This is a genomic window from Corynebacterium pilbarense (genome assembly GCF_026930265.1).
GTDB lineage: Bacteria > Actinomycetota > Actinomycetes > Mycobacteriales > Mycobacteriaceae > Corynebacterium > Corynebacterium pilbarense.
The window spans coordinates 1-57671 of record NZ_JANRML010000004.1; the positions used below are offsets into that span (position 1 = coordinate 1).

56 protein-coding genes and 1 tRNA gene are annotated in these 57671 nt (G+C 59.3%); 15 read left to right on the plus strand and 42 right to left on the minus strand.

Annotated features, from left to right (window positions below; all coding sequences use genetic code 11):
- Window positions 1–177: 177 nt before the first annotated feature.
- The 8 genes from NUW87_RS04540 to NUW87_RS04575 form a co-directional block, all read right to left on the minus strand.
- Entirely contained in the window at window positions 178–1233 is a 1056-nt protein-coding gene (locus NUW87_RS04540; protein ID WP_269027564.1) for a D-alanine--D-alanine ligase family protein, read from the minus strand.
- A 91-nt stretch (window positions 1234–1324) separates the two neighbouring features.
- Window positions 1325–2278: an NAD-dependent epimerase/dehydratase family protein gene (locus NUW87_RS04545; protein WP_269027430.1), complete on the minus strand. Its 954-nt coding sequence runs from the start codon at window positions 2276–2278 to the stop codon at window positions 1325–1327.
- 9 nt (window positions 2279–2287) lie between these two features.
- Window positions 2288–3250, minus strand: coding sequence for a UTP--glucose-1-phosphate uridylyltransferase (locus tag NUW87_RS04550; protein WP_269027431.1), 963 nt, complete (start codon window positions 3248–3250; stop codon window positions 2288–2290).
- A 122-nt stretch (window positions 3251–3372) separates the two neighbouring features.
- Window positions 3373–4170, minus strand: coding sequence for a glycosyltransferase family 92 protein (locus tag NUW87_RS04555; protein ID WP_269027433.1), 798 nt, complete (start codon window positions 4168–4170; stop codon window positions 3373–3375).
- Window positions 4171–4455: 285 nt separating this feature from the next.
- A complete protein-coding gene (locus NUW87_RS04560; RefSeq protein ID WP_269027434.1) occupies window positions 4456–4767 on the minus strand; it encodes a hypothetical protein in 312 nt (103 codons plus the stop codon).
- The gene (locus NUW87_RS04565; RefSeq protein ID WP_269027436.1) at window positions 4755–5243 is read right to left on the minus strand and encodes a hypothetical protein; all 489 of its coding nucleotides are present in this window, start codon (window positions 5241–5243) and stop codon (window positions 4755–4757) included. Before NUW87_RS04565 ends, NUW87_RS04560 begins: the two co-directional genes overlap by 13 nt.
- 687 nt (window positions 5244–5930) lie before the next feature.
- Window positions 5931–7946, minus strand: coding sequence for a glycosyltransferase (locus NUW87_RS04570; protein WP_269027437.1), 2016 nt, complete (start codon window positions 7944–7946; stop codon window positions 5931–5933).
- 16 nt (window positions 7947–7962) lie between these two features.
- Complete coding sequence (locus NUW87_RS04575) at window positions 7963–8352, minus strand: hypothetical protein (RefSeq protein ID WP_269027438.1); 390 nt, start codon at window positions 8350–8352, stop codon at window positions 7963–7965.
- 99 nt (window positions 8353–8451) lie between these two features.
- On the opposite strand from NUW87_RS04575, the gene NUW87_RS04580 reads away from it, so the two are divergent.
- Window positions 8452–9780, plus strand: a complete 1329-nt coding sequence (locus tag NUW87_RS04580) for a UDP-glucose dehydrogenase family protein (RefSeq protein WP_269027439.1) — start codon at window positions 8452–8454, stop codon at window positions 9778–9780.
- Between the two features lie 344 nt (window positions 9781–10124).
- Here the strand turns inward: NUW87_RS04580 and NUW87_RS04585 are convergent, their stop codons facing one another.
- The 7 genes from NUW87_RS04585 to NUW87_RS04615 form a co-directional block, all read right to left on the minus strand.
- Window positions 10125–11201 carry a hypothetical protein gene (locus tag NUW87_RS04585; protein WP_269027441.1) on the minus strand — a complete coding sequence of 359 codons (1077 nt, stop codon included), beginning with the start codon at window positions 11199–11201 and terminating at the stop codon, window positions 10125–10127.
- Window positions 11202–11205: 4 nt separating this feature from the next.
- Window positions 11206–13143: a hypothetical protein gene (locus NUW87_RS04590; RefSeq protein ID WP_269027443.1), complete on the minus strand. Its 1938-nt coding sequence runs from the start codon at window positions 13141–13143 to the stop codon at window positions 11206–11208.
- A 325-nt stretch (window positions 13144–13468) separates the two neighbouring features.
- Window positions 13469–15415, minus strand: coding sequence for a hypothetical protein (locus NUW87_RS04595; protein WP_269027445.1), 1947 nt, complete (start codon window positions 15413–15415; stop codon window positions 13469–13471).
- The gene (locus NUW87_RS11755; RefSeq protein WP_269027446.1) at window positions 15412–18087 is read right to left on the minus strand and encodes a glycosyltransferase; all 2676 of its coding nucleotides are present in this window, start codon (window positions 18085–18087) and stop codon (window positions 15412–15414) included. The genes NUW87_RS04595 and NUW87_RS11755 overlap by 4 nt, the downstream gene beginning before the upstream one ends.
- Window positions 18084–18431, minus strand: coding sequence for a hypothetical protein (locus NUW87_RS04605; protein WP_269027447.1), 348 nt, complete (start codon window positions 18429–18431; stop codon window positions 18084–18086). Before NUW87_RS04605 ends, NUW87_RS11755 begins: the two co-directional genes overlap by 4 nt.
- Window positions 18432–18478: 47 nt before the next feature.
- Window positions 18479–19837 carry a hypothetical protein gene (locus NUW87_RS04610; RefSeq protein WP_269027448.1) on the minus strand — a complete coding sequence of 453 codons (1359 nt, stop codon included), beginning with the start codon at window positions 19835–19837 and terminating at the stop codon, window positions 18479–18481.
- A 218-nt stretch (window positions 19838–20055) separates the two neighbouring features.
- Window positions 20056–20796 (minus strand): DUF6270 domain-containing protein, encoded by a 741-nt coding sequence (locus tag NUW87_RS04615; protein WP_336296911.1) that lies wholly within the window; start codon window positions 20794–20796, stop codon window positions 20056–20058.
- A 151-nt stretch (window positions 20797–20947) separates the two neighbouring features.
- On the opposite strand from NUW87_RS04615, the gene NUW87_RS04620 reads away from it, so the two are divergent.
- Window positions 20948–21811 (plus strand): ABC transporter permease, encoded by an 864-nt coding sequence (locus NUW87_RS04620; RefSeq protein ID WP_269027450.1) that lies wholly within the window; start codon window positions 20948–20950, stop codon window positions 21809–21811.
- A complete protein-coding gene (locus NUW87_RS04625) occupies window positions 21801–22616 on the plus strand; it encodes an ABC transporter ATP-binding protein (protein ID WP_269027451.1) in 816 nt (271 codons plus the stop codon). Before NUW87_RS04620 ends, NUW87_RS04625 begins: the two co-directional genes overlap by 11 nt.
- Here NUW87_RS04625 and NUW87_RS04630 read toward each other — a convergent pair.
- The 6 genes from NUW87_RS04630 to wecB form a co-directional block, all read right to left on the minus strand.
- A complete protein-coding gene (locus tag NUW87_RS04630) occupies window positions 22613–24511 on the minus strand; it encodes a glycosyltransferase family protein (protein ID WP_269027452.1) in 1899 nt (632 codons plus the stop codon). The two genes, NUW87_RS04625 and NUW87_RS04630, sit on opposite strands and share 4 nt — an antisense overlap.
- 45 nt (window positions 24512–24556) lie before the next feature.
- Window positions 24557–25945: a glycosyltransferase family 4 protein gene (locus tag NUW87_RS04635; RefSeq protein WP_269027453.1), complete on the minus strand. Its 1389-nt coding sequence runs from the start codon at window positions 25943–25945 to the stop codon at window positions 24557–24559.
- A gap of 25 nt (window positions 25946–25970) precedes the next feature.
- Window positions 25971–27272, minus strand: coding sequence for a glycosyltransferase family 4 protein (locus tag NUW87_RS04640; protein WP_269027454.1), 1302 nt, complete (start codon window positions 27270–27272; stop codon window positions 25971–25973).
- A gap of 39 nt (window positions 27273–27311) precedes the next feature.
- Window positions 27312–27385 (minus strand) — tRNA-Ile (locus NUW87_RS04645).
- Between the two features lie 62 nt (window positions 27386–27447).
- Window positions 27448–28713 carry a UDP-N-acetyl-D-mannosamine dehydrogenase gene (wecC, locus tag NUW87_RS04650; protein WP_269027455.1) on the minus strand — a complete coding sequence of 422 codons (1266 nt, stop codon included), beginning with the start codon at window positions 28711–28713 and terminating at the stop codon, window positions 27448–27450.
- A 107-nt stretch (window positions 28714–28820) separates the two neighbouring features.
- Window positions 28821–29984: a non-hydrolyzing UDP-N-acetylglucosamine 2-epimerase gene (wecB, locus tag NUW87_RS04655; protein ID WP_269027456.1), complete on the minus strand. Its 1164-nt coding sequence runs from the start codon at window positions 29982–29984 to the stop codon at window positions 28821–28823.
- Window positions 29985–30101: 117 nt separating this feature from the next.
- Here wecB and NUW87_RS04660 point away from each other — a divergent pair, with 117 nt between their 5' ends.
- The gene (locus tag NUW87_RS04660) at window positions 30102–30374 is read left to right on the plus strand and encodes a hypothetical protein (RefSeq protein WP_269027457.1); all 273 of its coding nucleotides are present in this window, start codon (window positions 30102–30104) and stop codon (window positions 30372–30374) included.
- On the opposite strand, the gene NUW87_RS04665 is transcribed toward NUW87_RS04660, so the two are convergent.
- The 8 genes from NUW87_RS04665 to NUW87_RS04700 all read right to left on the minus strand — a co-directional run bounded on the left by NUW87_RS04665 (window position 30371) and on the right by NUW87_RS04700 (window position 37614).
- Window positions 30371–31288, minus strand: a complete 918-nt coding sequence (locus NUW87_RS04665) for a Ppx/GppA phosphatase family protein (RefSeq protein WP_269027458.1) — start codon at window positions 31286–31288, stop codon at window positions 30371–30373. The two genes, NUW87_RS04660 and NUW87_RS04665, sit on opposite strands and share 4 nt — an antisense overlap.
- Window positions 31285–31848 carry a DUF501 domain-containing protein gene (locus NUW87_RS04670; RefSeq protein WP_269027459.1) on the minus strand — a complete coding sequence of 188 codons (564 nt, stop codon included), beginning with the start codon at window positions 31846–31848 and terminating at the stop codon, window positions 31285–31287. Before NUW87_RS04670 ends, NUW87_RS04665 begins: the two co-directional genes overlap by 4 nt.
- Before the next feature lie 88 nt (window positions 31849–31936).
- Window positions 31937–32728 (minus strand): hypothetical protein, encoded by a 792-nt coding sequence (locus NUW87_RS04675; protein ID WP_269027460.1) that lies wholly within the window; start codon window positions 32726–32728, stop codon window positions 31937–31939.
- A gap of 85 nt (window positions 32729–32813) precedes the next feature.
- Complete coding sequence (locus NUW87_RS04680; protein WP_269027461.1) at window positions 32814–33464, minus strand: septum formation initiator family protein; 651 nt, start codon at window positions 33462–33464, stop codon at window positions 32814–32816.
- A gap of 135 nt (window positions 33465–33599) precedes the next feature.
- Window positions 33600–34520: a nucleotidyl transferase AbiEii/AbiGii toxin family protein gene (locus NUW87_RS04685; RefSeq protein ID WP_269027463.1), complete on the minus strand. Its 921-nt coding sequence runs from the start codon at window positions 34518–34520 to the stop codon at window positions 33600–33602.
- A complete protein-coding gene (locus NUW87_RS04690; protein ID WP_269027464.1) occupies window positions 34507–35313 on the minus strand; it encodes a type IV toxin-antitoxin system AbiEi family antitoxin domain-containing protein in 807 nt (268 codons plus the stop codon). The genes NUW87_RS04685 and NUW87_RS04690 overlap by 14 nt, the downstream gene beginning before the upstream one ends.
- Window positions 35314–35472: 159 nt before the next feature.
- The gene (eno, locus tag NUW87_RS04695; protein WP_269027465.1) at window positions 35473–36747 is read right to left on the minus strand and encodes a phosphopyruvate hydratase; all 1275 of its coding nucleotides are present in this window, start codon (window positions 36745–36747) and stop codon (window positions 35473–35475) included.
- A 60-nt stretch (window positions 36748–36807) separates the two neighbouring features.
- Entirely contained in the window at window positions 36808–37614 is an 807-nt protein-coding gene (locus tag NUW87_RS04700; RefSeq protein WP_269027466.1) for a lytic transglycosylase domain-containing protein, read from the minus strand.
- A 300-nt stretch (window positions 37615–37914) separates the two neighbouring features.
- Here NUW87_RS04700 and NUW87_RS04705 point away from each other — a divergent pair, with 300 nt between their 5' ends.
- Window positions 37915–38331, plus strand: coding sequence for a hypothetical protein (locus NUW87_RS04705; RefSeq protein WP_269027467.1), 417 nt, complete (start codon window positions 37915–37917; stop codon window positions 38329–38331).
- Between the two features lie 13 nt (window positions 38332–38344).
- Here the strand turns inward: NUW87_RS04705 and NUW87_RS04710 are convergent, their stop codons facing one another.
- A complete protein-coding gene (locus NUW87_RS04710) occupies window positions 38345–38950 on the minus strand; it encodes a MazG nucleotide pyrophosphohydrolase domain-containing protein (RefSeq protein ID WP_269027468.1) in 606 nt (201 codons plus the stop codon).
- Window positions 38951–38984: 34 nt separating this feature from the next.
- Here NUW87_RS04710 and NUW87_RS04715 point away from each other — a divergent pair, with 34 nt between their 5' ends.
- From NUW87_RS04715 to NUW87_RS04725, 3 genes are all read left to right on the plus strand, one after another.
- Window positions 38985–39632: an 8-oxoguanine DNA glycosylase OGG fold protein gene (locus NUW87_RS04715; RefSeq protein WP_269027469.1), complete on the plus strand. Its 648-nt coding sequence runs from the start codon at window positions 38985–38987 to the stop codon at window positions 39630–39632.
- Between the two features lie 147 nt (window positions 39633–39779).
- Entirely contained in the window at window positions 39780–39971 is a 192-nt protein-coding gene (locus tag NUW87_RS04720) for a toxin HicA (RefSeq protein ID WP_239218656.1), read from the plus strand.
- Between the two features lie 2 nt (window positions 39972–39973).
- On the plus strand, window positions 39974–40363 hold the full coding sequence (locus NUW87_RS04725; protein WP_083290156.1) for a hypothetical protein: 390 nt from the start codon (window positions 39974–39976) through the stop codon (window positions 40361–40363).
- Between the two features lie 251 nt (window positions 40364–40614).
- Here the strand turns inward: NUW87_RS04725 and dnaG are convergent, their stop codons facing one another.
- Window positions 40615–42606 (minus strand): DNA primase, encoded by a 1992-nt coding sequence (dnaG, locus tag NUW87_RS04730; RefSeq protein ID WP_269027470.1) that lies wholly within the window; start codon window positions 42604–42606, stop codon window positions 40615–40617.
- 34 nt (window positions 42607–42640) lie between these two features.
- Here dnaG and NUW87_RS04735 point away from each other — a divergent pair, with 34 nt between their 5' ends.
- Window positions 42641–43033, plus strand: coding sequence for a guanyl-specific ribonuclease (locus NUW87_RS04735; RefSeq protein WP_377734948.1), 393 nt, complete (start codon window positions 42641–42643; stop codon window positions 43031–43033).
- Window positions 43033–43320 carry a hypothetical protein gene (locus NUW87_RS04740; RefSeq protein WP_269027472.1) on the plus strand — a complete coding sequence of 96 codons (288 nt, stop codon included), beginning with the start codon at window positions 43033–43035 and terminating at the stop codon, window positions 43318–43320. The genes NUW87_RS04735 and NUW87_RS04740 overlap by 1 nt, the downstream gene beginning before the upstream one ends.
- A gap of 81 nt (window positions 43321–43401) precedes the next feature.
- Here NUW87_RS04740 and NUW87_RS04745 read toward each other — a convergent pair whose 3' ends face one another.
- The 3 genes from NUW87_RS04745 to NUW87_RS04755 are packed head-to-tail and all read right to left on the minus strand — an operon-like array spanning window position 43402 to window position 45273.
- The gene (locus NUW87_RS04745; protein ID WP_269027473.1) at window positions 43402–43752 is read right to left on the minus strand and encodes a hypothetical protein; all 351 of its coding nucleotides are present in this window, start codon (window positions 43750–43752) and stop codon (window positions 43402–43404) included.
- Window positions 43753–43754: 2 nt separating this feature from the next.
- The gene (locus tag NUW87_RS04750; RefSeq protein ID WP_269027474.1) at window positions 43755–44213 is read right to left on the minus strand and encodes a prevent-host-death protein; all 459 of its coding nucleotides are present in this window, start codon (window positions 44211–44213) and stop codon (window positions 43755–43757) included.
- Between the two features lie 40 nt (window positions 44214–44253).
- Window positions 44254–45273, minus strand: a complete 1020-nt coding sequence (locus NUW87_RS04755) for an endonuclease domain-containing protein (protein WP_269027475.1) — start codon at window positions 45271–45273, stop codon at window positions 44254–44256.
- A gap of 65 nt (window positions 45274–45338) precedes the next feature.
- Between NUW87_RS04755 and NUW87_RS04760 the strand changes: the two genes are divergently transcribed.
- Window positions 45339–46298 carry an ArsA family ATPase gene (locus tag NUW87_RS04760; protein WP_269027476.1) on the plus strand — a complete coding sequence of 320 codons (960 nt, stop codon included), beginning with the start codon at window positions 45339–45341 and terminating at the stop codon, window positions 46296–46298.
- Window positions 46299–46312: 14 nt separating this feature from the next.
- Here the strand turns inward: NUW87_RS04760 and NUW87_RS04765 are convergent, their stop codons facing one another.
- Complete coding sequence (locus tag NUW87_RS04765) at window positions 46313–47614, minus strand: deoxyguanosinetriphosphate triphosphohydrolase (protein WP_269027477.1); 1302 nt, start codon at window positions 47612–47614, stop codon at window positions 46313–46315.
- A gap of 20 nt (window positions 47615–47634) precedes the next feature.
- On the opposite strand from NUW87_RS04765, the gene NUW87_RS04770 reads away from it, so the two are divergent.
- A complete protein-coding gene (locus tag NUW87_RS04770) occupies window positions 47635–49647 on the plus strand; it encodes a TPM domain-containing protein (RefSeq protein ID WP_269027478.1) in 2013 nt (670 codons plus the stop codon).
- Window positions 49648–49650: 3 nt separating this feature from the next.
- Here NUW87_RS04770 and NUW87_RS04775 read toward each other — a convergent pair whose 3' ends face one another.
- From NUW87_RS04775 to NUW87_RS04785, 3 genes are read right to left on the minus strand one after another with little or no spacing between them, the layout of a single operon-like run.
- Window positions 49651–50109 (minus strand): hypothetical protein, encoded by a 459-nt coding sequence (locus NUW87_RS04775; protein ID WP_269027479.1) that lies wholly within the window; start codon window positions 50107–50109, stop codon window positions 49651–49653.
- Window positions 50106–50612, minus strand: a complete 507-nt coding sequence (locus NUW87_RS04780; RefSeq protein WP_269027480.1) for a hypothetical protein — start codon at window positions 50610–50612, stop codon at window positions 50106–50108. Before NUW87_RS04780 ends, NUW87_RS04775 begins: the two co-directional genes overlap by 4 nt.
- A gap of 10 nt (window positions 50613–50622) precedes the next feature.
- Window positions 50623–52005 (minus strand): glycine--tRNA ligase, encoded by a 1383-nt coding sequence (locus NUW87_RS04785; protein ID WP_269027481.1) that lies wholly within the window; start codon window positions 52003–52005, stop codon window positions 50623–50625.
- A 169-nt stretch (window positions 52006–52174) separates the two neighbouring features.
- Between NUW87_RS04785 and NUW87_RS04790 the strand changes: the two genes are divergently transcribed.
- Together NUW87_RS04790 and NUW87_RS04795 are read left to right on the plus strand one after the other, a co-directional pair.
- A complete protein-coding gene (locus NUW87_RS04790; RefSeq protein ID WP_269027482.1) occupies window positions 52175–52654 on the plus strand; it encodes an ArsR/SmtB family transcription factor in 480 nt (159 codons plus the stop codon).
- Between the two features lie 15 nt (window positions 52655–52669).
- Window positions 52670–53107: a Fur family transcriptional regulator gene (locus NUW87_RS04795; RefSeq protein ID WP_239218640.1), complete on the plus strand. Its 438-nt coding sequence runs from the start codon at window positions 52670–52672 to the stop codon at window positions 53105–53107.
- On the opposite strand, the gene NUW87_RS04800 is transcribed toward NUW87_RS04795, so the two are convergent.
- From NUW87_RS04800 to era, 3 genes are read right to left on the minus strand one after another with little or no spacing between them, the layout of a single operon-like run.
- Window positions 53108–53836, minus strand: a complete 729-nt coding sequence (locus tag NUW87_RS04800) for an isoprenyl transferase (protein ID WP_239218639.1) — start codon at window positions 53834–53836, stop codon at window positions 53108–53110.
- Between the two features lie 9 nt (window positions 53837–53845).
- Window positions 53846–54571: a DNA repair protein RecO gene (gene recO / locus NUW87_RS04805; RefSeq protein ID WP_269027484.1), complete on the minus strand. Its 726-nt coding sequence runs from the start codon at window positions 54569–54571 to the stop codon at window positions 53846–53848.
- Window positions 54561–55553, minus strand: a complete 993-nt coding sequence (era, locus tag NUW87_RS04810) for a GTPase Era (protein ID WP_269027485.1) — start codon at window positions 55551–55553, stop codon at window positions 54561–54563. Before era ends, recO begins: the two co-directional genes overlap by 11 nt.
- A gap of 139 nt (window positions 55554–55692) precedes the next feature.
- On the opposite strand from era, the gene NUW87_RS04815 reads away from it, so the two are divergent.
- On the plus strand, window positions 55693–56613 hold the full coding sequence (locus tag NUW87_RS04815; RefSeq protein ID WP_269027486.1) for an HNH endonuclease: 921 nt from the start codon (window positions 55693–55695) through the stop codon (window positions 56611–56613).
- Here NUW87_RS04815 and NUW87_RS04820 read toward each other — a convergent pair.
- Window positions 56586–56792 carry a type IIL restriction-modification enzyme MmeI gene (locus tag NUW87_RS04820; protein ID WP_269027487.1) on the minus strand — a complete coding sequence of 69 codons (207 nt, stop codon included), beginning with the start codon at window positions 56790–56792 and terminating at the stop codon, window positions 56586–56588. The two genes, NUW87_RS04815 and NUW87_RS04820, sit on opposite strands and share 28 nt — an antisense overlap.
- Window positions 56793–57671 lie beyond the last annotated feature (879 nt).

Here is a 57671-nt window from a genome sequence, read left to right on the forward strand (position 1 = left end):
TGATGTCCAATAAGTGACCAGACTCCGCGTCCAAAAACTCACCAGACTCCATGTCCAAAAAGTGTCAAGACATGACATGTTTAGGCCGAGAGCCCTTCCACTAAACCGGGCTGAGCGAGGCCCCATAAGATTCTGGCGTATTTCGGCTACTCGAATGCATGGGACCGCCCCAGCCTGCTATCCACGCTGCAACGTCGCCTGGATCAGCGTGCTCAGCAGCTCCGGGTAATCCACGCCGGTGGCGGCCCACACCTGCGGGTACATGGAGATGGTGGTAAAGCCGGGCATGGTGTTGACCTCGTTAAGCACCGGCCCGTTGTCGGTGACGAAGAAGTCCACGCGCGCCAGCGACTTGCAGTCCAGCGCCTTAAAGCAAGTCACCGCCATCTCCTGCAGCTGGGCGATCAGCTCATCCGAGTACGGTGCCGGGATCGTGGCGGTGACGCCTTCTTCCAGGTACTTCGTCTCAAAGCCGTAGAAGCCCTCCGCGGAGTCCTCAGTGCCGTTGAGCTTGGCGGGCACGGACGCGGCGATAGTGCCGTCGGGGCGCTCCAGCACACCGACTTCCACCTCGTCGCCGACCAGCTCGGCCTCGACGATGACCTTGCCGTCGGACTCCAAAGCCAGCGACACCGCGGCCGGCAGCGCCTCCCAGCTGGTCACCTTGGACACGCCGATGGAAGACCCGCCGTTCGCGGGCTTCACAAACACCGGCAGCCCCAATTGCAAACGCTCCGCCTCGGTGAGCTCGCGCGCCCCGTCCAGGATCACCTCGCGCGTGACCGGGATCCCGGCCGCGGCAACGAGCTTTTTGGTGTACTCCTTGTCCATCCCGCACGCGGAGGCGAGCACGCCCGGGCCGACGTACGGCACCCCGGCCAGCTCCAGCATGCCTTGGACTGTGCCGTCCTCGCCGTACTTGCCGTGCAGCACCGGGAAGACGGCGTCGACGGTGGTGATGGGCTCGCCGGAGGTGACGTCGTAAAGCAATCCTTTGCGCTGCGGATTCAGCGACAGTGCCACTTCGCGCCCAAGCTTGACGACGGGAAGCTCCGCCCCCTCCGCCGGATTAGTCACACCCTCAACCCAGACACCTTCCTGCGTGATGCCGATGGGAAACACCTCGTACTCGGCAGGCATGTGAGACATGACCGAATCGGCGGAGATGCAGGAAATCGAGTGCTCGGTGGACATGCCACCGTACAAAACAGCTATGCGGATCACGGGGAGCAAGCCTACCGGTTGGAATCCCACCAACAATCCTTCCGCTGGCGGTAAACCTTCTGGACCCGACAGACGCTAAGGCGAAACGGGGAGTTTCCGTTCAATTTCCGCATGGTGATGGTTTGCTTCGGAAGTACTCCACCGTGCGCGCCACGCCCTCGTCCAGCGACACTTGCGGCGTCCAGCCAAGCACGCGCTCCGCCTTTTCATAGCACAGCGATGAACGTGCGACATCACCCAGACGGGCGGGCTCATCCTTTGGCTCATCCGGCGCGCCGACGGCCTTCGCCACTGCGGTGTGGAGCGCCCGGTCGGTCGTCTCCACGCCCGTACCAATGTTGAAGCGTTCGCCCTCGCCTGCCTCCGCGGAGGCGAGGTAAAACGCACGTGCAACATCTCCCACGTACACGTAGTCGCGGGTGTTCGTGCCGCCACCGAACACGCAAGTCGGATTACCGTCCAGCAGGTTGCGAGAGAAGATCGCCACCACGCCAGCCTCTCCGAGTGGGTTCTGGCGTGGGCCGTAGACATTCGCGGGTGCGATAAAGCTCGTCTCTAGCCCGTAGAGCTGGCGGTACACGTTCAGATACAGCTCGCCAGCAACCTTCGATGCCGCGTACGGCGACTTTGGATCGACGTGCAACTGCTCTGTCGCCGGCAGCTGCACCGGCTCACCGTAGATGGATCCGCCGGAAGACGTGTGTACCACTCGGCGCACACCGGTTCGTCGCGCCGCCTCTGCAAGACGGATGGTCGCGGTGATGTTCATTTCGGCGTCAAGCAGCGGATCCTCAACCGAGCGACGCACGTCAATTTGGGCAGCCAGGTGGAACACCACCTCGGGTTCGACGCGCCGGAAGATCGCTTCAAAATCCGCGGCGCAGATATCCTGTTCGAGGAGCTCCACCGCACCGGATTCAAGGTGACTAGCGATGTTCTCGGTTCGCCCCGAGCTCAGATTGTCGATCACCGTGACTTGGTGGCCGTCCCCCACCAGCAGGTCCACAAGGTGAGAGCCGATAAACCCGGCACCGCCGGTAACAACCGTCTTCATACGGACTCCTTAAAGACCTTCTTTGACCTCGGGGTGTTCTGCCTCGAAGTCGGCGATGATCTTCTTCACCGCGGTGTACAAAGCCGGGCCGTACTTCTCGTCTCGCAGACCAAAGTCCACATTCGCCGGGATGTACCCGCCCGGGTTACCCAAATCGTGGCGCTTGCCCTCATGCACCACCACATGCACCGGATGCCCCTCAGAGATCATCAACTCAATCGCATCCGTCAGCTGCAGCTCACCACCCTTACCCGGTGTGATCCGGCGCAGCGCGTCAAAAATCCCGCGGTCCAACAGGTAGCGGCCGGTAGCCACCAGCGTCGACGGTGCATCCTCCACAGCAGGCTTTTCCACCATGCCTCGCACCTTCAACACCTCAACGCCGTCAATCTCAGCCTGGGCATCCTCGACGTCGAACACGCCGTAGTTGAACACCTCCTCACGCGAGACGTTAAACGCGCACAACACCGAACCACCCAACGCATTGCGGACAGCGACCATCTTGTCCATCACACCAGCCGGCAACACCAGGTCATCCGGCAGCATCACAGCAACCGCATCCTCATCGTCATCCAACGCCTCCTCAGCGCAGCCCACCGCGTGGCCAAGCCCGAGCGGCTTATCCTGGGTCACCGCCACCGCCTCAATCAGACCGTTGGCGCGCGCCACCTTGTCCGCCTGGGCCTGCTTGCCGCGGGCGACCATCAGCTCCTGCAAGTCCGAAAACTCGCCGAAATGCCGCATGATCTCTTCCTTGTTCGGCGCGACCACCACAGCCAGCCGCTGCGCACCGCACGCAGCAGCCTCCTCAGCAATCAGCTCAATGCCCGGAGTATCCACCACCGGCAGAAGCTCCTTCGGCACCGTCTTCGTCGCCGGCAAAAAACGAGTCCCCATACCCGCAGCCGGCACCACAACAGTCTTCACCGAAGCGCGCGCAGCATCAACAGGGTGGTCAGTAGAATTCTGCATAAACGCAAAGCCTACAGCCTAGAAACGAACACTCTACTCATGCTCCAAACGACGAGCTCTTAGGAAATAAGTCCTAAAACGAAATGCTTTTTCGCGCTTCAGAAAAGTCCATGCCTAGCGTTTCATTCGCCACGCGAAAGATTATCTATGTGGCTCAGGTTCCAGCCCCTTAAAGATTCATCTTCCACTGCGTACTCGATAGGAGTCTGCTGGTTCGGAAACTTGTAGTGGTGAAGTCGCGCAACCTCGGGAGCGACAACGTCAAAGGCCCCCTTCGACACCGCATGAACCGACACCATCGGCAGTGAATCGGCCAATTTAACGATTGATTTCACTCGCTGGTCCCACCCCTTGCCGTAAGCAACAACATCCTTTCTCGCCCATCGTCTTGTTCGCTCCCTAACTCCCTCGCCTTCGACCCACCCTTCCATGTCGAAGTTGAAGTTCAGCAGCCTAAGTCTTGGTTTATCCGCCGTCTCTACTAGGTCTTTAACAGTAGCAATCCCAGGTAGCGCGATGTACTCATCAACGTCGATGATCGCAACCCAATCATGGGGAAAACGCATTTTCAGGTCCGAGAGCTTCCCTGGCAATATTTTGTATTGCCTATCCGAAAGAGGGTCGACAATCGGCAAGCCGGATTCCGCAATATACTGTGCATTGTCCTTTCTCCAACGAGAGATCCGTTGCCACTTTTCTCCAGATGGAAGACAATCGAAATACTCCCCTTGAGGGCCAAGGGTAGTTACTTCTACGGTCAAGTTATAATCCACGCTGGCCTGCTGAATAACCTCATAGCTGTCGTCATTCGGGTTATCGAGCACGATGTGGAAAAATTCAAATCCTATGCTTCTGTGATAGCAGAGCCAGTCTACGAGTCTCGCCGAATCCCCTCTTGACATCGTTAAAATATGCAGCACTATTTTTGCCCCTCTTCTAAGAATAATCCAACGCCGAAATCAACATAAATAGCATGCCAAAAACGTCATAAATGAGTTACCGCTAACACTAGCGCACTTAAGCCAACGTATCGCAAAGCTCCTCCACTCCTTTGCAGTTGCCCAACTCAGAATCAGACGCAGCTCGACTAGCGTTTCCAGCGCTCATCAACAGAGTGTTATGTCCATGGATATTTTGGACGCGGAGTCTGGTGACTTATTGGACACGGAGTCCAATGGCTTTTTGGACTCCGACTAGTGGCGGTCTTATTGGTCGGGTTTGTGTTTTTTCGGCCGGGGTTTGTATAGGTCCGGGCGCAGTTTCGGCGGTTGACGGTGCTTCATGCCTTCAACGAGGTTGATGTTGATCTGGCCGCCGGTCGGGCGGTGTGTCAGCCTGCTCGGCAGCGGCACGCTGAACAGGAACTCACCGTCGTGGGCGGTATAGAACTCCGCGATGTTATCGTGGGTGACGATGCTGAACAGCTTGCGGCTTTTAAACCGCCGGCCGATGTAGAGGCTGTAGCTGCACACCGCTACTGTCCTGTGCCGGTTGATTTCGAGTTCTACTGGCAGCACGCATCGATGGTGGCTTCAAGCTCAGCGAACGTTCTGGGTGTGCGCGCATCAAGAAATTGCACCAGGGTGCGCCGCGCGCGTTCATCCTTACCCTGAGCCGTTGGCGCAAAGCCTGCAATAGCCATCACGCCTTGTTCTGCCAGCCTCACTTCCGTGGCTGATAAACGACCGCGGTGATAGGTGGCAAACGCTTCGCTGTTGTCCGACAAGATCTCGTGCGGTTTGCGGTAGCGGGCAAACGCCTCTTTGAGTGTGGTGCGTGCATCGGAGCCGTTTTCGGGCAGCTTAAACGCTTTGGTTCCGACATCGAATCTGCTGGCGGCGTCGAAGACCTGGTAGATGGTGACCTGGGTGTGAGCAACGTCGAACAGACGGTCTTGGCGACATGATCCTTCACGTTTCGGAACGTTTCGCGTGAGATCCCTTCTGCCATGCAGAACTGCGTGATGGTTTTGTCGTCGCGGACACGATCGCAATCCGCGACCTTCCTACTAAATGCGGTGGAATAGCCATCCGGCTATTCCACCGAAGTGTCCAACTAGGCATCAGACATCATGGCCAACAAGTGACCAGAGAAATGACACGCTCACCAGCAGAGCAACACGCCCACTTGCCTAAGCAAGTCCGCCAATCCTGAATCAATGTCTCCGGCGGTGATATCCAGCCGGATTGCCCCTAAATTGAGCTCCTCAGCTAGCAATAGAGCCACTGCCAAGTGGGGCCTTATTGTTTCACCTAGACATGCGAATAGCTCGGAATTACTTGAGACAATAAGCGATGCTGGAGATTTAAGACTACCGCTCCAGCTTGAACTGCTGAGAGATACGAGAGAATCTCTGTCATTATCAGCCATCGTGGTCGCCAAACGTATAGAGCGCGCCCCTCTAAAAATGGGTTTCGGATAGTACTCAATCGGATTGGAAAAGAAGTCCATACCCGCGTGCGCGCTAATAGCGGAGGCCGTGTTTGGTCCCATCTTTTGGGGCACGACGAACTCTCCGCCACACCACGGTCCAAATATGAGGTACAGAGCAACCGCTTCAAGCTCCGGGTTAATTTTGTCAGGAAGGGCATCTAGAAGCCAGGTCCTAGTCGGTGGCTCAGCATCATATTCGGACAGCTCAACGGTGTACGCGACCTGCCGGTGCGTATTTCTGCTCTTACTAATCCGCACTTTCCTTCTCCCAGTACTCTTCGCCAAAAATCATCCATGCAGAGTCCTTACTGGCAACCGCTTCGACTTGATCGGCACCACAAATCTGAACTTCCCACGGCAGGTTTACGTGATCTACGGAATCATCCTTCTTGATCAATACAAACCTCTTTTCGAGGCCCCCGGCGGCAATAACACTGCGAGCACTCTCCAGGATCAAACCGATCTGGCCTGTACAACCAGGAGCGTCCCCATTCTCCATCGACCTCGGTACGACGCTGAAATCAAGATTTGCCTGACGCGCCGTTACGAGGTCACCGAAAGTTGCATTCCGGACTATTGCAAGCGGAACGAGAGGGACTTCCTCATCACCAGTAGAGATTTCTGCACGCACCAATTCACCGTCCCATTGGTCAGGGATCGGCGAACCGGTGGTCACCGCCAAGACGAGATCGCGGCTAGCTATGTGATCAGGTAGGTACAGGGCCGCCTCGCTGAGCATCTCGTCTCTTGGAGGCGTCTGGGGGTACTCGCCCATCTCTCTGGCCTCGGCAGCGATGTTTTTTAGATCGTCCGGATTGAGGCGCCATTGAATGAACTTCAACGCTGAGCTCGCGCTCGCAAGTTGCCGATCGGTATCGGTTACGGTTACTTGCCTGCTATGCATGCGCCTGAAGGTCACCGGTTTTCCTACATGGGTGAGTTTGAGACCCGACCGGAGGAGCCTAAGCATAATGTTGTTGTCCACACCACTGGTTAGTGTTTCATCGTATTTTAGATTACGAATAACGTCCGTACGCAACATCCATGTGCTGTGCCCCGGCGCTGTACCGTTCGCCATCGCTGTCTCAATAGAGGGGTTCTTCGAAACGATCAGCTTCAGCTCCCCCGTCGTATCGTCGAAGTTGACAAACGACCCGACGTTGCCCATTGTCCCAGGTGTCAAACTGGCGATGTGCCATTCCAGTCGGCGCGGATGCATTAGGTCGTCGTCATCAAGAACCGCGGTATAGATTCCTCGGCTCTTTTCAGCAGCAAGATTTCGAGCCGCTGAAATGCCCGCATTTTCCTGCCAGAAGTACCGGATCCGCTCATCCCCAAAGGCCTCCACGACCTCTCGGGTGTTGTCCTCACCGCCGTCGTCAACTATGACGATTTCAAAGTCCTGCATCGACTGAAACAGCACCGACTGGATCGATTCACCGATTAGATCAGCACGATTGTGAGTACACATAGCGACGGTCACCAGCGGTGGAGCGTCTTTAGGCTTGTGCTCCCAATGCAAATAGTTGCGCACAAAAGATTCATCGTTGTAAACGATGTCGCGGTTCCTCATCACCGTAGCCCGTCCCTCTTCGGTCTGGTCTACGATCGCACGCGTCGAAGGGTGCCACATATGGTACATCCGCACATCCGGGTCATTAACCCAAACCGTTTTGAAACCCGCACGGCGGGCCCGCTTCGCAAAGTCGAGGTCTTCCCCACCATAGGTATGAAACCGCTCATCGAAGCCACGGATTTCGAAGAACCCACGACGAGAAATCGCCATCATTCCGCCCATTCCCCACCGTGGCCGAAGACGAGAGTTACGCTCCATTTCATCCCACGCCGTGGGGTTCGCAGCTACCCACTCATCATCCATCCCCTCGGGCAGATCGCGGCACTGCAGGAAGTAAGCCGCTTGTGGCTGGGCAATTGCGGTTTCCACAATCTTCTCGAAAGCTTTTGGTGTGAACACCATATCGGCGTCAGTGGAGACAAGAAGTTTGCCATTACTAATCGCAAACCCAGCGTTTAGCGCACGAGAACGCGACCAGACTTCAGCTCCGGCGGTGTAAACATAGTTGCACCCAAGCTCCTTCGCCAACGATTCGTTAACCTTAGGATCGACCGACCCATAGTCAGAGATAATCACTTCACCGTTGAATCGGCCGAATGAGCCTTGGATACTCTCTACCGCAAGACGGATACGCTGCAGGCCCCAGTCTCGGAATCCGATGACAACCGAAACGTCGACCGGTTTCACTCCAGATTGATTCCGCCTAGCTGACATTTGTAGTAACTCCGATCTGGGTTAACTTGTTCATCGTCGACCAAGGGGCCTGAATCTGCAGGTCAACGCATTCAATCTGCGCCACCTCACGCTTTTTAGCCCAACGCATTACCTCAACCGTCAATTTGGTAGCGCCATTAGGCAGGTGAAAAAAGCTTGTAAACCCCGTCTGCCCACCGTTCTGGGCCCGGTTATATACATAAAGGGAATTTAGTGCGAGAGAAAAATGCAGCTTCAACTCTTTGGCGATTTCCCGCGTCGAATCAACTCCTAGAAAGTTGATCTTGAAAACATAGTCTTTTGGGACCAGTGAGCCGTCTGCACGAATCGCTAAGCGGGCTGGCACAGCCGTTAGGGTTAACGGGAATTCTACTTGCATACGATATAAAATACCGTAGGCTCTAACGGATTCCGACATAGGCGATAGCTGCCGAAGTAGCCTTAACCACCATAGGGCGGGCTGCTAATCTGGCGATCTATGCGGATGACTGTGATTGGCACTGGTTACCTCGGGGCGACGCATGCGGCGTGCATGGCTGAATTGGGCCACGAGGTGCTGGGCGTAGACGTTGACGAAACCAAGATCGAGGCACTGAAAAACTCCAAGGTGCCGTTCTACGAGCCGGGCTTGCCCGAGGTGCTCGAGCGCAACATCGAGGCAGGTCGCCTGAGCTTTACGACGAGCTACGCCGAAGCCGCCGCCTTCGCGAGCGTCCACTTCATCGGGGTTGGCACCCCGCAGCAGCGCGGCTCCTACGCTGCCGACACCCGCTACGTCGAGGCCGTTATCGACGATCTGGTGCCCCAGCTCGAAGGCGAGCACCTGATCCTGGGTAAATCCACCGTCCCGGTCGGCACCGCCGCTGCCCTGCAGCAGCGCGCCGACAAACTTGCCGCCGAGCACGGCAACAAAGCCAGCGTCGAGATCGCGTGGAACCCAGAGTTTTTGCGCGAAGGCTACGCGGTCAAAGACACCATCGAGCCGGACCGCATCGTGTTAGGCCACCGCGCCGAGAACTCCCGCGCGGAGGAGATCGCCCGCGAGGTCTACGCCACCCCGCTGGAAAACAACACCCCGTTCATCGTGACGGATTTGCAGACCGCGGAGCTGGTGAAAGTCTCCGCCAACGCCTTTTTGGCCACGAAGATCTCCTTTATCAACGCCGTGTCCGAAGTCTGCGAGAACGTTGGCGCGGACGTGACCCAGCTGGCGGACGCCATCGGCTACGACGACCGTATCGGCCGCAAGTTCCTCGGCGCCGGCCTGGGTTTTGGCGGTGGGTGCCTGCCCAAGGACATCCGCGCGTTCATGGCGCGTGCCGGCGAGGTCGGCGCCGACCAGGCACTGACCTTCCTGCGCGAGGTCGACGCGATCAACATGCGCCGCCGCCAGCGCGTGATCGATTTGTCGCGCGAGGAGCTCGGCAGCGTGATCGGCCGCAACATCACCGTGCTCGGCGCGGCGTTCAAGCCGAACTCGGACGACGTGCGCGACTCGCCCGCACTTGCTGTGGCGGGCCAGCTTTCGCTTGCCGGCGCGTCCGTGCGCGTCTACGACCCGCAGGGCATGGACAACGCCCGCAAGGTCTTCCCCACCCTCGAATACGCCACCAGCCTCGAAGACGCACTTCGCGGCGCGGAGCTGGTCATCCTCGCCACCGAGTGGCAGGAGTTCAAGGAGATGGACCCGCGGTGGGCGGCGGAGCTCGTCGCAAAGCAACTGCTCATCGACGGCCGAAACGTCCTCAACGCCGACTCGTGGATCCGGAACAACTGGACCATCAGAGCGCTTGGGCGAGCCATTTAGATGCATAGCTCGTAGCGAAGATATTAAGGGCTCTTTGTGCATTCCCTCAAAGAGGACTATAGATGTCCCCAACCGTGGAGTACCAGTTGTGCCTATTCCTTAACACTCGGACCGGATCACCATGCCTAGCGGTGCAACGCTCTAGCTAACCCGAAATTCAGAGCTCCTTTTTTTATGTCCGAGGGTCTAGCAACAACGCGGTAAATTTAAAGTAGAGTCCGACCGGGTACGTGCTATCGTCTCCTCCGGCTGACCCAACGTGGTCTGCGCAAGGTGGCAGGCGGCACAAGCGCATTGAGAGCGATAGGTACTTTTTGTCCTTCGTGCCTCGAAACGACAGCCATTCATCCTTGCGCTCGAGCTTTAACGTACTCACAGAAGGCGTCTGTGACCATTACTGGTTCTCCGATGGCAGGAGAAGTGTGCATGAATAGACCTGGCGACGTGTTCACCTCGAGAACAACGGCGTTGTCTGCATGATCCAGCGATTGCACGATCATATCGACTGCTCCCGCCTCCAATCCAGGAATAGCCGCCACCGCGTTTCCAGCGATTTGTTTTAATTCCTCGCACACGAAAGGGGTCACTTCGACCGTTACTGCACCCGTCGAAAGGGTAGTCGCACCATTAAGAAAAAGGATCTGCCGCGCATTCAAAATATAATTTTCGTGATGCGAGGTGCCCAATTGCTTGGTCACTATCCCACGATCGACAACTAATTCGTACTTTGCGAGTTGAAAGTGCGACCTTCTCCTTCGCTTCTCCTCCTGAATAAGTTGGTCAACTGTCGACTCCCCGTCACCTACGACAAAGGGTTGTATTCTTGTAGCTCCTGCGACAAACTTCCCATCAATGACAAAGGTCCGCAGGTCAAACCCGATGGACTGCTCCTCAATGAGCACCAAACCGCCGTCCGCGACAAATTGCGTGGCATGATCCCATGCCTCGCTTAGTTCACCCTCTGTTTCAACGCCAACGGTGACGCCTTTCGACACAGCGCTATTGGTCGGCTTAACAACCAAGGGCGTCCTCAAAGTATGCAAAAGGCGTTGCCCGACTTGTTCGAAAGATGGCGCCAAAGCGTATCCCCGAGAAGTAGGAACGCCTGCATTCGCTAAAGCTTGCTTAGTGATCTCTTTGTTTCTACAAACTAGGTCAACATCTTGACCGTGGCGACTGATCTTTACCCCATAAACTTTTCCGACCAGTTCGCCAGCCTCGTTGAAGTACTTTATTCGTCTTGGATCTTTGCCTATCTGTTTACTACTCCAGCCAATTTTGGCCAATGAAGTGCGCATCATTTTCGGAGTCCCAGGAAACCCCTTGTACGGGTTATACTGGAACTCTGATGTTGGGAAAAAGCGATCTACAAAGGAGATGTGGTGTTCAAATAGTCCACCACCCGTATTGTACGTCGACACGTGCTTACTCCTGGTTTCCTTCGTCACTACTTCGATGTAGCTGATCCGACAGCAACACTTCTACCGTCAATTGTTCACCGTCTATCAGTGGTCTGTGGATAAACTGATCAGTCACCCGAAGCTCCGATGCTCGCTCCCAAGACAGTTTGCGGGTGACAGATTTCAACGGTGAAATAACCACCTTCACGCTGTCTCTTGCTCGGAAGCCGGCGATTGCAATAGCAACTCTCGATGGCCCTGCAGCCCCATCGGTTTCAAAGCAGATCCGTTCATTAACCTCGATTCTCCATCGAAAGAATCCACGGCCCCGTATGTTTTTGTACGGACTCTCCACCGTCAGCCACCTATCGCCGTCCTCTTCAACCGCGTGGAGCTCGGCTACCAACTCGAATTGCGGAGAAAAATGGGCTCCAGGCATTTGAAGTGGGCTAGTGGAAGCCCCCAGAGTCGCGCGGACTTCGCCAGATACGGTATCGACCACTGAAACATCTGAAAACAGAATCGCGCTTTTATTACTCTCAGTCTTTAGTGCCTTCCATTCTTCGAATAGCGTCGGCGCACCGTTAGCAGAAATCTCATTAAATGACGGCACCTTGCGCTGGATCAGCTCTTTAACGATGAGGTTGTCCATTTTCTCATAAGGCTCAAAAGAATCCATTAGCTCCAAAACATCCCGTGAAGCCATCGGCACTAGCGTTTCGAACGCCACGTCTTGTTCGTTTTGTATCTCAGATAGCCACTTGCCATTTTGCAGCTCCCAGTGAGTTAATGCCGCTCGGCTAAAGGCCTTCGGATCCTTCTCGTATCCCAGCTCTCTCAAACGATCAGTGGGGTCAAAACCTAGTTTTTTGCGGGATCGACTGCCGAGCTGGTCGAATGTCAAGTCCGGAAGGGAGACTTTCCGCACAATCTCGACAGCGTTCCCCCTCACGCTGAGCCAACGTTGCCCAGCAAAAGTCTCTGCGTACCTGGGTACAAGAGCGTAGCCATGACTACCTATAGTATTCTGCTTTATTACGGCTTGAAACTTCTTATCTACGTCAGGGGAATTGGGTTGATCACGATCGATCATCACCCTTTCTTTTAAAGGCAGATCCTTGGTTAGCTCCCGGACGATTGCGAAGTCGTTTCGCATTGTGTCTTGAAAGTACTTCGTACGATTTCGCTTGCGATGGCCATCTAGTCCGTAGGTATAACTAACCGAGTCTGGCCAATAGTCCTTCATCATCGCGAGAATGAATCGACTATCAAAGCCGCCCGAGATCGAAATTGCGAACTGCCAGCCATCCCGAACGTAGCTATCGAAAATGTTGTCGAACTTGCTTTCAATTAATTCGAGCCGATCCTCTCGTGGTAAGTCCGAATATCGGTTTTCGCGAAGCGGATAGTAACGCTCCACCTCGAGGTCCTTTACCCCTAGCCGGAAGTTTGGCAGCAGAATCTTCAGGTTACGGAACGGCGTGTAATCAGCTGCCCAGCGAAGAGCTTTGAAACTTCCCGGAAGCCGCTGATACTCACGATCATCCACCTCCGCTATCAATTTCAAGTGAGATGCAACTGTTCTAGTTTCTTCCGAATAGTAGACCGTCCTATTTCCCATTGCGTCGTGATAGACGTATGTAGACTCTCCGTCGCAGACGAAAAGCATATAGCGCCCCGCCAGGTGGTCCAATGCCGCTTCGAAGTCCGCCCGGTTATCAAGCCATGCCTGCCCAAACAAACGGAGCATATCGGACGGGTTAACATCGCCCTTGGTCCAAGCCCAATGACCGTGTATGCCTATTAAAAAGTCTCTCTCGCCCCAAGACGCATATTTACAGGATTTTTCCTTCCACAATGTCAGAGATGAAGGCAGATCAATCGACTCAAAATCTCGGACAGCCTCGAGCTCCCTCTCCGTTATCACGAACCCCCCGATGAACTCCCTGAGTCGTTCGTACACCGTAAACTCCATTCTTTGTCATGGCCCAGAAGTCTGCTTCGTTCGATCTTACGCTTCGTTGGGGACCCAAATCGGCGGGTGCCCGAGCGACCTATTCTTGATACGCCTCCCACTTGAGGCTGGAATACCCGCAGCCGATTCCCGCTTGTCGGACCGTGAGCGCTCAACCTAGCAAAATGTAGCTGAGATGCAGTTTGCTATTAACGGCAAAGAGCAGGCCGGACGGTGCCTCTAAACCAGTTGTTGTCCACGGCAAGTACCGTTTATTTCTTCACCTAGTGAATCTCGTACCCAGTAGAGCTGGACTTTGTAATCCGACATTCACTCAGCCGTTCCAGTCACAGCGCAGAGCAGGTTTCGCATCCGTCACCTTACGGGGATAGAGCTTGCAGTCATCCACTGAGATTCGCGTCGCTTCCGACCAGGAGCCCACGCCAGTCACCCTCTTGAGAAATTCCATCTCAATCAGAATTTCATCATTCGGGGTAACGTTATCAATTGAGAAATTTATTGGTACTCCTCTCTCCGCCCCATCGAGGGAAAAGTGTGAGATTCCGTTAATTCTGATTCCCCACGAAAAGTAGTCCTTCCCAGCGGGGTTGCTATACGGAACAACAACACGGAAAGCAAGAGTTCCCGTTTCCGAAAAGGGAGCGAACCTAATCACCAGTCGAGACCGCGGCCCCACCCACGTTTCGGGAATCCTGGAATATGTCTGAGCCGGAAGATCTCGAGCATTGCCATTTTCATCTAAAACGAAACGTGCCTCGATCATCCCGGATGTCTGCACGTTGAGCTCTCGCCATTCCTGGTAAAGCGACTGGCCTGAATTCACTGGCTGCCAGTTGAGCTCGGGAGCATTTCTTTCGATCAAATCACGGATAACGATCCCACTCTTCAGTTCATCTTCGGGGAATGCGCTCATCAAGTCCAATATCCGACGATTTGCTGCAGGAATCCATGTATCAAATGCGGCATCGAGTTCATTATGGATTTCCCCAAGCCACTTGCCATGACGTAACTCCCAGTAGAAAAGGAGTTGTTTACTGTATCCATGGAAATTCGAGCGGTACCCAAGATACTCAAGTCTTGCGTCGACGTCGGCTGGAAACTCGCGTTGAGCACTCGTCACTCGACCGTTGAACCCCGGTTTTGCGTGGGCCATCCGAGCCAGTTCTATCGCATTTCCCCTAATATTAAGCCACTTGCCGGTACGGAAGATTTCCCGGTAAGAAGCTACCAAATGTTGACCATGACTGCCGTAGGAATTCTTTTCAAGCAGGTCAAGTAAATCTGTCCCTACTGTGGCGCGATTCGTAACGTCGATGAATATGTGGTCTTTAAACTGTACCGATTCCAATAGCATTCTGACGATTCGGTCGTCGGATAGCATTGTTTGGCGATAGAATGTGCCCCCTAAGCCGCGTTTCTTACCGTGCGAGGGTTCTCCGTATGTGTAGCCCGTTAATTTGTGCCAATATGGTTTTGCCATCGCGAGAACTAGACGACTGTCGATCCCCCCTGTGATGGAGAACGCGACATTAGGGTTGTCTTCAAAGTAAGACCGCTGTGAGCAATGCCAAATCCGCTCGATCTCAGCGTATTTTTCCTCACGGTCAGCCGCTAGAAAGGGATTCTCCCTTCTAGGGTAAAATCGTGAAACATCAAAGCTTGGAAGCTTTAGGAAAAAATTCGGGAGCAGGTTGAAAATCCCCTTTGCGGGAGTGAAGTCAGCAGCCCACTGAACAACCTTTAGTCCCTTTTCTATCTCGAAATTCTCGTAAAGATCCAGCTCCTGGACAATGCGAAGGTGCGAAGCCACTATCCGGTTCTCAACAGAATAATAGACTGTTCGAGCGCCTAACGTATCGTTGTACAAGTAGGTTTTCCCAGAAAGCCCTACAAGAATCACATAACGGCCACTCAAGTACTCCAACTCGTCGTGAAACTTGTCTAGGTCATCTTGCGCTTGCGCAAGCAGATAGCTCGCGGTGTCTTTGCCCTCCCCCTTCGGAGAGGTTAGGCTCCAGTGCCCTCGGATTAGCAGAAAGTTTTCGGAATCCCCCTGCACAAACTCTTCCGAGACCGCATCGTCGCTCCACCAATACAGGCCATTTGGGAGCTTCTGTTTTCTAAAATTCGCCACCTCTCCGAGATCCCTCTCAGAAAGAACGAAACCTCCAACAAATGGTTTCAGACGTCTCGAATCAACGCCCTTACTTCTGGCAGGCAATTCGCGGCTGAAGCTTTGGCCGCCCTTGGACTCGCTCACAGATCTTCTTCCATTTCAGCTTTAATCATCAGAGATTGGAATTGCGGGTTTTCCGTAACCCGTGGACCATACATTGAAGCGATTTCGTGAATACGCGAAATGCTCTCTGCCCGATCCTCACCAATAACATCTTTCAGCTTCACCAGGTACCACTTCTCAAGGAACGCCATAAAGCGTGTATCGGAGTAGTGGTCGATGAGGCCAATCTCCTTCAACCAGGACGATCGAGACTCCTCCAGTGGCAAGTACTTTCTATAGAACTTCGCCGAGATAGAGTTCACCGTCGAGTTGGCGACCTCCGCATAGTAGACGTGAACCGGAGTTGGCACGACTGCGATGCTTTCGGCGTAGTACAGCATCTGCTGGAAAAAGTATGAGTCTTGCCCGACAGCGCCCTCCGGCTGCTCGATACCTGTGCTGCGGAGCCAGGCGGTTTCAGCGATGAGAGCTTGAATACTCATCGGCTGATACTGGGCTGTAGCCAGCAAGTCGCGGTTGTTGCCACCGAGGTGGTAAATCCCTTCTCCACTTCGTTTGATTCCAGCTGATTTAAGAGACTTCTTGAGGTGCCAAGAATTGTTAATGACACTTCGAGTTCCCTTGAACTTGACCATGTTTCCAAGTGCGAACGAGAGCGGCTCAGAGCGCATTAGCTCAAGAAGCTGGATATAGGCATCTTCCACTTGTTCGTTGTCCGGATCTAGGTAAGTAACGAACTTTGTGCGCGCGAGCTCAAGGCCCTTGTTTCGGGGGCGAGAAGCGCTACCCGATCCCCCTGGCGGGAACCGGAAGACTGAGACATTTTCGTAAACCTGCTCAAGTACGGCTAGTGCATGAAGCGTTTCCTTATCCGTCGACCCGTCGTCGACCAGAAGAATTTCTGCCTTCGAGAAGACAGAGCTCCTCCGCAGCGATTGGAAGCACTTGTGAATCAGGAACTTGCCGTTGTTGTAAACCGGCACAATTACAGTCAGATCCTTTGCCGCCGGCGAAGATACTACTGTATTTGAAACCGCAGCGGTCCTCACCAAAATCGCCCGCTCAATGGGTGTGGTGCCAAAGGTCTCCCCCGGCTCCAGCCAAGTAACCTGCAGGGTCGACCTCGGCCCCGGCTCCCCGAATTCATAACAGGTCCGCGGGTCATCAACTGAGCAAAGCTCTACTGCGTCGGCGTCGCTGTAGCGGAAAGCGGCAACCGCGTCTGCGACCAAAAAAGGAGAATCGAGCGATAGGTTGTTGGCGAAGATGACGACATCGCCATCCTTGCTGCCTTGTGTTTTTGCAAGCTCGTCTCGAGTGAGCCATTCAAAGTCGAAGTCTCCGTCCTGAGAAGCCACGAAGTTCGCGAAGTTCTCCTCATCATCAGCGACGACGAGAATGCGATGCTCGGTTTTGGTGTGCGGCACTCCAACCACATCGAGGATTTGATCGACTCGTTCAAACGCAGTGTCATTGAGGAACACGTCTCGGATGCCGCTAGCTCGACCGTAGCGGAAATACTCCGTGCTCAAGTTATCAACGAACTGCTGAGCGTCTATCTCAGAATCGACGATTGCAACATACGGGTAGAGGGAATTCACTCCGTTGCTGTAGTTAGATAAAACGGTCGTACCGGTCGCCAGCAGCTCTACAACGCGATTGGCGAACATGGTTGAGCTTGCCGTAACTGAATTAAGGTTTACCCCAAAGGGGAGAAGCCGTTGAATGCGATGAACGTCTTCGTGCGAGATCGGTCTCCGCAGATGCGGAAGAAAGTCATCCGGGTAATTATAACGGGATAGATCGCTTTTGAAATCGCTCTGGTCCAAATCCGCATTGCGGTCAAAAATCGACAGGTCGAGGTGGGAATCCTGGACCCCCTTGAAGATTTTCTCTGCCGCTTGTGCACGAGATTTGTATTTGTGCGCAAGCCACGATCCCGCAAAAACTACATCGTTACCGTCAAATCGCTCACTTCCAACGGGATTGGTTCGCTCGAAGTTGACCGCGAAGCGCAATGCCTCGACCGGTGTTCCACCGCCCACCGCTTCCTGGTACTTGGGCACCATTTCTTCAGCGGACGTGAAGATGAAGTCCGCTTCCTTCGCAAGACCAAGGAACTTCGCAAAGTTCGGCGGGTCTTCCTTCGAATAAAAAACGATCGGGATGTCCAGCGACCGAGCAAGTGGAGCGGCCTTTTCGGAGAAAAGCCGACGCCCTTCAGAGTTCGCCCCACCGAACCCATGCCATTCGTCCTCCAGCCCTCTCCAAGCGGAAACTACGAGCAGGAGGTCCAACGTCGGAATCTCTTCGTCCAAGTTTTCCGGGGTCAAAGGCACGAAATCGGCCGCAACTCGAAGTGATTCGTAAAGAAATCTATCGGCGATGATGCCAATTCGAACGTTCCTACGCTTGTCCCAGCGCTGGCGGCTAATAGATGGCAGGGAATCAGCCTCTGCCAACATCTCGTCTAGTCGTTGCGAAAACTCGCTGTCATAAAAATCGACGCGCTGTTCATAAGCTTCGCGGGAATTGGTGGGGTCGAAAAAAGCATGCTTCCCCGATAAAGCGTCGCGGTATGCCAGTGTGCGGGTGTACGAACGAAGGTCCCGGGACGCCGATTTGGTTGCTTTGGCTTTAGCTTCCAGCTCAGCCAGGCGATCTAACTGCTTTTTTACGGCCGCGTCCTTCACTTCTTTGCCTTCCTAAAAGTGCTTCTCATTGCCCAATACTTTTTCTTAATCTGCAAAACCCCCCGAGGTACGTCTTTGCCACGCAAAGAGTTCGGCAGGAATGGCAGGCCAGCGCGCTCTTCATCAGGGATGCCGAGCTTCTTTTCTAGGACGCGGACTCGCTGTTTTAATTCCGCAATCTTGCGGTCTCGCCTTTGAATTCCGGCGAGGAGTTTTCTATCCCGATCAATTTCAAAGAGCAGAGCATCGCAGGTCTCCTCTAGTTCGACGGTCAATCGCCGAACTTGATCAGTTACGTCTTGAGGTGACTCGAAATCTTCGACCGGTCGTATTTGTTCTGCCACGCCGCTAATACTTTCTCTTTGACAATCGTGGTTGGACGCACTCAACTTTATTGCTGGTCAATTTTATCCAGAATGATCTTATAGACACGCTTACTCAGACGCTCCTCAAACGACTGCTCCAGCATCGGCACGAGAATCCTCCTCGTATTAAAAGGCAATATTACATCGGCCGCCATCTCATACTCCGCGTAACCTCCGGCGGCCCATGAGCTCAATCGGCTTTCCCAATAGAAGAGATCAAATGGGTGGAAAATCGCGTGCTCACTCATATCAAGCTGGGTGTAGTCAATGTATGAGTCCAGGTAGCAGACCAACTCCGCATTCTCCGCAAAGGACGATTGCGTGAATTTCGCAGCGAGACCACGTGCATTCAGAAGCGATGGGTCCCTTTCACGATAAAAGACAGTGCCAACCTCCGGCCCAAGCAAAATCGCCACCTGGCCGTCATGGTCCAATTCGTTGTAGAAGTTCTCCGCCAATGCGGGGAATCGTGCCCACCCTGTGAATGTCTTTGCATAAGCCTTTCTGAAGCGACTGGATTTATCGGACGGCTTCAAATCCATTACTAGGAACCGCAAGTCAGAGGCCACGGCTAGGTGGCTAGCCGCTACCAGGTCATTTCTGGAGTGGGTTGGGTTCTTCTCGAAGGAGTGGTAGGTGAATGCAATCGCATTCAGTTCATGCAGTCGGTCGAGGGTCGCTTTGAGAAACACTCGCGAGTCCCAGCCCGCGGTTAACCCGAAATAGAATGGCTTTCTCTTATCTATTCCGAGCTCGAGCTGGCGGTTGAGCTCTTCCTCTACCTGACGTGCTGTTTCGATCGCGTCACGCTTCTTTGGTGAGTAACCCTCCGAAGGGAAGAACCGAGAATGCTTTGCCTTGTGATTGTCCACCGTCAAGACACAGTTCGCCGTGATCATTGAGACCGCATCGTGCGGCGCCATTGCTCCGGGAAGCCACTTTCCGGCGGGGCTCTTGTAGTCAGGGTGATTTAGAAACGAACGCGACCTGTCTGTCGCCACCGCATCGATAGCGCGTGCGGTCAGAGTCGAATGTGAGGATGCAATCAAACCACGCTCCGTTACGGCCCAGAAACATGACCGACTTGCAGTCGCATCTCCGTAGATTCGCAAGGTCTCCCCGTTGACCATGAGAATTACAAACCTACCCCCGAGCCATGTGACGTACTCGTCCAATGCCCGAAAGTCTGAGCCGCTTCTCGCCGCTTCCATGAGAGTATGACAAATCTCGCGCTGGTCACTCGAATGCAAGTCTGAATCAATCGCTGTGCCGATGAGGATCGCAGCCCCATCGAAATCGTCTGAAACATAGTTTTCTACAGGCAAACGCTCGTCATGCCAGAGATCGAGACCACAGATGGAAAGATGTTCCCACCCGCGAGGCACAAAATGCGGCTCCGCACCTCTAGCGAAGAGGTATCCCCTACCAAACGGTGTTATTTCATCATCGCTTCTGCGGGATCGTGTGAGCAACGCCGGGCCTCGAGAGGATCTACCACGTTGCCGGTACGCCGACACCTTCGTTGTCATCGGTCTGGCGCGTCGATAAAACGACCCAAAAGGCCACCGAGCGGCTACGCGCTTCAAAATCCTGCGAATGGGCATTATGCCAATTTCCCCATTATGGTTTCCCGGAAAACATCGTAAACGCTTTCAGTGTAGTGAAACGGCGCAGGCCCCCACTTGTGATGGGAATCAGCGACCGTATCTTGCATCCGGAGAACCTCAAATCCGTTTGCCTCTGCGAAGTCCCAGTACCGCCGGTAGATTGCGTTATACGCGCCAGCCTTCACTGCTTCGAACAACCCAACGGTCTCGCCAGTTTCATCAACCAATGCCCAGTCAGGCGCTAGCAGTACCGTCTTTTCAACTAGCCCGTTCTTTTGGAGCACGTCCTTGAAGTGGAAGAATCGCTCCTTCCAGATTCGGAAGTGATCCTCTTCGCCGAAGTCGATGTGGGGGACGCCAGTGGTGATCCCGCTGTAGTTCTCCACTCGCCTAAACTCACCACTGTCTGTAACAAACGTGTCCACATCGAACTGCCAAGCGCCGAGTCGTTCAACATTCAAATCCCACAGAACCAAGTCGACATCCGAATTCTCTTCGACATCACGAAATAGCGAGCCTGCAAGATCGGCTTCGAGCATTCGACGCTGAAATTGACTGCGCAAGTCGACTTTGGGGACCAGTTTCGTTGCATCAGTGCCGGCAGAGATGAAGGATTGACGTGCTACGTACCGCTTGAGCTCAAGGGACTCTCCCAGAAGGGGGTCGATCGTGTCGCGACTAACGCAGCCGCCAACAATGAGCAGACTGTTTTTCGGTGATGTCACTTCTGTCCTCACACACTAGAGCAAACTGGTTAAATTCGAAAAAGTTTGAATAATCCTACTAGCCGCCCAACTCATCTCCCTCTTTTAGGACGATCGGCGAAAGAAGTCTAGATTATGGTCGTGAACCACAAGCCCAACGCGAATTGTTAGCTGAGGAAAGAACGTGAGTACGGTGCAGCAAAATCTCATCGAGGTCGATGACACCTATTTAAGGAGACTTAGCGCTAGGCCGGGCCTAGGCAAATATCTCGCACAACTTTGGCAGCGCCGCCATTTTATCTGGGCTGAGGCTAGGAACAAGGCTTTTTCACGAGGTAGGGACATGTACCTCGGGCGGGCGTGGATTGTGCTTCAACCAATTCTTGACACGGCCGTTTACATCCTTGTATTTGGTGTTGTCCTCAACATCTCTAAGAATATTGACTATTTCATTGGATACCTGGTTATCGGTGTTATTTTCTTCAACTTCATCACTAGAGGTCTAAATTCTGGCGCTGGATTGATTCAAAGTTCGAAAGGAATGATCTCGTCATTCTCATTCCCGAAGGCAGCGCTCCCCATCTCACTGACTGTCAAGCAGCTGCTTGACAACGTTGCGCCGGCGATCGTCGGTCTTCTCATCGCTTTCTTGTATCACGGGCTGACACCTAGCCTTGCAATCCTTACGGTGCCCGTGTTTTTCCTGATGATCCATTTGTTCTCTCTAGGAGCAATGTTGATCGTCGCAAGAATTACGGCGTTCATTCCCGATTTGAAAGCCCTTGTGTCTACTTTCACTCGCGGTTTGTTCTTCGTATCAGGCGTGTTCTTCGACATCCACCGATTTGATTCGAATGAGACCATTCAGTCCATCATGCTCGCAAATCCCGCCTACCAGTTCTTAACAGCGGTACGCGAGGCAACCATTTATCAAACCGTTCCTCCCCTCGGCCGGTGGCTCTATCTCGCTGCGTGGACATTTGGTCTACTCATTATCGGTTTGATCTTCTTCTGGGAAGCTGAAGAAAGGTACGCGCGTGTCCGATAAACCAACCGTTGTTGTACGAGATTTGTCTAAAACCTACCGCCTAACGTCTTCGGGTTCGATCCGTGGACTCGGAAGGAAGACCACTTCTGTCGACGCCTTGAAATCCGTTTCGTTCGTCTCCTACCGAGGCGAATCCGTCGGCATTTTAGGCAAGAACGGCTCAGGCAAATCAACCCTACTTCGGATCATCGCCGGAAACGAGTCTCCTACCTCTGGACTCGTACGAGTATCTACTGAGCCACGGCTCCTGGGCGTGTCAGCCGCACTTCAAGGCGCTTTGACTGGAAGGGAAAACGTAAGGCTCGGCTTGCTTGCTATGGGATTGCATCCTGACGAAGTTGCGCAACTAGAAGACTCCGTAATCGAATGGGCCGACTTAACGGATTCCATCGATCGGCCACTGCGTACTTATTCCTCAGGTATGTCTGCCCGTCTGAAGTTTTCCATCGCAACATCAGTTCGTGCCGAAATCTTGCTCGTGGACGAAGCTCTGTCCACAGGAGATTCAACCTTCACCTCGAAGGCTAAGAAACGCATGGATTCGTTCCTCGAGGAATCGGGCACTGTTTTCCTTGTGTCGCACGGAGCAAAGACGATTCAGGACAATTGTTCACGTGCGCTGTGGCTCCACGAGGGAGAAATCATCGCAGACGGCCCTGCCGAGTCGCTTACGAAGCGTTACAGAGTGTGGAGTAACAGAGCAGCCACCGGAAAGGACGATGAAGCGGAGAAGATCATTCGCGAAACAGCGGCTTCCTACACTCCTCCCACTATCCGTCTTTCCAGCGAAACTGCATCCCGCTAACACTCGACGTTGAGTATGCCCGATCCGAGCGCTATTACCCGGGCATTCGCAAAGATAACTTCGTCGTCGACTTCCCAAGTGTGTGCTACTGAAGGCGAGCGCATCTGGATGAAGTTAAAACGGTCCGCGGAATAGATGGTGTATCCACTCTTGACCGCACCGTTGAGAAAACCCGTGTCTTCGCCCTTAGTGCGATCCGGAAATTCCAGCCCTTCAGTCACCTGGCGGCGCCAGACTAGTGTCGGACCTGCCACAAAATCTGTGAAACACATTTCGTGGGCTGGATTCCTGAGCAAGAAGCTATCCGACTGCCCATGGTGCAAATACGATGCCCGCTTACCTACGATGTCGGCGCCAGAGTACTCAAGTGCGTTGATCTGATCCCGCAGGTAGTTTTCAAAATAGAGGTCATCGTCATCAAACTTGGCCAAGAAGTCGCCGGTTGCTTCGGCCGCCAAGTGGTTCATACATTTACCGAGGGACCACGACTTTGACGCCTGAAAGACCTGTCCTGACACCCCCTCAGGAAACTGCGCTCTGACCGCCTCTGGTTGTTCGTCGATCCCATGAAGCATCACCATGAGCTCAATTTCGACATTACGTTGCCGCGCAACCTGCGAGAAGAGATGACTCAACTGTTGCGGGCGGTTTGTCGAAGCAAGTATCGACACCTTCGGTCGTGCATCGCTTTGCTTCTCAACCAATCCAATCGAGCTAAGAAGAGTGAAGGCGCGATCGGTATAGGTGTGATTCTCCCAAATTTTCCGTTGTGCCCTGTGACTGATTCGGTCTCGGACTTCTGGGGAATTAACGATGCGTCGAAGCAAATAGCTGCCCCCTTCCACATCGCGGATGATTGGGACCTCATCCTCGCTGAACATTTCATGTAAAGCGAGACTGTCAGTTGAAACAACCACCGCACCGGACGCGCCCGCTTCGAAAATACGACGGCTGCACATCGTAGGGCTTTGTGTGATCGTGTTGACGTTGAGAACAACCTTGAACCTTTTGAAGGCCGACAACATCTTGTTGTGCGGCAACGCACCTTCTACGTAGCGCTCGTATTCTGAGGGAAACTGGTATTTATCTTCTCGTCCTGCAAAGCGGGAGAATATTACTAAACCGTCCTTTAGGCTTCGAGATGCTCGCACCGCTGCGTCTAAAACAAGTGCGATCTGTTGTTGGCGCGATTCAAATTTATGCGCAAAATACGTGCCGGCGAATGCGATGTCGCCCCGGCGTTCCTCCCCTGCTTTCAAAATCGGGTTATGAAGAACCGGCTGAGCAGCGAACGGTAGGACGCCCACGTTTGCACTTGGCAAAGCGGACTCATACTGCGGGACCAAATTCGCGTCTGTCGTGAACACGAAATCGAAGAGTTCCGCCGTCTTGATGAAGTCGTCGAAGTGAGCCGGATCCTCTTTATTCCAGAACACCGTCGGAATGCCACTAGCGTTGCACCAATCCACCAATTCCTTCAGCGCTGGAGATGGCGCGTTCGGTCCAGTCAGCTGATACTGCCATTTTCCTCCATTGCCGTTCCACGCGGATTCCACGAAAAGAAGCTCGAATGGTCGCTCGTCGCTTTGTGCATTGAGTACAAAGGACTCGCCGGGATTCACTGGGCGCAGGTCAAACTCGTACCCCCACGCTCGTTCGGAAAACTCATCCAAAATCGATCCAACCGCTATTTTTTGAAAAGGTTTTCTCGGGTTGAGCGCAGGAGTGATCTCTTCAACGTCAGACCACTCACCAAAAGACCTCGGGGCGACGCGTCGCGACAGAGCGAAGGCAGCTTTTTCTACCGCTTTCCGCGCTCCCTGCCTTCGCATAACATTCACGAAGCGCGACATGTCGTCACCCACCGAACGCGCTTGTTCTCGAAAATTGACCATAGCGGTTACTCCTTTACGTTTTGGTGTCTATCGTCTCATTCTTAACTACGCGTCAGGCGAGAGTGTTTCCTCGTAAGCTTGGAGCAGTCGTTCAGCACTGGACTGCCATGTCCGTGTATCCAAGAAGCCTTCCAGCTGATGACCATAAAAGTGGTCTGGATCCACAAGTGCCTTCCGAATCGCTTCGCTCAATGCTTCAGGATCATCGGGTGGAACATACGAAGCCAACTCACCTGTAGCTTCTCTAACCGCAGGAAGGTCGGAGGCAACCACTGGGATATTCATTCCCATCGCCAGCATCGGTTTAAGCGGGGTGACTGCCCTGCAAACTTCATAGTCTTTTCGTGGCAACACAAACACGTCTAATGCAGCACACCACACAGGAATAGTTTGGGGATCTTGCTTGCCTGCAAAGAGAACTCGATCTGTTAAACCCCTCTCATCTGCTAAATGTTGTAGAGCAGAAAGTTCTGAGCCGCTACCGACTATCAATGCTTTGGTGTCTACATCAAGGAATTCCAAGGCTAAGATAAGCGAATCGAGCCCCTCATAGTCGACGACCGAGGTGAATGTCCCGATCAGCTTTGTGCTCGACGGGATCCCGATTTTTTCCCTTGCGAAGTCCCTAGTAGGAGCTTCTATGGCCTCATCACGATCGAATCCATTCGGAACAACGTAAATGTTGTCCTTCGAAACTCCGCGTTCTTCAACGCGACGCCGTGACACATCGCTGAGCACAAGGACTGCAGAAGCCGCTTGCATAGCTAGGGTTTCGCGTCGCCTGAACTCTGCAAGAAAATCCCTCCTTCTTTGCCCCGAGTTCTCTAGCTCCAATGTCTTATCGCGCTCCCCGCGCACTTCGTATACCCATGGGATCCCAAGGATCCGTGCGACCTCGCTGATCAAGCTCGCATTCCTGAAGTCTGTCGTCGTGTGCAACAGAGTGATATCGAGCCGCCGTGCTATCTCTACAAGCAAATTAATGGCGGCACGCCGATTCTTGCCTCTCTGCAAAGACATGCGGCTTGGTAGCAACAAGAAGTAATCGATGCCGTCAACTGAAACGGCATTCTCTGTGGGAACTACCCCAATTGTCGCCGGATATCCCACTCTTGTGGCTGGGTAGACAGCTACATTTTGCCGCCTGAGTTCGTGGAGAAGTTTTTGAGTACGCACCGTGTATCCACTAACTGTGTACGGCTGCGCACTATTGACAAAATACAGGACTCGAGCTTCGCCACTAGGCTGCCGATTAACTGATGGAAAAATTGGATCGTCTAAGTCTTGCCACGAGGTAGTATCCGGAACTCCCGCACGAGCAATGCTCTCTACAGAAGCAGGAAGTCTGAAGCCACTTTCCTGGAGCTTTCGGCCAATTTTTACGGAGACTTTCTGTAAAAACGGTTTCGGCCCCGACAAGAAGTCCGCCGCCATCGCAGATAGAAAAAGCTGGCAGTACCTAGCTGGACGCATTACCATCCGATGCTTCGATCTGCCGCAGTATCTGCAGCAATCGCACAGGTGTCATTTCTTCACGCTCCCGAATCACCCAATCACGGCCAGCGGTTCCGACACTGAGACGCTGCGGGTTATTGCCAAGCGACACCCATAGATTTGCGAGCGCCGATGGATCCTGCGGTGCGACTACGTCTCCACCGCCCAGACTTGAGATTAGATCAGCGGCCTCTCCCTCCACGACCCCAGAAATATGAATCCGGTTAAATAGCAACTCATAGGTTTTTGAAGGAACCGTACGCCGCAACGGTTCCCATTCGGCCAAATGCACTAGCGCTGTGTCAGCCCAGTCGTAATAGGCGTTCAAAAGTTCTGCGGGTTTCAGCCGAATAAAACTCGCGTCGACTCCAAACTCCTCGGCCTTTTCCTGAAGCAGTTCACGGGCTGCACCCGCGCCAACAAAAATCATGTGAACTTGGAGCCCCTGTTGCTTGGCCAGCTTGGCAGCCTCCAAAGCGTTTTGCAGGTTTTGCGCGCGGCCTATAGTTCCTGCGTACAGCACGTTTAAATGGCCGCTCTTGCGGTGACTCCCTCTGTCTTCCGTCGGCTGACTAGCTACCGGAAACACATTTCGGATTACTACAACTTCTGGGCTGCTTCCTCGCGTGGACAATTCACGGCGAGACTCCAGAGATGCTTTTAGGGTGCTGGAGGTGACCAAAATCGCTCTTGCTCCGCGCAGAAGAGAATTCAGTACTTTCGTGGACACACTAGTAACTAGTTGGAGCGGGCCGTTTTTGGCGAGTTTCTCTCGGATCGACGGATCCCCGACGCCAGCATTCCAAGACGTTGCTTGTCCCATCAAATCTGGCCAAGCATCTCGGAGATCGATGACGTACGGTCGACCGAAAATTTTCGCAGCCAGCCACGTTACCCCTGCCGTTGGCAGAGCGGGAACCGTTCCTATTACGATGTCCGGCTCAATCTGCTTCCTGTTCCTAATGAGCGTGCGAACTTGCGAAAGTGCTATCAGAAGCTGGCTCGCCGCTTTCGATGTAATCGAGTCGCCTACTCGGTACGCGGAACTGCGGAAGATATTCTCGCCTTCGGCTCCCTTATATGGGACTTTCCGCGTCAGACTACTGTCACCTGTAGTGACGTCAATCGACCGGCTATTACGCGGTGGCGGTGCAACTACACAGACTTCATGACCAGCGTCGATAAGTATTTTCGCAAGCCAAGACCATCGTCGTTGCGGTACTCCATTTTCTGGGTACCAGTACTGGGTGACGAGAAGGATGCGCATGTCCTCGCCACCTCCGATTGACTATGGGCTGAATAATTGTGGGGCCAGCGGGGCTCGAACCCGCGACCAGCGGATTATGAGTCCGCGGCTCTAACCGACTGAGCTATAGCCCCTAGTGCAGATCCAGAGCAGTTGTGCCTGGAACCGCAATTCTTAGGCGTAAAGCACGAGTGCGTTAGCGCCAAATGCCTCTAGTATCAATCACAGTCTTTCCGTTGAGCAAATCCTGGTCGACACCAACAAACTCTCGGTGGTCAACAAGGAGGACTACAACGTCTGCGCCTTCGATCGCCGTGGTGAAATCGGCCAATTCGATGTTCTTGTGAGCGGAAAGACGTTCAGGGAGGGAGTCAACGTTCGGTTCCACAACCGAAACAGTTGTTTCGGGATTTCGCTCAGCCAACTTCTCAACGATCCCCAGTGCCGGCGACTCTCGGAGATCGTCGATGTCTGCCTTGAAGGCGATACCGAGCGCTGCCACCCGCTTGTTGTCAGACTCGCTGAGCGCCTTCTCCACCTTATCCAGGACGAACGACGGCTTGCCATCGTTGATCTCTCGTGCCTGGCGAACAATCTTGGCTTCCTCCGGAACGGCGGAAACGATGAACCACGGATCGACAGCGATGCAGTGCCCACCGACGCCGGGGCCGGGCTTGAGGATGTTCACGCGCGGGTGGTGGTTGGCGAGCTCAATCAGCTCCCAGACGTCAATTCCAAGACGGTCGCTAATGAGGGAGAGCTCGTTCGCGAAAGCGATATTTACGTCTCGGAAAGAGTTCTCGGTAAGCTTCGCCATCTCTGCGGTCGTCGCATCCGTCGTCAGCAATTCAGCGGTGCAGAACGTTGCATACAAATCCCGAGCGAGCTCCGTGCCCTTAGGAGTCAAACCACCGATGACGCGGTCATTGTTCTCCATCTCTTCCATGATCTGCCCCGGCAGGACGCGCTCAGGACAGTGAGCAATGAAGATGGCATTCTCGTCTTCTTCGTTCAGCGAGAGGTCAGGCCGCTTCTCGATGATGTACTCCGCCATGTTGCGAGTCGTTCCCGGAGGAGAGGTGGACTCCAACACCACGAGTGCACCAGGGCGCAAGTGCGGAGCCATCGCGTCGACCGCAGAATTGATGTATTTGGTGTCTACCTCGTGATTCTCACCCTTGAACGGGGTTGGCACGCAGACGATGTAGGCATCCGCCTCGACCTGGTCGAAGCGTGCGGTGAGCAGACCGCGTTCCACGACGTCCTTGAGAAGCTCGTCAAATCCTGGTTCAACGAACGGCACTTCACCTTTGTTGATGGATTCAACGAAGGCGGGGTTGACATCAACACCGGTTACCTTGACTCCCTTGGACGCGATAAACGCTGCCGTTGGAAGACCGATGTACCCAAGGCCAACGACGCAGACATCTTTAAACGTATTTTGCACCGCGGTGTTTGCCACTTTCTATTCCTTTCGCACAGGGTCTAATTGGGACCCGCTGTCTCGGCGGCTCGGATCGTTCTTTTAGAGCGTACCCTCGCCAGCTTTGCCTGTGTTCTCAGTCCCGGTTACTTGCCGTCGATTTCCGGTTCAAACTCTCCGATGCGTTCGCCAACGCCCATCAACTCGGCAATCGCGGCCACAGCACGCTCTGCAGCTTTACCGTCGCCGTAAGGATTAACTGCGTTCGCCATCGCTTCATAAGCGGCATCCTGGTCGAGAAGGTTCCTGGCTTCCGCAACAATCCGATCTCGGTCAGTACCGACAAGCTTCACCGTTCCGGCGACAACAGCTTCGGGGCGCTCGGTATTCTCGCGCATCACAAGCACCGGCTTACCGAGCGAAGGTGCTTCCTCTTGAACGCCACCCGAATCGGTGAGGACAAGGTATGCGCGGCTCATCAGCGCAGTAAACTGGTCATACGGCAGCGGGTCCGTGATGATGACGTTCGGAAGGTCCTCAACTTCCGGAAGAACAGCATCGCGCACCTTCGGGTTGAGGTGCAGCGGCAGCGCGAAGATGTGATCCGGATAGGACTTCGCGAGGTCTTGGACTGCCCCACCGATTTCCTTCATAGCGTCGAGGTTCTCGCGGCGATGGGTGGTTACCAGCACAAGCTTCTCGTCGGAGTTCCGAAGCTCCTCCAGCCGCTGATCGTCAAATTTAACGTCCCATTCCGAAGCAGCCAGCAGAGCATCGATGACGGTGTTGCCTGTAACGACGATGTCCTTGGAACGGAAGTTTTCCCGGCGAAGATTCTCGCGCGATTCGTTTGTGGGAGCCAGGTGGAGGGAAGCGATTTGGCCGATGATTTTGCGGTTCGCTTCCTCAGGGAACGGCGAAAAGATGTTGCCGGTGCGCAGGCCAGCCTCGAGGTGAACAATCTTCACGCCCTTGTGGAAGCCCGCCAACGCTGCCACCATCGCCGTCGAGGTGTCGCCCTGGGAGATGATGACGTCCGGCTTTTCTTCCTCGATGATCGGATCGAGGCCCTGAATCGCACGCGCCACCAACTCGTTAAGAGTCTGCCCGGGCTTCATCAGCGCCATGTCGTGGTCCGGAGTGATGCCGAAGCGCTTGTTCACCTGCTCCAGCATCTCGCGGTGCTGGCCGGTCGAGACGACGACAGATTCGAAACGATCATCATCCTGGAGGGCGCTAACGACCGGAGCAACCTTGATGGCCTCCGGGCGGGTGCCGTAGACGGTCATGATCTTGGGCTTGTCCGACATAGGTTCCTTAAGGGTCGTTCGTCACAGGGATACTCACTACAACTTAGTACAGCGCCGTTGGATAAGTGTGCCGAGGGCAACCACCCCGCCCCGCTTTTCCGCTGTACCCTGACCACCATGTACCAATACGTTGTCGGGGCCGCCGCCGGGTATGTGCTCGGCACGAAAGCCGGCCGGAAGCGCTACCACCAGATCGTCAACGCCGCGCAGGCTGTCGCCAACTCGCCGGTGACCAAGCAGGTCACCGCCTCGGCACGCCGGGCTATCGCGAACAAGATTGATCCGGAGCCGCGCATGCGCGAGGTGAAGGACCTGCGCAAGGGCAGGAAGCTCCGTGGCGGTTCGGCTAAGCAGATCGAGGACACGATCTACGAGCCGGACCAGGATTAGTCCAGCCCGGCGACGATCCCGTCGAGGATGTCCTTTTCGCTGATGATGAAGCTGGTAGCGCCAGCTTCGCGCTCGAAGGCGTCCATGAGCTGCTCGACCACGGTTGAGCCGGAGCCGATCACGTCCGCGCGGCCGGGGTGGACAGCCGGGTTCTCGCGGCGCTGAGCCGCGGTCTTGGCACGCAGATCGGCGGTCACCTCACGGAGCCGGTTGAAGGGGATCTCCGACATGTGGATGCGCTCTGGGTCGTAGCTGTCCAGCCCCTGCGCTAGGGCAGAAAGCGTCGTAAAGGTGCCAGCGCAGCCGACAAACGTCTGCGCGTCTGCGAACGGAATGGTGGACGCGGCATCGGCGATTTTCTCGTCGATAAGTGCGCGCGCATCAGCGGTTTCCTCCGCTGTGGGCGGGTCGGTGCGCATGATGCGCTCGGTGATGCGCACACACCCCATTTGGGTGGAGATGGCGTGGCCCTCCATGACGAACTCGGTCGAGCCGCCGCCGAGATCGATTACGCAGAACGGGCCGCGGGCCGGGTCGATGTCCGCGGTGGCGCCGGCGAACGACAGCGCCGCCTCCTCCTCGCCGGTGATGACCTCGGCGACTGCGCTCGGTTGGATCCGGCCGAGCAGTTCACGGGTCATGGCGAAGAAATCCTCGCGGTTGGCGGCATCGCGGGTGGCGGAGGTGGCCACCATACGCACGCGGGTGACGTGCTCGCGCTGCATCTCCTCGACGTAGTCGACAAGTGCCGCGCGGGTGCGCTCGATCGCCTCTGGGGCGAATTTGCCGGTCTCGTCGACGCCCTGGCCGAGGCGGACGATGGTGTTGCGGCGTGAGACCTCGCCGGTGTCCGTGTCGTGGATGAGCAGGCGGATGGAGTTAGTGCCGCAGTCCACGGCGGCGACGCGCGTCATGCCAGCCCCTCCCCTGCTTCCTCCAGGGTGATGCCGAGATCGTCGAGCGAGGGCCAGTCGGCGGGGATGGCGGAGCCGCGCAGGTCGCCGTGCTCTGCGGCCAGCGCTACTGCTTCGGTGCCGAAGCGGACGCGCTCGGGGCCTTCGGCGAGCGCGTAGGCGATGAGTACGTGGAGGCACTTCACGCGCTCGGGCATGCCGCCACCGGAGAAGTCGGTGCCCAGGTCCTCGATGGCGTTGCGCTCTTTCAGGAAGTGCTCATGGGCTGCCTGGTAGTCGGCGCGGAGTTCCTCGCCTTCGGCGCTGTCTGCGTTGAGGCGGTGTTCCATCCACTTCATCACCTGCGCGACCTCGAGACGCGAGGCCTCGGCGGTCAGGCGCGGGTCGGTGAGGTAGTACAGGGTGGGGAACGGGGTGCCGTCGTCGAGCTTGGGCGCGGTTTTCACCACGGCCGGCTGGTTGTCCGGGGTGGTGTACGCGATGGCGAGCACGCCGCGCGGGGTGCGGCCGAGCTGCTCGGCAACGATGGCGAGTTGTTCGTCTGTGGGAGGAGTGTGCATGCGGGCCATTGTCCCACAGCAGAGGAAACCGACGAGTGGATGTCTCACATCTGAGTTGCGCCAGAACCGGTTGCCTACCGTGAACCCGTTAACTGGAGGTAAGAAAGTTCGCTTGGGCATCGCTCAACGTACTTGCCCGTTGTAACACTCGGCTGAAGCCACCGTCATTTCGTTGCTTCACTACTACGGTGTATATTTTCTCGGCATCTAAAGGCACGGTGACCAAACGCAGCCTGTCTTTCTTGCGACTACGAAACTTGCCATATTCAATAGAGTCGAGCTGTACATCAAACTCAAACGTGCTCCCAGTCGGCGCCGACACCTGTATGTAGAGCTGAACAACTTCGTTCGGGGCCAAATAGAGGTCCGGACGATCACGGTAAAAGATCGTTCCCAGGGATTCGTCGGCAACGAGTGCATCATATTTGACGCCGGTACTAAGCGATGTGATGTCGCACCACATCGCTCTTTCTTCGGTTCGCCCCTGCGGCACTTGAAAAACGAGAGTTCCTGAGGGACTCGGGGACACCTCGGCCACACAGATAGACACATTGTCAATCATCACGCTCCGTGTGAGGTTGTTTTTGATCCGCACACGATATGTACGACCGACTTTCCCAGTCACGCCGTAGGAAGTGAGATTGAGGACAGTTGCTGTCAGTTCGGCACCATGAGCAGGCATCTCATGTTGATTAAAATCGTCCCATTTCACGCCGTCCAGTTCCAACGCGTCTGGGTGCACCCAGACGATCGGGGCAGATTCTGGCAGTTGCTCAACAGCTTCGATGTGGATCTTTCTGCTCTTGGGCGTAACGACCTTGATTATCAGTCCCATTGCTTTCTCGACGACAGCCCCGAGCACTGTGGATCCAAATTCCATGTTTGTAAATCTACTGATAAGGAAATATTCGTTCAGCGAAATTCTTGAAGAATAGGGGCTGCTCCCACAGGACAAGACTCGAAATTTACTGCGCTGGCGCGGGAGCTTCCGGTGCCGGCGCTTCGGGAGCCGGGGCCTCCGGAGCGGCCGGGGCCTCTGGCGCTGGAGCTTCTGGCGCTGGCGCTTCGGGGGCGGGGGCGGGCGGAGCGCCGTCGATAGGCGGAAGCTCCTCGGTTGGGACTTCGCGCAGGGAATCCCACATCACCTGCGGCCAGGTGCGGGTGTCGGGGATGTCGTCCTTGCCGGTGGTGATGGCCTCGGGCGCGGTCATGCGGGGGTCGATGATGCGCCAGGCGGTCTCGCCCTCCTCCATCACGCCCAGGCGGCGGCGGGCTTCCTGTTTGATAAAGGCATCGTCGTCGTACATGGCGATGTCGTCCTCCAGGGCCTGTTTTTGGGCCTCGAGGCGGGCGATGGACTCGTTGGCGCGGGCGATCTCGGCGCGGCCCTCGTAGAAGTTGCGCAGTGGCGCGGCGATGGCCAGCAGCACGAGGATGAGCACAGCAATGAGGATGACCACACTCGCCATGTCCTGCTTCGGAAATGCGATGGCCCTGCCGCGCTGCTTGCGGCGCGCGGCGCGCTCGGCGTTTTCCCGGTCGCGGCTGGCCACTGGCACCTTGCTTGGGCGGCTGCGCAGGCTGGGCGTTTTGCGGCGGCGCGAGGGGTTGGTCATAGTCAGCAGATCCTACGCCACAGTGGCAATTGGCTGGCCGAGACGCGCTCGGGGGTTCACACGCTACGAGGTGCACCCCCGAACCAGAGAACCGATTTTGAGGTCTTGTGCTTCACTCCGGCTGGTATGTACGGGTTATTGCCAACTTTGTTTGTCGGGATCCCAGCGAGAATCTGTGATTTCTCCATCCAACACAGGGTTAAGCACGCTGGATGCGAAAGCCATCGCCTCAGAGAAGTCACGGTAGCGATCAGGCAAGCCGAAATAGGTTTCTGCCCGGCTGCTGTACCCGGTCGTCCAATTCTGCGGCGCCCACATCGCCTTTGGGATCTCGATTCTTCTGCGCTGCGCTTCATGCTGGCACGCAGAAACCAGTTTCTGCGCCGAGATCGGTTGGGTGAGCAATATGGTGATGATGTCCGCTAGGTCGTGATAACGGGTGCTATCCCCGCTGCGGTGCTCTTCCCTCATCGCGCAGACTTTGTCCGCGAGCTGCGACTCAATCGCAGTGGCGTACACAGCAAAATGAGCGACCTCCTCAGCGATGAGTTCGTCTAATACAGGTCTGAGCTCCACCCGCTCGTGCGGCTGTTGCGTTTGGCGCTGCTCAGTCAAGTCCAGACTGAATGCCTGAAACACATCTGCCCCCGTCATCGCATCGATTTTCACTTCATAGGTTGGTCCTCTGTAGCCATTGTCGCTTTCTGGTCGTTTCAGCTGGACGCTTCTCACCCGGTAGCTCAGTGGACCTTGTCCGGGACGTTTGGCAATCTGATCCATCTCGGCCTCAATGACTGCAAGCGGCCCAAGCTCGGGGATCCGAGCGAGATCAATATCGGTGGTCGTGCGTCCCTCACCATTTCGCATCAGCAGAGACGCCCCTCCTTTGAGCACCCACTCATCGGATCCCGTCTGAAAAACTCGTTCGAGGAAGCCCTCAAACGCGATCTGGTAGCGAATCAAATCGCTCGGCAGACCGCGGTCCTTCGATCTTCTCGCGATGGCTTGGTTGAGCTTCTTTTGCTGCTCTTTACTTTCCCGCCTACTTGTAACCATTACCCCACTGCTTCGCTATCTGGTCTAGCTGCTTCCGGTATGGTTCCAGCGTCTCTCCGAGTTGCTTGCCGGCCAGCATCACATTTTTCTCAATACCCTCAAGGCCTTTCGCAGTGTGGACCAGCCGTTTGCGGAGTTCATCGATATACTCCACGGAAGACGCTTCAGCACTGAGCTCGGAGACAAGCTGCATGCCGGTTTTCACCCCGTAGGAACGAGCGGCCGGAGCCAGTTTCTCGGCGAGGTCGTCGATGCGTACGTTTTCTTTCCGCAAGGCATCCGCGACAAGGTCGGCCAGATAGCCCCTCTCAACCCCTTGCTCGGCCAAGTCGCCGACCGTTCTAGCAACGCTTGTCACCGGCAGCCCGTCCACGGACACGATGTCGCCCTCGGCAAGCGTGCGGCGCGTATAAATACGGACCCCCTGCTGCCGCGTCTGCTTCGTGCCACCGGTTGAAAACGTGAACTTCGGCGGAATCAAACGTCCAATGTCGTGGATGCGCGCTGCAGACTCGTGAGAGACCACGACGGGCCACTCATCCTCCCAGCGCTCGTCGATGAACTTCTTTGGCTCGAGCGACAGCCAGGCGGCACGAATTTCATCCTGCGGCCCAGCCTGGTGAGAAGGCAGTAAGTACACCCCATGCCTCGCTCGATCAAGGTCGCCCTTCTCGGCCAACCGTGAAAGTTGCAGCCTCTCGACGCCCTCCCGGCCAGCCTGTGCCGTAGTGACGATCCCCCACTGGTCGGAGGCGATCGTCTCCAAGGTCGCCAGCACCTCCGCTTGCTTCATACGCCACTCCGTCACTTTGTATCGCTTCCTGCTGACGATTGTATCACTCATTGAGATACAATCGTCAGTTCAGATTGATACAAACGTCAATCGTTGCGACCAAGAAAAGGCCCCGCGCCGAAAACGGGCGGGGCCGGAGGTGCGTCGCTAAGCAAATGCTTACTTAAAGCGCGGGAACGCGGAGCGGCCCGCGTACTCGGCGGCCGGGCCGAGCTCCTCCTCGATGCGCAGGAGGCGGTTGTACTTGGCCACGCGCTCGGAGCGGGCCGGCGCACCGGTCTTGATCTGGCCGCAGGACAGCGCCACGGCCAGGTCGGCGATGGTGGTGTCCTCGGTCTCGCCGGAGCGGTGCGACATCATGGTGCGGTAGCCGTTGCGGTGGGCGAGCTCGACGGCGTCGAAGGTCTCGGTGAGGGTGCCGATCTGGTTGACCTTCACCAGCAGAGCGTTCGCCGCGCCCTTCTCAATGCCCTCGGCCAGGCGCTTCGGGTTGGTGACGAAGAAGTCGTCGCCGACGATCTGCACCTTGTCGCCGAGCTGCTCGGTGAGGGTGACGTAGCCGTCCCAGTCGTTCTCGTCCAGCGGGTCCTCGATGGAGACGATCGGGTACTGCTCCACCAGGTCCGCGTAGACCTTGATCATCTCCTCGGCGGAGTGCTTGCCGCCCTCGAAGTTGTAGGCACCGTCCTCGAAGAACTCGGAGGAGGCGACGTCCAGGGCGAGCGCGACATCGTCGCCAAGCTTGTAGCCGGCCTTCTCAATGGCCTCCACGATCAGGTCCAGGGCCTCCTTGGTGGAGCCGACGGACGGGGCGAAGCCGCCCTCGTCGCCAAGACCCGTGGACAGGTCCTTGGACTTCAGCACGCTCTTGAGCGCGTGGTAGACCTCGGCGCCCATGCGCAGCGCCTCGGTGAAGGTCTCCGCGCCGATCGGGGCGATCATGAACTCCTGGACGTCCACGCCCGAATCCGCATGCGCGCCGCCGTTGAGGATGTTCATCATCGGTACCGGCAGCAGGTGCGCGTTCGGGCCGCCGATGTAGCGGTACAGCGGCAGCGCAGCCGAATCCGCCGCGGCCTTCGCCACAGCCATGGACACGCCCAAAAGGGCGTTCGCGCCCAGCTTCTTCTTGTTGTCGGTACCGTCGAGCTCGAGCATAAGCTTATCGACGATCCGCTGGTCGTCCGCCTCAATCCCCGCCAACTCGTCCGCAATGGTTTCGTTGACGTTCTCGACAGCCTTCAGCACACCCTTGCCGGCGTAGCGCTCGTCGCCGTCGCGAAGCTCGTGCGCCTCGTGCTCGCCCGTGGACGCGCCGGACGGCACGCCAGCGCGGCCGTGGGAGCCGTCCGCGAGCAGCGCCTCCACCTCCACAGTCGGGTTGCCGCGGGAATCCAGAATCTCGCGGGCGAAGATGTGCATGATGTCGGCCATGGTGACTCCTTGCGTGGGTCGAGTGCTGTCTTACCGCGTACCAGCTTAGCCCGGGTATGCCTAGCGGTGTGCCGGCTGGTTCAGCGCGTAGTTCGCCGCAGCGTCGCGGACTTTGGCCACGTAGTCGTTGGACTGGTTGTAGGCGAAAATCGCCTGGCGCCAGCCCTCCTCCGTCGCCAAGTCGCGCGTGGCGCCGCCGGAGTTGCACAGCAGGTTGGCCGCGCCGAGGGCGGCGTCGTCGATCTGCTGCGGGTCCGGGTGGCCGTCGCCGTTCGCGTCGCGCCCGTAGCGCGCCCAGGATTCCGGGATGAACTGCATCGGGCCGACGGCGCGGTCGAACTCGGGGTCGTTGTCGAAGGCGCCTTGGTCGGTGTCGGTGACGTGGGCGAAGCCGTCGCCGTCGAGCTTCGGGCCGATGATCGGCGGCTCCGGGTAGCCGTCCTGGTTTAACTGCGAGTTGTCGAAGCGGCCCGTGTAGGTGCCGTGGCGCGTTTCCACCCAGCCGATGCCGGCGAGCGTGTTCCACTGCAGGTTGCAGGCCGGCCAGGATTCGGCGGCGATCAGGGCGGCGTTGGCGTAGGCGCGGATGGCCTGGCCGGGGACGTTGGTGGCGTTGCCGATCTCCTGCGACCAGTCAAAGAGCAGGTCGGAGGTGCGGCCGGGGCCGTGGACGTCGATAGGCGGGGGTGCTACGGCGGCGGGCGGCGGCATCGTGGTGGGCACCGGCTGCAGCGGCTCGTGGCGGTCCGGGGAGGAAAACGCGGCGATGAGCCACGCCACCAGCGCGACCACCATCACCACGGCGGCGGCCGCGACGAGGACACCCGCGCAGCCGCACCCGCGCGCTACTCGCCTGGCTGCTGACATGACCGGAGAGTGTACCGCGCGGATGCCCGCGAATGGTGAACGCGCCGGTGGCACATACCCGCGTTGGGCTTTGTCGCAGTTAACCTGAATTCGGCGAGCGTTTTGGGGCGGGCGGGCGGTGGCCGAGCTGGGGTTTCGCGCGGTCGTTTTTGGGTTTTCATCGACGCGAGTCAATCCGCATATGTCTACCCCAGCCGGTTGACTATTTTCGCCATTCCCGCCACTTTCGCCACACGTGTCACTTGTTTAACATGTATGATTCTCCGCGACCTAGTTTCTTCCCCGAAAGGACCCCTCACAATGCGCCGTATCGCAACCCTTGCCGCCGCTGGCCTGATGGCCGCGGCCGCAATCGCCTTCCCCGCCACCGCCCAGGCTCAGACGCAGTCGCTCGAACTGCTCAAGCTGCTCAACGGCAACATCGCCACCGCCAACTGCGACGCTCTGCGCGTCGGCCTGACCTCCACCAACATGGTCGGCCCGGACACCACCCGCTCCCAGCTGGTTTCCAACGTGAACAACGTGGTGGGCACAGACGCCACGCTGCGCCTCGTGTCTGCATCCACGGTCGGTGCGCTTGCAGACCGCGCTTTGGAGTGCGGCATCGTCAAGCCCGACCCGGCCACCCCGATGGACAAGTTCTTCGAGATGAGCTCCCAGATGTCCTCCCAGGCCAACCTGCCGGAGATCCGCAACTACATCGGCGCGCTGCGCTAATTCAGCTCCGCGGCTAGCGCTTCTCGGCGGCCTTGCCTTCCTCCCACAACCGGTCCTGGGTGGCTTTGTCCACGGGGCCGGTTGAACCGTCGAAAAGATAGGGCGCGCGACGGCGCATCTTCTGCACAAACGCGTCGGCCACGTCACCGAAGTCGAACGCGCCGGACTCCGAAGCGATCTCGGCGTGGAACAGGATTTGGAGCAGAAGGTCGGACAGTTCGGACTTTAGATCGTCGATAGGCAATTGGTGCTCGATTGCCTGCGCGACCTCCTCAGCCTCCTCCCGCAGAAACGGCAGGAGGCTTTCGTGCGTCATGGCCTGCTCCCACTCGCCGCGGCGGCGCGCGGCGTGCATCGTGCGGGTGGCCTCGAAGACCGGGTCGTCGAGACTGGCGACGCGTTCCGTGTCCGCGCCGTCCTTCTGCCAGCGCAGGACCTCCGGGTCGTCCGGGTCGGTGGAAATCAGCCACTTCTCCGGGCCACCTTTGACGTTGAGGGCCCAGCGGACGTCGACAGGCACCTCAGGCGTGAAGGCGACATCGCCGCTGATGCGGCCGGCCAAGTGGAGGGGGATGAGGGAGGGCCAGCGGGGGTCGAGAAGCAGGACGGTTGCGGTCATGGTGGGCAAGTCTAAGGGCTCTAAGATGGAGCGCATGACTCAGATTGCTGAAGCCCTCGAGACCGTCAAGCCCACCGCGCAGGACGTGCTGGGCGACTCCGTGACCTTCTCCCCCATCCGCTGGAAAACCGGGTGGCCGCACCACCTGCGCCGCGTGCCGCCGTTCCGCGACGACGCCACCGCCTCCATCACCCGCTCCGAAGTCTTCGCGTTCGGCGCGGACGTTCGCGAATCCGGGTTTGCGCGCGAGCAGATCATCGACTTTTTGGGCGCCTGCTTCGCCTACGTTGCCGGCCAGTCCAACCAGGTGATGCAGATGCAGGCGTTTTTGCGCAACAAGGGCAACGCGGCTCAGCTTCTGGCGGCGGCGCGGAAGCTGGACGGCGTCGGCGCCGTTGACGCGTACGGCTCTTTGGTGGCGACTGGGCTGCCGCCGAAGTTCGCCTCCGCCGTGGCGTACTTCCTGGCCGGGGAGCAGGAGGCTGGGGAGGCGTCGAAGCCGGTGATCATCTGCTCTAACCGCGCGCGCATCGCTGGTCTGCCATCGGAGGGCGACTGGTCCGCCGAGGAGTACGGCGAGTACCTCGAGGCGCTCAAGGCGGCGCGCGACGCTTACGACGCTGAGCTGCCGCTGGACGCCGTCGAGTGGGCACTGCGGGAGTTCGCCCGCCGCTCCGAGTAGGGGGAATGTGTGCGATCCGGCGAGCTCAGGGAAAACCTGAACTCGCCGGGTTTTGTTTTTTTGGTGGTCAGTGGCAAGCAGCACACCACCCACCCCTTTCGTTTAGACCACTACACTTGATTAAGTCAATCGCACTAAACTAGAATCGTGACAAAACGCAAGGACATCCTCAAAGCGATATCCCACTACGCAAAGACAACCGAGCAGGAACTCACCATCAAAGAAGGCGGATACCACACACGTATATGGGTCGGTGACCGCTACACGACTGTTCCCAGGCATCGAGAAATTCCCGATCTCGCCGCCCAAAAGATTTATAAGCAGATTGGACTGAAATAACGATGAACTGCTTTACCGCGACTGTCCAACGTGACTCCGGCTGGTGGGTCGGCCAACTCGATCAAGACCCTGGTGTCATCGTCCAAGCACGTCGCCTTGATCAGATTGAAGACGAATTCAAAGACGCCCTTGGACTTTTTCCCGAACTGACCCACGATGCAGAGTCCGCCCAGATCGAACTCGCCATCGGTGGCGAAGCGGAAAAGGCGGCACTTTCGGCACGAGACGAGCTCGAAGAGCTGCGTCGGCAAGAACACGATCAACTGGGGAAAATCGCCCAGCACGCGAAAGACCTCTCTGAACGCGGTTACAACTACCGTGACATCGCCTACCTTCTGGGCATCAGCTACGGCCGAGTCGGGCAGATTCTCAAACAGCACTCCGCAGCGTAAGGCCAATGTTTGCCCCGGTTCCGGGGGTTTCGCCCGACCTGCCGCGGCCGCACGCAAACCGGCTACCCACAACCGGCTACCAGCAGTTTTTCTGCATGGTAGCCGGTTGTAGGTAACCGGTTTCCTCATGTGGGCCGGCTCCTTGCGAAGGGCCCACCCAATTTTTCGTCCGGCACCACTCGCACACGGATGGTGTGTTTTTGGAATGTGGCAAATATTTGCCACATTCCAATTTCAGTACACCCGCGCCCCTACCGGTTGCCGCGGAAGGCGCGGTCGTTGAGGTCGCGGCGGGCCTGCTCGAGGGCAACGAGGTCGGAGAACAGGGCGTTGTAGGCCTCTTCGTCGTCGGAAGGCCGCATGCGCTGGAGCTGCGACTTCAGCTGCGCGATCTGCTGGCCCACGCGGGTCTCCTGCAGACGTGAGAGCACGGAGTCGGCGTATTCGTACAGGTCGTCGGCGTGGACGGGCTCGACGGCCAGCTCGGAGACGAAGTTGCGGCCGGCGTAGTCGCGCATCTCGCCGGCGACCGCGGCGAGGAAATTCGACGCGTCGGGGGCGCCAGCGGCGGTGCTGTCGGGGGTGGCGCCCGGCGCGGTGCCGGGGCTCGGCGCACCCGCCGCGGCCGCGGCAGCCCCGGCGCGGGCGCAGCCGCCGGCGGCGGTAATGGCCTCGCGGACCTGGTGGTAGGCGTCGTGGGTGAAGGCGTCCGGGTTGATGCCGTCGAAGTAGTTGCCGGCCGCAGCCGGGTGCTGCAGGGCAAGCTTCAGGGCCTCGCGCTGGGGCCACAGCACCGGGTCGTCCGGGCGCGGAGGGATGAGGATCTCGGACTGGGCGCCGGAGCTGTCCGGGCCGGCCGCGGCGGGGTCTTTCACATCCGCCTTAGGCACGCGCTTCTGCTTTTTCGGTTTCTTGGCCTCGGCGCGGACCTGCTCCAGCACCTCGTCCGGGTTCGGCCAGCCGACCCAACCGGCAAGGCGGCGGGCGTACTCCTGTTGGAGCACTTTGTCGGAGATGGTGGCGACGACGGGCACGGTGCGTCGTAAGGCTTGCACGCGCCCCTCGGCGGAATCCAACGAGTAGTCCTTTAATAGCGACTCGATGACGAACTCGTACACCGGCACGCGGCTGGCGACGAGGTCGCGCAGGGCCCCGTCGCCACGCGCGAGGCGCAGGTCGCAGGGGTCCATGCCGTCGGGGGCGACCGCGACGAAGGACTGGGCGCCGAACTCCGCGTCCGTCTCAAAGGCGCGCATGGCGGCCTTGCGGCCGGCCTCGTCGCCGTCGAAGGTGTAGATCAGCTCGCCGCGGAAGAAACTGTCGTCGAGCATGAGGCGGCGGATCAGGCTCATGTGGTCGCCGCCGAACGCGGTGCCGCAGGTGGCCACCGCCGTATCCACGCCCGCGGCGTGCATCGCCATCACGTCGGTGTAGCCCTCCACCACCACCGTCTGGTGCTTCTCCGCGATGTTCTTCTTCGCCTTATCGATGCCGAAGAGCACCTTGGATTTGTGGTACAGCAGCGTGTCCTGGGTGTTGATGTACTTGCCCAGGCGGTCGTCCTCGTAGAGCTTGCGGGCGCCGAAGCCGATGACGTTGCCGGCGGTGTCCTTGATCGGCCAGATCAACCGGCCGCGGAATTTGTCGATCGGCCCGCGTTTGCCCATCGAGGACAGGCCGGCGTCGATAAGCTCTTGCGCCTCAAAGCCCTTGCGCAGAAGGTGCTTGGTCATCGGGTCCCACGCGTGGGGCGCGTAGCCGCATTCGAAGTCGTAGATGAGCTCGCGGGAAAAGCCGCGCTTGAGCAGCATGTCGCGCGCGGGGGCGGCGTCGGCGGTCTCCAGCTGCTCGCGGAAGAACTCGTGCGCCGCCTTGTTCGCCGCCAACAGGCGCTGGCGCGTGCCGCGGTCCACCTTGCGGGCGCCGGTGGATCCGCCCTGGTAATTGATGTGGTAGCCGATGTGATCCGCCACCGCCTCCACGGCCTCGGGGAAGGACAGCTGCTCCATCTCCATCATGAAGGAGAAGACATCGCCGCCCTTGCCCGTGGAAAAACAGTGGTAGTAGCCATGCGCGGGGCGGACGTGGAAACTCGGGGTGCGCTCGTCCTTGAACGGGCTTAGGCCCTTCAGCGAGTCGTGACCGGCAGGTTTGAGCTGCACGTACTCGCCGACAATCTCGTCGAGCGGCGCGCGCTGACGGATAGCCTCAATGTCGCTATCCGGAATTCTGCCCCTAGCCATGGCGCTCACTCTAGCGCGTGGCACGATATTGCCCATGAAGCGCCTATCCGTCCTGCTCGCGTGCCTGTTTTTGAGCAGTTGCCTATCGACGCCACCTCCGGCCCCTCCTGAGTCGTCGGCTCCGTCGGCTTCCGGGCTGCCCGCGTGCGGCTCGCTTCCCGACGAAGCCTGGGACACCGTCGACCTCATCGAAGCCGGCGGCCCCTTCCCCCACCCGGACAACGACGACCGCCGCTTCGGCAACTACGAACGCATCCTGCCCGAGCAGCCGCGCAACTACTACCGCGAGTACACCGTGGACACCCCGGGCGTGCACCACCGCGGCGCGCGGCGCATCGTCACCGGTGGCGGCTCGGACGGCCACGTCGACGAGTGGTTCTACACCGCCGACCACTACGAATCCTTCTGCGAAATGGAGGTCAACTAATGCCCGCTGTGTTTCTCACCCGCCCGGTGCGCTCGATCGAAGACCTCGGCGCCGCCATCATCGCCGCCGTCTACGGCGCGGGCGCCGCTTCGTCCCCCGACGGTGCGTCCCCCGACGGTGCGTCCCCTGACGCCCGCCCGGTGCCGCGCAACCTCGACGCCCTGGCCGACCTGTTGCGCGAGACCCGCGTGAAGCGTGTGGTGGTGACGGATTGGGGGATGCCGGAGGCGTCGATAGGCGGGCTGCTCGAAGTCCTCGCCGACGAAGGCGTCGAGCTTTCCCGCTAGACCCCTAGTAAGAAACCCCTATTAAGGCCCAAAATGGCGCATACTAGGGCTCTGTTACTAGGGGTTTGCGGGCGGGAGGGGCTACTTCGTCTCGTTCGGGTGGCTGGTGTGCACGGCCTCGAGGTAGACCGTGCGGCCATCGACGTAGAACCAGATCCGCGCCGAGCCCTTCAGCGTCGGTTTGTGCTGCCACCTCTCGTACGAGCGCCCGCCTCGCCGCAAGGCCCCAAGCTCTCCCTTCAGCCGATAGTTGGTGGGAGTGGTTGCCGTCGGGGTACGAGTGAGGAAATCCCACACGTCCGCCATCGAGTTCCGCATGGTGGCCACCAGGTCGCGCCACCCCTTCTTCGCCCCAGCCGAGGCGAAGCGGATGTCGTACTCGACCTTCTTTGAGGGCCGCGGTACCAGCTCCCCCTTCCTCCCGGCCGCCATCGCTAGGGGCGCTCCACCGGCTCACTGTCTGTAAGCCAGTCGGTTTCGACATCCCCGAGTCCTGCCGCGATGGCGGTCGCAGTTTCCTTCCACGCGGTGAACTCGGCGAGGGCGAGTTGCGGTTGTTCGGTGGCGAAGGAGGCGCGTGCTGCGTCGATAAGCTCCTGCGCACACGATTCCCTGTCTGCCTGCGACAGCGCCAACATCCAGGGGAACGCTCGAGCCATTCGTTCGCCAAGGCTGCCGACGCCTTCCGTTGCCACGGTGATGAGTTGCGCCGCGAGTTCCAGCAACTGCGCCCGCCGTTGCGCCTCCCGCGCGGACATGAGCACCAGCGACTCCCCGTCGCGGCGTGTGACCGTGACCGGGTGTTTTTCCGCTTCGGCGAACACCTCGGCGGACCGCTTGCTCAGGTCAGAGGAGCGGCGGGAATGCGGTGGAGTTCCTGCTGCGAGTGTCATGCCCCTGAGGATATTCGGAATGTATTCGGAAGTCGAGGGCTCACGCCCTGCTTAGCATGTCGACGGCTTCCTGCAAGTCCGGCGGCAGCGCCACGTTGCGCCCCGGGCCGGTCGGTGTGTAGCCCTTCGGCTTCACCTGCACGGGGAGCAATCTCCGGGCGGCCGGCCACGCGTTGCGGATGCGTTGGATCAAATCGGCTTCGTCGCCCCAGAAGTCGCTGGTGTAGAAGTGCAAGACCTTGTAACCGCGCTCGGCGAGCCAATCATCGCGCGCACGCTGCTTGCGCAGGACGTCATGGGGGACCTCCTCGTATTTTTCCCAGCCGTCGACCTCCACGACGAGGTTGTCGCCGATGAGGAAGTCCACCCGGTACCGCCCGATCACCGCCTGGGTGCGGTACGGGACCCCGTGGGCGTCGAGGATCAAGCGCAGGAGGGACTCGTAGGGTGAATCCGAAAGTCTGCTGGCCAGCGGGAGCGCTTTCCGGGCATCGGCGATGCCTTTCGTGCCGGCCAACCGGGTGATGGTGGCGCGGAACTGGTGCAGCAGTTCGTCATAGAGCTGGTCGCCGTGGCCGGAGAGCACGCTGTCTATCGCTATGACGCCTTCGCGCACGCCGCGTTCACGCGCGATGTCGACGGCGGTGCGGATCGCATTGGTGTAGCGCACGGACCCGTCGTGGATGATGTCGGCTTCCGGGATTTGGCGGTGGCGGTATTCGTACCCGGTCCAGACGCCTTTGGTGGAGGCCGGGCGCCCATTCGGCACCGCAAGCGTGACAGGTTCGTTGCGTGCGATGGTCCACACGCCGTTCAGCCTGGCTGCCGAGCAGTCGATGAGTACCGCGCGTCTGCTTTGGCACCCTGCTGCGTAGCACTTCAAAAACGCCCGCTGGTACTCCTTGAGCTTTTTCCACGTCGCGGCGCAGAAGTAGATCGACTTGGTCAGCTGCACCATCTCGCCTTCACTGATGCGCCGGTGCGTTTCGGTGTCCACGGACGACACCCTCCGCAGGTCGACGAGCTTTTCCCGCAGTTCCTTCTTGCGCGTGTCTTTCATTAGTCCCCCCTTGACTAATTACCCCGCTGCGGAGACTACCGGAGGCGCATTGTTCCTGCCGGGTATTGGGCCGGCAGGCCGGTCGGCGGGCACGGCTGGCGGCACGGCCGGCGGAGCAGGTTCCCGGCGCCCACCGGCCTGTCCTCCTCCCAACTCCGCAGACCCCTAGCAACAAACCCCTAGTAAGGCCGAAAAACGGGCATTCTCGGGAGGGCTTACTAGGGGTTTGCGGGAATGAGCGCAGCCTTCTCAGAGGCTGGCACTCTCTCACGCCGCTCGAGCCCAACCTCCACGTGGTGGAGCTCGACCCCGCCGCGACCACCGAGCGGCACCTCGCGGAGGTGGAGCGCTCCATGCGGGCGATGATGCCGGAGCGCATGCACCCGGAGATCCGCCGCCATCTGGACCTGTCGCGGCACTCACCCGGCATGCATGAGGCGGCGATGCTGGAGGCGGTGGCGGAGCTCGTCGATAGGCAAGGCTTCGACCACATCATCTTCGACACCGCACCCTCGGGCCACACCTCCCGACTGCTGGCGCTGCCGGAGCTCATGGCCGCGTACACCGGCGGGCTGATGCAGCGGCGCGAGCAGTCCGACAAGTTCTCGCGCGCGGTGCGCGGCCTGGGCGGGACTGTCGACGACCCAGTGGAGCGCCGCAACCAGGAAATCCGCGCCACCTTGTTGCGCCGCCGCCGCAAGTTCGAGCGGCTGCGCGACATCCTCACCGACCCCGCGGCCTGCGCGTTCCACATCGTGCTCACCGCCGAGCGCCTGCCGGTGCTCGAGAGCAGCGAGCTTTACGACGACCTCACGTCCAACAGCATCCGCGTCGGCTCGTTGGTGATCAACCGCCGCAGCCCTCAAGAGGCCGGCGACTTCATGGCCGCCCGCCGCGCCGTGGAAGACGACGCGCTTGAACTGCTGGACGCGAAACTCCCCGACGTCCCCCGCATCGAGCTGCCCTGGCTGCCCGGCGAGATCGGCACCCGCGCCGCGCTCGCCGCCATCGCCGGGCGGTTGTAGCGCTCTGCGCCGCCCTAGAAGTACCCCTCGAAGGCGGCGGCCTTCTTCGCGGTGCGCTCCAGGCGCGACTCGGTCATGGACGCGATCTGGTCCACGATCACCCGCTCGCGCTCCAGGTCCGTCTCGGCGGCGTTGAACCACGCCTGGAACATCGTGTCCAGGGTGCCCGGCGCGCCGGCGCGCAGGTACTCGTGGACGCGGTAGATGCGATCGCGCTGCCGGTCCTGGCGCGCCTGGTGGGCGGGCTGGTCCATGACGTAGAGCACCGCGACGGTCTTGAGCAGGCGGACCTCGGCCTCCACGTCCGGCGGGACTACGAGGCGCCCGTGCTGCCGGCCCAGGCCGAGGCCAGGCGCGCCGGAGGTCGCAGCGCCAGAAGCGTCCGCGAGGGCACGGTTGCCGTCGTCCTCGCGGGTGGCGCGGGTGACGGCGCCGACGTAGCGGCCCACCAGTTGCGACGTCAAGGCTTTCAGCCCCGTCCACGCGCTGAGGGAGTAGTCGAACTCGGCGGCCGAGGCGATGGCGGGCAGGGCGCGCAACCTATCGGCGGCGTCGACAAGCGAGTCCGCATCGCCGCCGAACGCCGCCGCTCCCTTCTCGGCCAGCGCGGCCAGCTCCACGAAGTCCCACAGCACGCGCAGCGACACGCGCCCGGAGACGATGCCGTCCTCGACGTCGTGGACGGAGTAGGCGATGTCGTCGGAAAAATCCATCACCTGCGCCTCCATCGGCGGCGCCCCATCGACGTGCCCCTCACGCACCCACTCCAGCACGGCAGCGTCCTCGTCGTAGGCCGAGTACTTCCGGTTCACAGAACCGTCCACGTTCGTGCGCGTCAGCGGATACTTCACGGCCGCGTCGAGTGAGGCGCGGGTGAGGTTGAGGCCGAAGGACGTGCCGTCGATAAGCACTTTGGGCTCCAGGCGCGCAAGGATCCGCAACGTTTGCGCGTTGCCCTCGAAGCCGCACGGCGCGACCTCGTCGAGCGCGACCTCGCCGTTGTGGCCGTACGGCGGGTGCCCGATGTCGTGGGTCAGCCCCGCCATCTCGCACAGGTCGGGGCTAAGCCCCAGGCCCTCGCCGATGCCGCGCGAGATCTGCGCGACCTCCAGCGAGTGCGTCAGGCGCGTGCGCGGGGTGTCGCCGTCGCGCGGGCCGACCACCTGGGTTTTGTCCGCCAGGCGCCGCAGCGCCGCGGAGTGCAGCACGCGGGCGCGGTCGCGGGCGAAATCCCCGCGCGAATCCGGAGCGAGTTGCGCGCCCTTCGGCGCCTCGTCGGCGCGGCGCTGCGTATCGACGGCGTTGTAAACGTACACGTCGCGCTACCCTAGTCGGCATGACTAGCCGTTACTTGCGCATCCTGGCCGTGTCCGGCGGCCTTTTTGTCGCCGCCGCACCCGCACTCAGCTTTGCGACGGAAGCTCCGCCCGCCCTCATCCAGGCCCAAGCCACCGCCACCAAGGCCTCGCTCGAGCCAGGCCGGCTCACGCAACCGGTGACCGACGACGCCGCAGTGCTCTCCCCCGCCGAGCTCTCCGAGATCGAGTCGGCGATCCAGCAGGTGAGCCAAACTCAGGGCAAGTCCGTGCGCGTGGTGTTCCTGCGCTCGTTCGGGCAGTACACCCCGCCGGAGTGGGTGGATAAGGCCGTGGCGGCGAACGGCTCGAATACCGCCGTGCTGGCGATCTCGCCGGATGAGCGCCTGTACAACGTCGGCGGCGGCGAGGAGTGGACGCAGTCCGAGATCGACCGCATGAACGACGCCGCCTACGCGCAGCTGTCGCAGATGAACTGGTCTTCCGCGGCGTTGAATGCGGTGAATGCGGTGGCGGGCGGAGGCTCGTCGTCAGGCGATGGCGCGGGCACCGGCTGGCTCGCTGGCGGCCTTGGCGTGGCGGCGCTCGCGGGCGGCGGCGTGTACGCGGCCACGCGCAAGGGCTCGAAGAAGCAGCAGGCCAAGCAGATCGAGTCCGCCAAGGCGCTGGACCCGTCGGACACCGACTCGCTGGGGCGCCTGCCCACGCCGACATTGGAGGAGGTCGCGCGCGACGCGCTGGTCTCCGCCGACGAATCCATCACCCAGGGCAAGCAGGAGCTCGAGCTTGCCACCGCCGAGTTCGGCGCGGACCGCGTGCGCCCGTTCACCTCCGCGATGAACGAGGCCACTACCACCCTGCAGCGCGCGTTTGCAACACACCAGAAGCTTTACGACGCCATCCCGGAAACCGAACCCGAAAAGCGCGCCATGCTGGTGGACATCATCTCCTCGTCCGGCCGCGCGGAGCAGGCGCTGCGCGACAAGACGACCGAGTTCAACGAGATGCGCGGCGTGCTCATGCGCGCGCCCGAAGAGGTGGAGAAGGTCCTCGCGCGCACCGTGGACATCCGGGCGCGCCTGGAGCCCGCGCGTGCGACGCTGGCGCAGCTGCAGGGCGAGTACCCGGCGCAGATCTTGGAGTCCATCGTGGACAACGTGGACCTGGCCGAGGCGTCGCTGGACGAGGCGGAAAAGGCCCTCGGCGAAGCGCGCACCCTTGCCGACAAGCCGGCCGGGCGCCAGGGCGCGCTGCTGGACACGCTGGCCGCCGCCACCCGCGCCGTCAACGTCTCCGACACCAACCTCGCCGCCATCGAGCACGCCGAGGACAACATCCGCGCCGCGAAGGCCAACCTGCCGGCGCTGATCTCCGAGATCCGCGACGAGTTGCGCGAGATCGAGCAGGTCAAGGGGGCGCGTGCGCAGGGCGCGCCTATCGACGTCGCTTCGCTCGACACCGTCTCCTCCAAGGCCCAACGCATGCTGAGCGAAATCGGCGACCGCGACGAGACCGACCCGCTGGCCCTCTACCAGGAGCTGACCAGCATGGACGCCGACATCGACGCCGCGCTGGATCGCGCCAAGGGCATCGCCGGCGACCAGTCCCGCGCGCTGCAGCTATTCGACCAGCAAATGCAAGTCGCCGGCGCCCAAATCCAGCGCGCCGAAGACCTCATCCTCTCGCGCGGGCGCATCATCGGCTCGCACGCGCGCACCCTGCTCGCGGAGGCGAAGCGCCAGTACGCCCAGGCCCACCAGCTGCGCGTGCGCGACACCCGCACGGGCATCAACGCCGCACGCGCCGCCACCGACACCGCGCGACGCGCCGAGGCCGCCGCGAACGACGACCTGCGGCGCTACCAGGCCGCCCGCAACCAGCAGACCGCCAGCTCGCTGGCCAGCGCCGTGCTGTGGGGCTCGATGCTCTCCGGCGGCTTCGGCGGCGGCGGTCTCGGAGGCGGCGGCGGCGGTTTCGGAGGGGGCGGCGGGTTCTCCGGCGGGCGCCCTTCCAACCGCGGCGGCACCTTTTAGCTGCTAGTAGCGCGTGCGACGCGCCGGCGCGTCGACGAAGGTCAGCGCCCACGTCATGAAGGCGAGGTCCACCAGCTGGATCTCGTCGAACCCGTCGGCGCGAAGCGTCGGCTCCGCCACGTCGACGCCGAGCTCGCCGGAGGGGAAGCCCCGGGTCACAGCGATGAGCTCGCCGGTGCCGTCACGAATCTCGCGCTTCGGGGTGATCGCACCGGCCAGCAGGTCGAAGCCCGAGCGGTTCAGGCTGTAGCGGCGGCCGGCGCACTCTGCGGCGTAGCGCGACACCGTGAATCCGGCTTTGCGCAGCAGGTACTCTTCGTTCGTCGCAACGTCGAAGGCGCGGAACTTCACTGGATTATCGGACGTGACGCGCAACACGGTCTCGCCCACCGTGATCGTGTCGGGGGTGGAATGGGCGACGGACCTTTGGTCGTCGATAAGCGAGGCTCCCTGCCAAATCACAGCACCGCCACCACCACAACAAACAGCGACAAGAACACTAGCGTGGCAATCAACGCGGTGGAATTGGCCATCTTGCGCGCCTCCAGCACGCAGCGCGAAAGCCACGCCAAGCCGGCAACCTGCACGGGCGGCAGCTGCGTCTCCCCCTCAAACTCGAGGATGGCCTTGCGCACCCCGTTGTGATCCTGGGTGAACTGGGCGACCTTCTCGCCGTCCGGGCCCTCGACCACCCAGTTCTTGGACGTCTCCGGGATCAGCGCGTACGGGGTACCGCCCACAACCGCGTCGATGCGCTTCGCGCGCTTCAAACTGTCGGAGGTGCGCACGATCTCCTCACCGCCGCACGTGGCCAGCGCGCCCGACTCAGCGTGCGCCGTCAGATCCCAGCTCTGGCCGCACACAATCGCGCGGTCGTGCTCGAACACGCCGAGGACGTCCGGGCCGTCCTCCTCCAAAAGCTTCGGCGCGTCCCGGTTCGAGCGGTCCCAGCTCACATAATGCATGAGCGAGAATCTAGCAGCCGATCAGGCGGGCGGCCAGGTACGACTCCAGCTCCGCCAGCGGCACGCGCTCCTGCTCCATCGTGTCGCGCTCGCGCACGGTGACGGCCTGGTCTTCCAGGGTGTCGAAGTCGTAGGTGACGCAGAACGGGGTGCCCGTCTCATCCTGGCGGCGGTAGCGGCGGCCGATCGCGCCGGAGGTGTCGTAGTCGACGTTCCAGTGCTGGCGCAGCTTCGCGGCGAGCTCCTCGGCCGGGCCGGACAGCTCCGGCTTCTTCGACAGCGGCAGCACGGCCACCTTCACCGGCGCAAGGCGGCGGTCCAGGCGCAGCACGACGCGGGTGTCGGTGCCGCCCTTGGCGTTGGGGGCCTCCTCCTCGTCGTAAGCGTCGATGAGGAAGGCCATCATGGCGCGGCCGAGACCCGCGGCCGGCTCGATGCAGTACGGAATCCAGCGCTCGTTGTTCTCCTGGTCGAAGTAGCTCAAGTCCTCGCCGGAGGCCTCCGCGTGGGTCTTCAGGTCGTAGTCGGTGCGGTTGGCCACGCCCTCGAGCTCGCCCCACTTAGAGCCGGTGAAGCCGAAGGCGTACTCGATGTCCACGGTGCGCTTGGAGTAGTGGGAAAGCTTTTCTTCCGGGTGCTCGTAGAGGCGCAGGTTGTCCGGGTTGATGCCCAGGTCGACGTACCAGTTGTAGCGGTTGTCAATCCAGTACTCGTGCCACTTCTCGTCCTCGCCGGGCTTGACAAAGAACTCCATCTCCATCTGCTCGAACTCGCGGGTGCGGAAGATGAAGTTGCCCGGGGTGATCTCGTTGCGGAAGCTCTTGCCGGTGTTCGCGATGCCGAACGGGGGCTTCATGCGTGACGACGTCATCACGTTCTTGAAGTTCACGAAGATGCCCTGCGCGGTCTCCGGGCGCAGGTAGTGCAGGCCTTCCTTGTCGTCCACCGGGCCCAGGTAGGTCTTCATCAAACCGGAGAATGCCTTCGGCTCGGTCCAGTTGCCGGGCTGGCCGGTCTCCGGATCGTTGATGTCCGCCAGGCCGTTTGCCGGCGGGTGTCCGTGCTTTTCCTCGTAGGCTTCCAGCAGGTGGTCGGCGCGGTAGCGCTTGTGGGTGTACAGCGACTCAACGAGCGGGTCGGTGAACACTTCGACGTGGCCGGAGGCTTCCCACACGCGGGTGGGCAGGATGACGGAGGTGTCCACGCCGACGGTGTCGCGGCGGGATTGCACCATGTGCTTCCACCACTGGCGCTTGAGGTTTTCTTTCAGTTCCACGCCGAGCGGGCCGTAGTCCCACGCGGAGCGGGTTCCGCCGTAGATTTCGCCTGCGGGGTACACCAGTCCGCGGCGCTTGCACAGGTTAACGACGGTCTCAATCTTTGATGCGGGCATCAACATCTCCTGGTGGGAAAGTGCGTGCAAATTACGGACAACAGCATAGCCCGCCTTTGAGCGCCTCCGGTCACCCGCCCAGTTTGGACATAAGTCCCACTCTGTTTAGGCATTCTTGTATTCTGAACGAAACATCTGTTTCCCATTGGCGCTGAGGAAAGGGGACGCCGTGAGCGAACGCTACGTTTTGGCGGACCTTCCAAAGCTGGCGGACGAGGACGTGGACCGCACTGCCGCGCTCGTCAAAGTACTGGACTCGAAAACCCGGCTGGAGATTCTGCTGCTTCTGGCCGAGGAAGAGAAGGTCGTCCACCAGCTGGTCACCGAGTTGGAGAAGTCGCAGCCGGTGATTTCCCAGCACTTGCGGGTGCTGCGTTCGGCGGGCCTGGTGTCGTCGTCGCGCAAGGGCCGCGAGGTGCTCTACGCGCTGGACCAGCCGGACATCATCGGCATCATCCACGAGCTGGCGTCGCTGGAAAAACTCACCGAGGCCCAGGACGAGCTGGCAGAGCTACGCAAGCGCAGGCGGGAGAACAGCGGGAGCGCCGGCGGATCCATTGGCGCGGCGATCGTCGACCCGCCTGCCACGGTGCGTCCCGAAGTGGATCCCGGCCTCGCCCCGCAGACTCCAAAGCCCGTGCGCGACTAGCTAGACTGCAATGGTATGACGCAAACGAACCGCCGAGGGCAATCGCGCCCCGTGCCCAAGCTGGGCCCGCGAATGACGCGCCAGCGCGCCGCCGTCGTGGAGACGCTGCGGGGGCTGGACAAGTTCGCGTCCGCGAAAACTATCCATGAGCATTTGCTTGCCGACGGCGCGTCCGTCGGCCTCACCACCGTCTACCGCACACTGCAATCACTCGCCGAGGTCAAAGCCGTCGACGTGCTGCAGTCCCCCGACGGCGAAACCCTCTACCGCGACTGCCTCACCGGCCACCACCATCACCACCTGGTGTGCGCCGAATGCGGCCGCAGCGAGGAAATCGAAGGCGGGCCCGTGGAGAAGTGGGCCGAGCTCGTCGCCTCGCACTACGGCTACGAGCTGGTCGACCACGACGCCGAAATCTACGGCGTGTGCCGCGCCTGCCAGGCCAAACGCTGACTATTTATCCGCGAACTTGTCCACCGCGCCGCCGAAGCGGCGGTCGCGCTTCGCGTACTCGAGCACCGCGTCCCACAGGTCTTCCTTGGTGAAGTCCGGAAACAGCACGTCCTGGTACACCATCTCCGCGTACGCGGACTGCCAGAGCAGGAAGTTCGAGGTGCGCTGCTCGCCCGACGGGCGCAGAAACAGGTCCACGTCCGGCATGTCCGCGCGGTACAGGTAGCGGGCGATGGTTTTTTCGTCGACGGTGGACACGTTGGCGTCGATAAGCTTTTGCACCGCATCTGTGATCTCCGCGCGCCCGCCGTAGTTGACGCACATGGCAAGCGTGAGGCCGGTGTTGTGTTTGGTCAGCTCCTCGGCGACCTCGAGTTCCTCGATGACGCTGCCCCACAACTTCGGGCGGCGCCCGCACCACACCACGCGCACGTTCTTGGCGTGCAGCTCGTCGCGCTGGCGGCGCAGCACCTCGCGCGTGAAGTTCATGAGAAAGTGCACCTCAGAAGGCGAGCGCTTCCAGTTTTCGGTGGAAAACGCGTACGCCGAAAGCCACTCGACGCCGCCGAGCTCAATGCACGCGTCGACGGCGTCCATGAGCTTCTCCTCGCCCACCTTGTGCCCCTCGGTACGCTTCAGGCCGCGCTTTTGCGCCCAGCGGCCGTTGCCGTCCATCACCAGCGCGATGTGCTTCGGGATGAACTTCTTGTCAATATTCGGTGCGCCCATGGGTGCCAATTATGCCTGCTCCATAATCTTGAAGCTTTTCAACCCGGCTTCCAGGTTGAATTGCAGGTGCGCCACCGTTGCGCGGTGAATCTGCGCCACGCGTATCGACGACACGCTGCTCCCCCGCTCCATCAACCACATCTCGTGCAACGTTTCCGGGTGCACATCCATGGAACCCGGCGGGCGGCAGTTGTTGCACACCGCCCCGCCCTGGCTGGCGTTGAACGCCTTGTGCGGGCCGGGCGCGCCGCAGTTCGCGCAGTCGAACAGGCTTAACCCCCAGCCGGCGTGCTCGGTGGCCTTCAGGATGAACGCATCGAGGACCATCGTGGGGTGCTGGTTGGTCTGCAGGTTTTTCAGCGCGTCCTGGACCAGGGCGAACAGGGTGGGTTCGGCTTCTTCGAAGCTGAGCTTTTCCGCCGTTTCCATCACCGCGCAGGCGGCGGCGTAGCGGTCGAAGTCGTCGATGATGCGGGCACCGAAGTAGGTCACGGTGTCGGCGGATGCGATCGTCGATAGGCCTCGGCCCGGGTAGATCAGCGCGTCGACCTCCACGAACGGCTGCAGCCGCGAACCGAAGCGGCTCTTCGCTTTGCGCACGCCCTTGGCCACCCCGCGCACCAGCCCGTGGTTCCGGGTGAGCAGGACCACCACCCGGTCCGCCTCCCCGAAATCGTAGGTGCGCACCACGAACGCGCGGTCGCGCCAATTCGGGCGCGGGGCTCTAGAAGCCAAGCCGGCCCAGCGCCTTCGGGTCCTGCTGCCAGTTCTTCAACACCTTCACGCGCACGTCCAGGTAGACGTTTCGCCCCGTCAGCTCAATGATCTGCTTGCGGGCGCGGTGCACGATGCCGCTCAAACGCCGTCCATCCGGGCCCTCGATGATGCGTTTTTGGCCTGGGCGTTCCAGGTAGAGCACGGCGTAGATCATGGTGCGCTGTGGGTTGTCCGTGTCCGGGTGCATCTCGTCGATTTGGACGGCGACGGAGTGCGGCAGCTCGTCGCGAAGCCCCTGCAGCGCTTCCTCGCGGATCAGCTCCGCGATGCGCGTCTCCATGTCCTCGTCCGTGGTGTGGTCCTCGGGGTAGAAACGCGGGCCCTCCGGCAGCTTATCGACGAGCACGTCAAGCAGCACGTCGATCTGCACCTGCTCCGTGGCCGAGACCGGCACCAGCTCCGCGTCCTGGCCGAGCAGCTCGTGCAGCTCCAGCAGGCGCTCGCCGACGGTGTCCTTGCCGGTTTTGTCCAGCTTGGTCACGATGCCCACGATCGGCGTGTTCGGCTTCGTCTCCCGGATCTGCTCCAGGATGTAGCGGTCGCCGGGGCCTATCTTCTCGTCCGCAGGCACCGTAAACCCGATGACGTCCACGTCGGCGAAGGTGTCTTTGACCACGTCGTTGAGACGTTCGCCCAGCAGCGTGCGCGGGCGGTGAATACCCGGGGTGTCCACGACGATGACCTGCGCGTTTTCGCGGTTGATCACGCCGCGGATCGGGTGGCGTGTGGTCTCCGGCTGATCCGCCATAATCGCGATCTTCTCCCCCACCAGCGCGTTCGTCAGCGTGGACTTGCCGGTGTTCGGGCGGCCCACAAAGCTGACGAACCCCGACCTGAAGCCCTCCGGGGTGTCAGTGAAGCCGCCGGCGTCGGCGCGCTCGAAATCGTTCGCGCTGGCGTCTGCGGGCAGATCGTCCGGGAAATCGGGGAAGTCGTTCATGGCCTGGGATTCTACCTGTCAAGCCCTGATTGGTTTAGCTGTGGACAACCGTGTTGTGGCGGCGGCTTTTGGCGGTGCTTATCCACAGATTTTTCGCGGATGCTTTTCGACGCCCATCCGTTGCCCTAGCTTTCAGCCCATGAACTTCACCGACTTTGTTTCCGCAGGCGTGGGTGTGCTCGCCGACTTCGACCGCGGCGTGGCCATGGCCGCCGGCCTATCGTCTGGCCGGGTGCGCGATTTGGCGCGGGTGCACCACGCGTACTTTGGCCCGACCCAGTTCACCCGCAAACAACGCGACGCACTCGAGGCTGCTCATGGTCTGCCGGTCGACCAGCTCGTGCACATCGAGAAAAAGTTGCTCGCCGTCGAAGGAGCCGCCGAACGCTGGCGCATCCGGTTGGACCTGGTGCGCCACCGCGGCTCCTATAGGGCACTGACCAAGCGCATCAAACGGCTGATAAAACAACCCGTCAAACCCGCAGCACCCTCGTGCAGGTTTTCCCGCTCCAAGACGGGCATGCGCACCATGATCCTGACCTACAACGAGCGCGACCTGGCCGATCTTGAGCACCTGCTGCGCAAACTCATCGACGCCGACGACCCCGCCGCCGCCCAAATGGCCCACACCCTCATCAGGATCCTGCGCGACGGCAAAGGCATACCGAAGGCGAACTTCCGCCCGATCATCCTGGTTCCGATCGCCGACTGGGCCCGCATCCAATCCGGCCACGCAGACGAAGTCACGCTTATCTGCACCGACGGCACCACCATGACAGGGGCCGAATACATGGAGCACGAATTCGGCGACGTGTTAGAAGTCGCCGCGTTCCACCCGCAAGAAGGACCGGTCAACCTCTACCACGCAAAGCGCTGCACCAACCCCAAACAAAAGACCATGTCGAAGCTGCTCTGCCCGGCCTGCGCGTTGGCAAACTGCGCTTACGGCACATTTAAAAATGAGCCGTCGAGCAGGGGTAATGTCGAGATCGCTGTTTTCGGACAGGACTGCTCCGCTCGAAGGCAGACGCTCTACTGCTCCTCGACTAGCCGGGCGTAGTTAGCGAACAAAAGCTCCTGGCGCTGTCTCTCGGTCTGGAGACGTTGCGAAGCTCCGAAGGCATTATCGACCTCCCGGTCGAGAATCTTGTGAGCGTCGAGAAGCGCCGGATCCATCGCGAGCGGGTTGTAGTGCTTGGCGAGCGAGCGTTCCGGGTGGAGAGCTCGAGCCTCGAGCACGCGCTTACCGGCCTTGATAATTCGCTCCCGCTGCTCCTCGGTCAGTTCCGGCGCAGGAACGTGCTCGACGGCGAACCGGGTACCCGGTTTGATCCGTCCGCATCTCGGATCGCATGGAAGGTGTAAAGCTCCCTACTTGAGGCGCATGGCTAGCTAGGCGCTTGTTGCTAAGGGTGAAGTTTGTGGCGCTGGCAGTATCACGATCTGCCTCCCGCCACCACGCCTCGCAGGGGTGGTGATCTCTCCCGTCTTTATGTGCCTTGCGTAACTGGAAAAACACGTCGTACAAGCCCGACTCGTTCACGATGGCTGTTTCTTGCTTCCTGCCAAGCGAATCGATGACCTTAGTAGTACTAAAGTCGTGCTGGTCAAGGCGCTTTTATGTTATCTACTCGCAACTCCAGAACCTCGCACACGCTTAGGGGAACCGGGGTACTCCGCTCCACCGTCCCCGGCGTCAGCGAGGGTTACTATCGGTAGTAACGATAGAATTAAAACCGTCGTGACCTGCATAAACGGTCGATGACCGTACTACTATTACGGTCATCTTTTACTGCTATGACCAGCCATACATCCGTACTGCGGATGTCAGCCACCTGCCGTAACCTGCATAAACGTTTGCCAGACCATACCTTTGCACTACAAAGGTCTCGCTGGTCAAGGCGGGTTTTACCCAAGCAGGGGTGTCTGTACAGCCACCCTTACAGCCAATGTGACCTGCTGTTTCAGACCATGTGTCGGTAGTACCGACACCTGCTTTCCGCTCTTCGGTGTCCAGGGTGTAGCAGATGGTTACGCCCTTGTTCTTCGGCGGTGTCTGTCTCTCCGGTCTTGACAAACAAAAAACGGGGCACTATGGCCCCGTTATGTTGTCTCTCT

Coding starts and splice junctions, on each gene's coding strand:
- NUW87_RS04755 (WP_269027475.1), bottom strand. CDS start 45,273: ATGAAAGACACGCGCAAGAAGGAACTGCGGGAAAAGCTCGTCGACCTG.
- NUW87_RS04740 (WP_269027472.1), top strand. CDS start 43,033: ATGCCCGCTGTGTTTCTCACCCGCCCGGTGCGCTCGATCGAAGACCTC.
- NUW87_RS04780 (WP_269027480.1), bottom strand. CDS start 50,612: ATGCATTATGTGAGCTGGGACCGCTCGAACCGGGACGCGCCGAAGCTT.
- NUW87_RS04815 (WP_269027486.1), top strand. CDS start 55,693: ATGAACTTCACCGACTTTGTTTCCGCAGGCGTGGGTGTGCTCGCCGAC.
- NUW87_RS04750 (WP_269027474.1), bottom strand. CDS start 44,213: ATGACACTCGCAGCAGGAACTCCACCGCATTCCCGCCGCTCCTCTGAC.
- NUW87_RS04670 (WP_269027459.1), bottom strand. CDS start 31,848: ATGCACACTCCTCCCACAGACGAACAACTCGCCATCGTTGCCGAGCAG.
- NUW87_RS04640 (WP_269027454.1), bottom strand. CDS start 27,272: ATGCGCATCCTTCTCGTCACCCAGTACTGGTACCCAGAAAATGGAGTA.
- NUW87_RS04690 (WP_269027464.1), bottom strand. CDS start 35,313: ATGAAGCAAGCGGAGGTGCTGGCGACCTTGGAGACGATCGCCTCCGAC.
- era (WP_269027485.1), bottom strand. CDS start 55,553: ATGAACGACTTCCCCGATTTCCCGGACGATCTGCCCGCAGACGCCAGC.
- NUW87_RS04675 (WP_269027460.1), bottom strand. CDS start 32,728: ATGGAATTTGGATCCACAGTGCTCGGGGCTGTCGTCGAGAAAGCAATG.
- NUW87_RS04545 (WP_269027430.1), bottom strand. CDS start 2,278: ATGAAGACGGTTGTTACCGGCGGTGCCGGGTTTATCGGCTCTCACCTT.
- NUW87_RS04665 (WP_269027458.1), bottom strand. CDS start 31,288: ATGACGCGCGTCGCCGCCGTGGACTGCGGCACTAACTCCATCCGCCTG.
- NUW87_RS04800 (WP_239218639.1), bottom strand. CDS start 53,836: ATGGGCGCACCGAATATTGACAAGAAGTTCATCCCGAAGCACATCGCG.
- NUW87_RS04700 (WP_269027466.1), bottom strand. CDS start 37,614: ATGTCAGCAGCCAGGCGAGTAGCGCGCGGGTGCGGCTGCGCGGGTGTC.
- NUW87_RS04660 (WP_269027457.1), top strand. CDS start 30,102: ATGTACCAATACGTTGTCGGGGCCGCCGCCGGGTATGTGCTCGGCACG.
- NUW87_RS04785 (WP_269027481.1), bottom strand. CDS start 52,005: ATGCCCGCATCAAAGATTGAGACCGTCGTTAACCTGTGCAAGCGCCGC.
- NUW87_RS04715 (WP_269027469.1), top strand. CDS start 38,985: ATGACTCAGATTGCTGAAGCCCTCGAGACCGTCAAGCCCACCGCGCAG.
- NUW87_RS04710 (WP_269027468.1), bottom strand. CDS start 38,950: ATGACCGCAACCGTCCTGCTTCTCGACCCCCGCTGGCCCTCCCTCATC.
- NUW87_RS04680 (WP_269027461.1), bottom strand. CDS start 33,464: ATGACCAACCCCTCGCGCCGCCGCAAAACGCCCAGCCTGCGCAGCCGC.
- NUW87_RS04550 (WP_269027431.1), bottom strand. CDS start 3,250: ATGCAGAATTCTACTGACCACCCTGTTGATGCTGCGCGCGCTTCGGTG.
- NUW87_RS04735 (WP_377734948.1), top strand. CDS start 42,641: ATGAAGCGCCTATCCGTCCTGCTCGCGTGCCTGTTTTTGAGCAGTTGC.
- NUW87_RS04635 (WP_269027453.1), bottom strand. CDS start 25,945: ATGGCGGCGGACTTCTTGTCGGGGCCGAAACCGTTTTTACAGAAAGTC.
- NUW87_RS04705 (WP_269027467.1), top strand. CDS start 37,915: ATGCGCCGTATCGCAACCCTTGCCGCCGCTGGCCTGATGGCCGCGGCC.
- NUW87_RS04580 (WP_269027439.1), top strand. CDS start 8,452: ATGCGGATGACTGTGATTGGCACTGGTTACCTCGGGGCGACGCATGCG.
- NUW87_RS04725 (WP_083290156.1), top strand. CDS start 39,974: ATGAACTGCTTTACCGCGACTGTCCAACGTGACTCCGGCTGGTGGGTC.
- NUW87_RS04770 (WP_269027478.1), top strand. CDS start 47,635: ATGACTAGCCGTTACTTGCGCATCCTGGCCGTGTCCGGCGGCCTTTTT.
- wecB (WP_269027456.1), bottom strand. CDS start 29,984: ATGTCGGACAAGCCCAAGATCATGACCGTCTACGGCACCCGCCCGGAG.
- NUW87_RS04795 (WP_239218640.1), top strand. CDS start 52,670: ATGACGCAAACGAACCGCCGAGGGCAATCGCGCCCCGTGCCCAAGCTG.
- NUW87_RS04685 (WP_269027463.1), bottom strand. CDS start 34,520: ATGGTTACAAGTAGGCGGGAAAGTAAAGAGCAGCAAAAGAAGCTCAAC.
- NUW87_RS04575 (WP_269027438.1), bottom strand. CDS start 8,352: ATGCAAGTAGAATTCCCGTTAACCCTAACGGCTGTGCCAGCCCGCTTA.
- eno (WP_269027465.1), bottom strand. CDS start 36,747: ATGGCCGACATCATGCACATCTTCGCCCGCGAGATTCTGGATTCCCGC.
- NUW87_RS04745 (WP_269027473.1), bottom strand. CDS start 43,752: ATGGCGGCCGGGAGGAAGGGGGAGCTGGTACCGCGGCCCTCAAAGAAG.
- NUW87_RS04630 (WP_269027452.1), bottom strand. CDS start 24,511: ATGGTCAATTTTCGAGAACAAGCGCGTTCGGTGGGTGACGACATGTCG.
- dnaG (WP_269027470.1), bottom strand. CDS start 42,606: ATGGCTAGGGGCAGAATTCCGGATAGCGACATTGAGGCTATCCGTCAG.